This is a genomic window from Bifidobacterium leontopitheci (assembly GCF_009193355.1).
GTDB classification, from domain to species: Bacteria; Actinomycetota; Actinomycetes; order Actinomycetales; family Bifidobacteriaceae; genus Bifidobacterium; species Bifidobacterium leontopitheci.
The window spans coordinates 1-57,671 of the sequence record NZ_WBVT01000002.1 but is presented as its reverse complement, the minus strand read 5'-3'; the positions used below and the strand labels follow the sequence as shown (position 1 = coordinate 57,671).

Below are 57,671 nucleotides of genomic sequence, written 5' to 3'. Positions count from 1 at the left end.
TCGCGAGCACAGCTTGAGCATGTCGGCGAGCGTGGCGTCCTTGTCGAGGCAGATCATGTCGGTGCGCGGCACCATGATCTCGCGGGTGAGCGTCTCGGAGAGCATCAGCACGTTGCGCAGCATCTCGGAGACCTCCGGGTCGAAGTCGTTCGCCTCGACGAGACGGTCGATCGTGGCCTTGCCCTGCTCGAGCTGAATCTTCTCCAGCTCCTCGTCCTCGGACAGGTCGGAGGATTCCTTGGAACGGCTGCGCTTCTGCCCCTGCTGTCCGCCGATCTTGGCGAACGGGGTGAGCACCACCGCGATCTTGACGAGCGTCGCGCTGGAGAGCATGATGTCGATGGGCTTGATCGCTCCCGCCGACCGCGGCCTGACCAAAATCGATACGACGCCGACGATCAGCGCGAACACGAACCCGCACAGCAGCTCCAGCCATATCGGTGCTTCGAGCAGCGCCGCCAGACAGGCGACGAGCACGCCGTCAAGCACGTTGCAGGTGATGCGGAAGAACGCGCAGCTGCCTGAGGTGGCGTACCGGTCGGCGATGAGATGCTGGACCGTGTGGATGCGGCCGATCTTCTTCATGCGCGTGAACTGGCTGGTCTCCGTGTCGGTCTGCACTTCGAGGATCTTGTTGTTGAGCCCCGCCCGCGTGACGCGGCCGACGGCGCTCTCCGCAGCCGCCATGGTCAGGGAGAACCACACGAGCAACGCGGCGACGACCACGAGCGCGGCGATCAGCGCCAGGGTCGACGGTTCGGTGATCGGCATGTCAGTCCTTCCGTTCGGTGATCTGGCGTCCGGAGCCGTGCAACGCGTCGTATTGGGCGAGCGCGTCCGTCGCGCCGGCGGGCAGCGTGGCCTGTTCGATGGACTGATGGCGCACGGCGAGGAACGTGAGCAGCAGCTGGCGCTGCAGCCCGAACATCTGTCGTTCCTGCTCGGGGTTGACGTGATCGTACCCGAGCAGGTGCAGCGTGCCGTGGATGGTCAGGAGCATCATCTCCTCCATGGTGCTGTGGCCGGCGGCCGCCGCCTGCTGCGCCGCGACCCACGGGCAGATGACGATGTCGCCGAGCACGCCTTCCATCACGGTCTTGCCGTCTCCCGGGCGCAGCTCGTCCATGGGGAAGCTCATCACGTCGGTGGGGCCTTCGAGGTTCATCCACCGTTCGTGCAGCTCGGCGATCGGGTCCGGGTCGACGAACAGGATCGTCAGGTCGGACTGGGTGCTGACGCGCATCTGGTCCATCACCCACAGTCCAAGATCCGAGAACGCCTTCGCGTCGATGTTCCATACGGTCTCATTGGTCACTTCAACGCTCATCGCGTTCGCTGTCCTTCCCCTTCGGCTTGTTGGCGTTGCTGTCGGTGCCGTTGCCGGCGCTGCTGTGTGCGCGCATGTCGCGCAGCCGCTCGCGCATGGCGGCGTGCCTGTCGTACGCTTCGACGATGCGGCCCACCAGCTCGTGGCGTACGACGTCGACGGCGGTCAGGTGGGCGAAGGCGATGTCGTCGATGCCGCCGAGGATGCCTTCGATGGTCCGCAAACCGGACTTCGGCACGGTCAGGTCGATCTGCGTCACGTCGCCGGTGATGACCATCGTCGTGTTGAAGCCGAGTCGGGTGAGGAACATCTTCATCTGCTGCTCGGTCGTGTTCTGCGCCTCGTCGAGGATGACGAACGCGTCGTTGAGCGTGCGTCCGCGCATGTAGGCGAGCGGGGCGACCTCGATGGTGCCGTCGTCCATGAACCGGTGCAGCTGGTCTGGGCCGAGCATGTCGGAAAGCGCGTCGTACAGCGGCCGCAGATACGGGTCGACCTTGTCGTTGAGCGTGCCGGGCAGGAATCCGAGGTTCTCCCCCGCTTCGACCGCCGGACGGGTCAGGATGATGCGCCTGATGCGCTTCTCCTGGAAGGCACGCACCGCCTTCGCGACAGCCAGATACGTCTTGCCGGTGCCTGCCGGTCCGATGGCGAACGTGATGGTGTGCGTGTCGACCGCGTTCATGTAGGCGATCTGCCCGGCGGTCTTCGCACGGACCGGCTGGCCGGCCGCGAACGTGATGACGCCGGGGATGCGCGGCTTGCGGTAGTCGCCGCCGTCCGACGTCTGGGAGCGTACGGCATGGACGTCGCCGCGCGGGAACGCCGGCCCTGCGGCGTTGCGCGGCATGACGGTGACCGGCCGGCCGCCTTGCTGCGCGCGCACCTTGTTGCGCAGGACGTCCTGGTCAAGCAGCCTGCGGACGGTGTCGGCGTCCATCGGAGCCCCGTAAGCCGCCTTGACGATGCTGCGCACGGCTTCCTCGGCCTTCGCGGCCTGGGATTCGGTCGACTTGGAATGCGACAGGATGGCGACCCTGTTGCCCCTGACGATGATCGTCAGCTCGGGGAAGGCGCGCTCGACCTCGCGGATGACCTCATCCACCGGCCCGAACACGGCGACGGGGTCCAGTTCGGGGGGAACGGTGATGGTTCGTGTCGTAGTGGTCACAACACCCCTTCTACTCGTCGAGCTTTTCGCCGGTGAGCACGTGCGCGTGCACGTGGAACACGGTCTGCCCGGCGTCGAGGCCGGTGTTGAACACGAGACGGTAGGCTCCGTGGAACGCGTCGTCCGCGATGGACTGCGCGACGGCGACGATGTGCGCCAGCTGCTGCGGATCGTCCTTGGCGAGTTCGGCGACGTTCGCGTAGTGCCGCTTCGGCACGATCAGCACATGCACCTTGGCCTTCGGATTGATGTCCTTGAACGCATAGGTGGTCTCGTCCTCATAGACCTTGGTGCTGGGGGTCTGCCCTGCGATGATCTTGCAGAACAGGCAGTCGTCCGACTCGCTCATATGTTGCTCCTTCGGGAATGTCAGTTGCCGTTTTCATGGTATTGCCGCCGTCGGATATTCCCGCCGCCGCGGCGCAGCGCCGCAACGTCACGCGGCGGCGCGGCCTTCCGTCACCGGAACCTGCCGAGCGCCCTCGCAAGCAGAGACAACGCCACGGGGCCCGCGCAGGACGCGCGCAGGATGTTCTCGCCGAGCACGACGCTAGCCGCGCCCGCCTGAACGAACATGTCGACCTCCTCTTCGGCGATGCCGCCTTCAGGGCCGACCACGACGCTCACCGTCCGCGGCTTGCCGTCCGCAAGGCAGCGGTCGACCATCGTCGCGATGGACTCCTCGACGCTCGACCATGTCGCCGTCGCGTCCTGGTGCAGCACGATCACCAGGTCGCCGTGCACGCACGCACGCCGGCAGATCGCCGTCACCTGCTTCGAGGAGACGCACTCCCCCAGCTGCGGCGTCCACACACGCCGCGACTGCTCGGTGGCGGCCTCGAGCACCTGCATCCACTTGCGGTCCGTGCGTCCCGCCTTCCATTTGGCGATGGACCGGTTGGCCTGCCATGGGATCACCTCGTCCACGCCGATCTGCGTGGCCATGTCGATGGCCGTCTCGTCATGGCCGTTCTTCGCCAGCGCCTGAATGAGCGCCAGACGCGTGACGGGCTGCGGGGTGCGGCCGACGCTGTCGACGGAGACGAGCCCGGCCTGCACGTCGGACACGGTGGCGTGCACCGCCAGGCCGCATCCGTCGGACAGGGTCAGCCGGTCGCCTTCGGCCAGCCGCATGGATCCCAAGGCATGCCGTTTGACGGCCGCGGGCAGCGTGATGGTCCATCCCGCGTTGAGGCCGTCGCCGTTCACCGGCACGTTGTCGGTCTTCGGGTCGAACAGAAATACAGGTTCAGTCATGGATACAAGGCTACACAGAGCCGTTGTCACCGACCGATTCCTTGCAGCACAAGGCGACACGCCGTATACACGGCCCGATTTGGCAATCCCGCGGCCGCAGGCTATAGTTGCAACTCGTTGCCTGACAACGACACTTGTCCGAGTGGCGGAATGGTAGACGCGCAAGCTTGAGGTGCTTGTGCCTATTTTATACAGGCGTGTGGGTTCAAGTCCCATCTCGGACACGAACGAAAACCCCTTGGAAACAAGGGGTTTTCTTGTATCCGCATCCCCTGTCGCCCAACCTTCGGAAAGGTCCCCATGCGTTTCATCACCATCGACTCCATCAACGACGAACGGGTGTCGGCCTACGTCAACCTCACCGAAATCCAGCTGCGCAACCGTCTGGAACCGGCGAAGGGCCTGTTCATCGCGGAGTCGCCGAAGGTCATCGACCGCGCACTGGCCGCAGGCCGAGAGCCCATCTCGCTGCTCGTCGAGGAGCCGTGGATCGAGGGCATGCAGGCCGAGTTCGCAGCGATCGACGCCAAGTGGGGGCCGGACGTCCCCGTGTACGTCGCCTCCCCCGAGCAGCTGCGACAGCTGACCGGCTACCGGCTTCACCGCGGCGCCCTCGCGGCCATGCGCCGCTGGAAGCTGCCCACCGTCGAAGACGTGTGCCGCGACGCCCGCCGCGTCGCCGTCATGGAGAACATCGTCGACCACACCAACGTCGGTGCGCTGATGCGCTCGGCCGCCGCGCTCGACGTCGACGCCGTGCTCGTCACCCCCTCGTGCGGCGACCCGCTGTACCGGCGCGCCGCCCGTGTCTCGATGGGCACCGTGTTCCAGATTCCATGGACCCGCATCGGCGACGACGCCCATTCCTGGCCGCGCGAAGGCCTGGCGCGGCTCAACGGCCTCGGTTTCACGACGGTCGCCATGGCGCTCAGCGACGATTCGATCTCGCTCGGCGAGCTGACCCGACGTCTCAACAACGACCCCGGCTCCCCCGACCACATCGAACGCATCGCACTGATCTTCGGCACCGAAGGCGACGGCCTGTCCCGCCACACCATCGCCGGAGCCGACCTGACGGTGAAGATCCCCATGTCCCACGGCGTCGACAGCCTGAACGTCGCCGCCTCGAGCGCCGTCGCCTTCTATGCGACCTCGCCGCAGCGCGCGCTCGAGTGACGAAGGAATGACATGACGCGCCGGCGTGCCGCAAGACACGCCGAAATACGTCATTCAGGATGGTTTTTTCGAGACACGCGCCGCCTGTTCCTTGCACTCGGCCGGAAATGTGCAATCATAGTTGGTGTAGCCCCGGCAAGGAAGCAGGAGCACGCAAAGCCGTGCAACGCCGGCCCAGGCGTTGTGGACAACGAGAGGAGCACCCTGATGGCGAAGAACAAGCAGAAAATTCTTTCCATCGTTCTGGCAGGCGGCGAAGGCACCCGTCTCATGCCATTGACCCGCGACCGCGCGAAGCCGGCCGTCCCGTTCGGCGGAGTCTTCCGCCTGATCGATTTCCCGCTGAGTAATCTGGTGAACTCCGATTACCGGCACATCATCGTGCTGACCCAGTACAAGTCGCATTCGCTCGACCGCCATATCTCCCAGATGTGGCGTTTCTCCTCGCTGCTCGGCAACTACGTCTCCCCTGTGCCCGCACAGCAGCGTCTCGGCAAGCACTGGTACCTCGGCTCCGCCGACGCCATCTACCAGACCATCAACATCATCGAGGACGTGCAGCCGGATATCGTCGTCATCGTCGGCGCCGATCACGTCTACCGCATGGACTTCGGCCAGATGGTCGAACAGCACATCGAATCCGGCGCCGAATTCACGGTGGCCGGCATCCGCCAGCCGATCGCCCAGTCGAACCAGTTCGGCGTGATCAGCGTGGATCCGAACCATCCGAACCAGATCCGCGAGTTCCAGGAGAAGCCGGCCACGACCGAAGGACTGCCGGACGACCCGAACTCGTTCCTCGCCTCGATGGGCAACTACGTGGCGAACACGGACGCCCTGTTCGACGCGCTCGCCAAGGACGAGAAGGCCGAGGACACGAAGCACGACATGGGTGGCGACATCGCCCCGTACTTCGCCGCTCGCGGCGAGGCCGGCGTGTACGACTTCAACTCGAACGTGATTCCCGGCGCGACGCCGACCGACCACGCCTACTGGCGCGACGTGGGTACCATCAAGCAGTTCTACGATGCGCACATGGACCTCATCGCCTACGTGCCCGAGTTCAACCTGTACAACCAGGCGTGGCCGATCTACACGAACTCCGGCACGCTGCCGCCCGCCAAGTTCGTGCACGCCGGCCGTGACCGTCTCGGCCACGCGACCGACTCGATCGTCTCCCCCGGCGTCATCGTCTCCGGCGGCGAGGTGCACCACTCGGTGCTCTCCCCGAACGTGCGCATCCACTCGTGGGCGCAGGTCGTGGATTCGGTGCTGTTCGACGGCGTGATCGTGAACCGTCGCGCCCGCGTGTACAAGGCGATCCTCGACAAGAACGTGGTCCTGACCGAGAACTCCACCGTCGGCATCGACACGGAGAAGGATCTGGCTCGCGGCTTCACCGTCACGCCGGAAGGCATCACCGTGGTGCCGAAGGGCACTGTGGTCGACGACTGATATACGGTTTGACACCATCCCTATAGCAAATGGGGCTTCCCGAAAGGGAAGCCCCATTGTCGTTGGGCTTCAGTGCCGAAGCCCAGACCATCGATAAGTTCAGTACTTCGGCATGTTGTCGAAGTTGAAGCCGAGCGCGGCGAGCTGGTCGCGGCCTTCGGGAGTGATCTTGTCGACCGTCCAGCGCGGGTTCCACGTCCAGTCGATGCGGAACTCCTCGACAAGGCCGGCGAGCGTGCTGGCGCATTCGTCCTCGATGAGGTCGGTCAGCGGGCAGGCCGGCGTGGTGAGCGTCATCGTGATGATCGCGCGGCCCAGTTCGTCGATTTCGATGCCGTAGACGAGGCCAAGGTCGATGACGTCGATGCCAAGCTCGGGGTCGATGACCTGATGGAGCGCCTCCTTGACGTCTTCGGCGGTCGCACGGCCGATGTCGTCGACGGCCTTGAGCGGGATGTCATCCTCGCTGCTGTGCTCGCCGGCATGGTCGCCGTCCTGGCATTCGCTCTTCGGATGACGCCCGCACGCGCACATGTCCTCGCCGGACTGCGTGCCGGCCGCGGCGGTCGGAGCCGGATGGCCGTTGGGGAATCCCGCGGCCAGCTTCGGGTTCGCCATTACTCGACGAGCCGCTTCCTCGTCGCCGAGGACCTCGTTTACCGCGTCGAACACCGACGGCTGCGGCTCAGGTACCAGATTGTCGCTCATTGCTCTCCAAACATTGGTGGGTGGGATGACTGCAGGGGGCCTATCCCCCGCATGCATGTCGCTCCGGCTTCCAGCGTACTACGCGTCACGGCCGAAGCACAGTGTCATTTCGCTGCCAGCGCCTTGGCCACGGAATCGCGCATGCCCTCCCAGCCAAGGAGCGCGCATTTGATGCGCATCGGATACTTCGAGACGCCCTGGAACACGACGGCATCGCCGAGACGCTCCTCCTTGTCCTCGTCGCCGAGGCCGGCGCCGCGCGATTCCATGAGCTGATGGAAGTCACGGAACAGCTCCATTGCCTCGTCGACCGTCTTGCCGGCGCACAGGTCGACCATGACGGACAGGCTCGCCTGCGAAATCGAGCATCCGTGGCCGTCCCACACGAGTCGTTCGATGGTGTGCGGCTCCTTGTCGGAGACTTCGGCATGCACGGTCGCCTCGTCGCCGCACGTGGGGTTGAACTGGTGCGACTCGCCGGGTGTGCAGTATTCATGGCTGGCGCGGATCACGGTGTCGCCGCTGCCCTCCTTGGCCAAGTCTGGGGCGAAATGCTCGCGGCCATGCGGGTCGCGTGCGGCTTCCAGGATCACCTCCTGGTACATCTGCTCCAGATCGTCGCCACTCATGCCGAAATCGCTCATGCATGTCTCCTTTCCCACGGTCATGGGCCTGTGGTCACTCATCCTGCTCGTTCATCCTGCGTGATGAACGCGGGCCGAATACGTACTATAGAATCCCGTATGAACTTATACCGCTGTGTCAACAGCAAAGGAACCGCCGTCGGATCCGTGAAGGTCCAGGACGGCGGCTCCCGCTCCCCCACGTGCGGAGGATGCTCCACGCAGGGGGACATGGCCGTATCGTGCAGGTCCGCTCAGGCCGCGCCGAAGAACGGGCGCACGCCCTTGACCGCCTCGACCAGGGCCTGCGCCTCTTCGACCGTGTTGTACACGCCGGAGGATGCGCGGTTGGAGGCGTAGAGCCCGAAGTGGCGGTGCACCGGCTGGGCGCAGTGGTGGCCGACGCGGATGGCGATGCCCTGCGCGTCGATGTACTGGCCGACGTCATGCGGGTGGACGCCGGCGACGTCGAACGCGACGGTGCCGATGCGGTCCACGTTCTCGCGGGGGCCGAGGATGCGCACGCCGTCGATGTCGCCGAGTTTGAGCAGCTCGGCGGCAATGGTCTTCTCGTGCGCTTCGATGTTCTCGAGCCCGATGTTCATCATCCAGTCGGCGGCGACGCCTGCGGCGACGACCTGCGCGACCGGCTGGGTGCCGGCTTCGAATCGTGCCGGCGGCTCCATGTACTGTGCCGGCTGGTCCATCCATGCGAGTTCGACCATGGAACCGCCGAAGTTGGCCGGCGGCAGGGCCTCGAGCAGCTCGCGGCGGCCATAGAGGAAGCCTACGCCGGTGGGGCCGTACATCTTGTGCGCGCTCCAGGCGGCGAAGTCGACGCCCATCGCGTGGAAGTCGACCTTGATGTGAGGCACCGACTGGCAGGCGTCGAGGATGAACAGGGCGCCGACCTCATGGGCGCGGCGCACGATCGGCGCGATGTCGGTGATGGCGCCCGTGGTGTTGCCTACGTGCGTGACCGCGACGACCTTGGTGCGTTCGGTGATGACCTCGTCGAGGTTGTCGGTGCGCACGCGGCCGTCTTCGGTCAGGTCGATCCACTTGAAGGTGGCGCCGGTGCGGTAGGCGAGCTCCTGGAACGGCAGCAGCACGGAATGGTGTTCGGCCTTGGAGACGACGATCTCGTCGCCGGGCTTCAGGGCGAACCGTTTGGCGGCCTCGCCTCCGCGCCCCAGCGAGGCGTTGCCGAACGCGGTGGCCAGCAAATTGAGGCCCGCAGTGGCGCCAGCGGTGACGACGACCTCCTCCTCGCCTTCGGTAGCGTTCGCGCCGACGAGCCTGGCGACCTTGGCGCGGGCGTCTTCGAACGCCTCCGTGGCACGTGCCGCGAGCTCATGGGCGCCGCGGTGCACGCCGGCGTTGATCGTACGGTAGAAATCCGCCTCCGCGTCGATCACGCACTGCGGCTTCTGCGAGGTAGCCGCCGAATCGAGATACACGAGCGGATGCCCATGAATCTCCTGCTTCAGAATCGGAAACTCATCCCTGATCGCTGCAAAATCTGTCATATTTTTCCCCTTTCCAGTGACTTCGACGCACTGTCCGCACGCATGCACCCAATCGAGCGTGTGCGGGGAGGCGCCGGTTCACGACCGTATGCTTGGCCGAACGGCCTTGAGTGTGTCGTGGACCGGCGCCTCCCCGCACACGCGGTCACCGCAGTGACCGCGTACGATGCCGGAACGTCAGGCCAGTGCCGATTCGGAGTCCGCGCCTTCCGGCAGGTACTCGTCGTAGCCGTGCTCCTCAAGGTAGTCGGCAAGTTCGGGGCCGCCGGTCTTGACGAAGTGGCCGTCGGCGAACACGTGCACGATGTCCGGCTTGATGTACTTGAGGATGCGCGTGTAGTGCGTGACCATGAGGATGCCGAGGCCGGTGTTCTCCTTGGCGCGGTTGACGCCTTCGGAGACGATGCGCAGCGCGTCGACGTCAAGGCCGGAGTCGGTCTCGTCCATGATTGCGAACTTGGGCTTGAGCAGTTCGAGCTGCAGCACTTCGGCGCGCTTCTTCTCGCCGCCGGAGAAGCCGTCGTTGACGGAGCGGGAGGCGAACTTCGGGTCCATGCGCAGTCGCTTCATGGCTTCGCCGAGCTCCTTGGCCCACGTGCGGATGGCCGGGGCCTTGCCGTCGATCTCGGTCTTCGCGGTGCGCAGGAAGTTCGTCATGGAGACGCCGGGCACTTCGACCGGGTACTGCATGGCGAGGAACAGGCCTTCCTTGGCGCGCAGGTCGGGGGTCTGCTTGAGGATGTCGACGCCGTCGAGCAGCGCCTCGCCGGAGTCGACCTCGTACTTGGGGTGTCCGGCCAGCGTGTAGGCGAGCGTGGACTTACCGGAGCCGTTGGGCCCCATGATGGCGTGCGTCTCACCGGAGTGGACGGTGAGGTTCACGCCTTTGAGGATCTGCTTGCGACCCTCCTTGGTCTCCACGGATGCGTAGAGGTCCTTGATTTCCAGGGTATGCTGTTCGGCCATCGTTACTTGTCCTCCAATACGGCTTTCATGGCGTCGCTTTCGCCGCGGGCGAGGCGGCGGTCGATTGTTTCCATCAGATGCTGCGAGATGTACGGCACGCCGATCTCCTCGACGAGTTCGCCGAAGAAGCCGCGCACGACGAGCTTGCGCGCTTCGGTCTCGGGGATGCCGCGAGACTGCAGGTAGAACAGCTCCTCGTCGTCGAAACGGCCGACGGAGCTGGCGTGGCCTGCGCCGATGATGTTGCCGTTCTCGATCTCCAAGTTCGGCTCGGAGTCGGCGATGGCGCCTGGCGTGAGCACGAGGTTGCGGTTGAGCTCGTAGGAGTCAGTGCCGGGTGCGGTCGGCTGGATGAGCGCGTTGCCGACCCACGTGGAGTGCGCGTCCTTGCCGTCGAGCGCACCCTTGTAGACGACGCGCGACTTGCATTCGGGCTCGTTGTGGACGACCATCGTGCGGTGCTCGATGTGTTCGCCGGGGTCGACGAAGTAGATGCCGAGCATGTTGAGGTCGCCTTGCGGTCCGCCGAAGTCCTGGTCCATGCGGATGCGGACGACGTCGCCGCCGAGCGTGACGACGGAGTGGCGCAGCGACGCCCCTTCGCCCACGTGGATGCGCTGGTTGGCCACATGCTTGGAGCCTTTGGCCCATTCCTGCACGAACGTGGTGGAGACGTGCGAGTTGCGGCCCGTGGTGACCTCCACGCCTTCGGCGAGACGGGCGAGGCCGTGGTGTTCGACGATCACGTCGGCCTTTGCGTTGTCGGCGGCGGCGATGACCAGGTGCAGGGCGTCGAGGTCTTCGCCGCTGCCGGTGATGTCGATGAGGATCGGCTTGGCGATCTCGCCTTCCAGTTCGATGATCGTGGCGGTGCGCCCGGAGTTCCACTCGACTGCCGCCGCGCGGTCACTCGGCTTGGAGACGGTGCCGGAGACGCCTTCGCCGAGCTTGACCTGGCTGACGTGCACCTGCGCGGGGTCGACCGCCGTGCCGTCGGTGTTGCCGATGGCGATGGTCGTCTCGCCGCTGGGTTTGAACACGTCGAAGAACTCGCTGATGCGGTCAAGCGGCGTGTAGCGCCAATCGTCCTGCTTGCTGGTCGGCGTGGCGAAGTCGGCCACGTCGAACGAGCGGGGCTCCTTGTCGGCGCTGGACGGCATGGCCGCCGGCACCGCGTACGGGTCGTTCGGATCCGCGACGGGGATGTTGATCTCTTTCTGCGTTGTTTCTGCCATGGGAATCAGCCCACCGATCCTTCCATCTGCAGTTCCACAAGTCTGTTCAGTTCGAGCGCGTACTCCATCGGCAGCTCGCGGCTGATCGGCTCGACGAAGCCGCGCACGATCATGCCCATGGCCTCCTTCTCTTCGAGGCCGCGGCTCATCAGGTAGAAGAGCTGGTCTTCGGAGACCTTGGAGACGGTCGCCTCGTGCGCCATGGTGACGTCGTCCTCGCGCACGTCCACATGCGGGTACGTGTCGGAGCGGGAGAAGTCGTCGACGAGCAGCGCGTCGCACACGGTGGAGTTCGAGGAGCCTTCGGCGCCGTCGACGATCTTCACCAGTCCGCGGTATGCGGAACGGCCGCCGCCGCGCGAGATGGACTTGGCAACGATGGTGGAGCTCGTGTGCGGGGCGAGGTGGATCATCTTCGCGCCGGTGTCCTGGTACTGGCCCTTACCGGCGAAGCCGAGCGACATGGTCTCGGCCTTCGCGTACGGCTCGGCGAGGATGCAGGCCGGGTACTTCATGGTCGCCTTGGAGCCGATGTTGCCGTCGACCCATTCCATCGTGCCGCCTTCGCGCACATATGCGCGCTGGGTGACGAGGTTGTACACGTTGTTCGACCAGTTCTGCACGGTCGTGTAGCGCACGCGGGCGTGCTTTTCGACGATGATCTCGACGATGGCCGCGTGCAGCGAGTCCTCGGACCAGATCGGGGCGGTGCAGCCCTCGACGTAATGCACGTAGGAGCCTTCGTCGGCGATGATCAAGGTGCGTTCGAACTGGCCCATGGCCGGGGTGTTGATGCGGAAGTACGCCTGCAGCGGGATGTCCACGTGCACGCCCTTCGGCACGTACACGAACGAGCCGCCGGACCATGCGGCGGTGTTGAGCGCGCCGAACTTGTTGTCTTCGGGGCTGACGACGGTGCCGAAGTACTTCTTCACGAGGTCAGGGTATTCGCGCACCGCGGTGTCGGTGTCGACGAAGATCACGCCCTGCTTCTTGAGGTCCTCCTGAATGGAGTTGTAGATGACCTCGGACTCGTACTGCGCGGCCACGCCGGAGACGAGGCGCTTCTTCTCGGCCTCGGGGATGCCCAGGCGGTCGTACGTGCTGCGGATGTCGTCCGGCAGCTCGTCCCACGTCTTCGCCTGCTTGTCGATCGGCTTCACATAGTACTTGAAGTCGTCGGCGTTGAATCCGGACAGGTCCACGCCCCAGTCGGGCATGGGCTTCTCCAGGAACGCCTTGTAGCCGCGCAGACGCATGTCGAGCATCCACTGCGGCTCGCCCTTGTCGGCGGATATGGAACGGACGACGTTCTCGTCGATGCCGCGCTTGGCGGCCTCGCCTGCGGCGTCGGAATCATGCCAGCCGTAGGTGTAGTCACCGAACTGCTGGATGATCTCGTCGTCCTTCTTCAGTTTCTCTTCGTCCACGCGCGCGCGATCGGCCACATACTGGCTCATCTCCACGTCGGACGCGGCGTTGGGCGCCTGTTGGGTGTCACTGGTGTCACTCACCTTGACGCTGCCTCCCATCGTTTGCGAAAGTACCTAGGCTAACCTAGCAGAACCTCCATACCGGCACCGCATGTTGGCTCAGCGCTGAACGTGAGATTGCTTATATTCCGCGGCGTTTCGCACACACTAGAAGACCTCATGCGAATGCGATTGGCATGATTGCGCCACGATATCATCCTTTGGAATGACCTGTCGGCACGACCGGCGTTGCGATAATGGCACCCTATCGTCAGACCGAACAAGGAACTGCAGTGAATTCCTTTACCTTGAAAGCAATCGCCTGTCTGGTCATGGTCGTGGATCATATGGGCGAGTTCATTCCCGGAATGCCTGATTGGCTTCGCGTCATCGGACGTCTTGCGGCGCCGATCTTCCTGTTCCTCATCGGGTGGAGCTGCGAGTATACGCACGACCTGAAGCGTTTTCTCGGCCGCCTGTATGCCGCGAGCATCGGCATGGCGGTTTTACAAGTCATATTCGGACTTGAGATGAACATCTTCCGCACCTTGTTCCAAGTGGCGTTGGTCATCGCCTTGCTGAAGACCGCCGACACCACACGTCAAAGAATACGCAATCTGCTCCTGTACACCGGCTACCAGGTCGGCACGTGCGCGTTGATTTACTGGCTGTTCATATGGCTGCCTGCCACTCATTCCTCGTCGTGGTGGGCCGGCATCACCGGCTACGTGGGTTTCCCGTTCTGCGCGGTCATCGGCAGCGTGTTCTACATGGATTACGGCATCTTCTGGCTGGTGCTGGGCGTCGCCATGTGGGCGGTCCGTGACAGCCGTCTGCGGCTGTCGGCCGTCTATCTGGGGCTGACGGCGCTGTTCGGGCTGTGCGTGACCTCGTCGTTCGCTTCATGGGCGGTCAACGGTGTGATGGGACGCGCCTTCATGCACTTGCCTGACGGATCGGATCCCCGTTCCGTTGTAATCGAGCCGTTGCTCGGCACGTTAGGCACCGACGTCGGGTTCATCGGCTCGTCGCTGTGGTGGACCATGCAGGGGCCGATGGTGTTCGCCCTGCCGTTCATGCTGCCGTACAACCACAGACGCGGCCCGAAGTGCACGTGGTTCTTCTACGTGTTCTATCCGGCGCACATTCTCGCCCTGCACGGCATCGGCATGGCGATGGGCGGCGTGTACTGAAACAATCGTCACTGCCTAGATATGGTTGTGGGGACGTTCCTTATTCGGGAACGTCCCCACAACCAGATCCGGATGACCTATGCAGGTCGTCCGGATCTGAACCGGGATCCGTCAGGCGTGCAGTCGCGCCGCCTGATGGTCAAGCGCGGCCTTCGCCAGACCGGCGAACAGCGGGTGCGGCTTGGTCGGCCGGCTCTTGAACTCGGGGTGCGCCTGCGTGGCCACGTAGAACGGGTGCACGTCGGTCGGCAGCTCGACGAACTCGGTGAGCTCGCCGTCCGGACTCTGGCCGGAGATGCGCAGACCGGCCTCGCGCAGACGGTCCTTGTAGGCCACGTTCACCTCGTAACGGTGACGGTGACGCTCGGTGACGTGCGTCGTGCCGTACAGTTTGGCGACGAGGGAGTCCTCCTCCAGCTCGGCCGGATAGGAGCCCAGACGCATGGTGTGGCCCATGTCGCCCTTGCCGGCGACGATGTCCTTCTGCTCCTCCATGGTGGCGATGACCGGGTTGGCGCAGTCCGGCTCGAACTCGGTGGAGTTCGCGTCCTCGATGTCGAGCACGTGGCGCGCGTATTCGATGACCATGCACTGCAGGCCGAGGCAGATGCCCAGCACGGGCAGCTTGTGCTCGCGGGCGTACTTGAGCGCGCCGATCTTGCCGTCGACGCCTCGGATGCCGAAGCCGCCTGGCACCACGATGCCGTCGATCTGGTCGAGTGCCGCGGCCGCGCCGGCCTCGGTCTCGCAGGTGTCGGCCTTGACCCACTTGACGTTCACCTTCGCCCAGTTGGCGAAGCCGCCGGCCTTGATGGCCTCGGTGACCGACAGGTAGGCGTCGGGCAGGTCGATGTACTTGCCGACGATGGCGATGTTGACCTCGTGCTTGGGGTGGTGCACGCGCTCCAGCAGGTCCGCCCACTCGTCCCAGTCGACGTCGTGGAACGGCAGGCCGAGCTCGCGCACCACGTACGCGTCGAGGCCCTCGTCGAAGAGGATGCGCGGCACGTCGTAGATGCTCGGCGCGTCCACGCAGTTGACCACGCCCTCCTCGTCCACGTCGCACATGAGCGAGATCTTGTCCTTGATGGACTTGTTGAGCGGACGGTCGGAACGCAGCACGAGCGCGTCCGGCGTGATGCCGAGCTGACGCAGCATCATGACGGAATGCTGGGTCGGCTTGGTCTTGAGCTCGTGGGCGGCGGAGATGTACGGCACGAGGGAGACGTGCACGAACATGCAGTTCTCCGGGCCGAGGTCGCGGCGAACCTCGCGGGCCGCCTCGAGGAACGGCTGGGATTCGATGTCGCCGACCGTGCCGCCGATCTCGGTGATGATCACGTCGACGTCGTCGCTCGCCTGGGCGCGCATGCGGGACTTGATCTCGTTGGTGATGTGCGGGATGACCTGCACGCACTGGCCGAGGTATTCGCCGGCGCGTTCCTTGCGCAGCACCTCCTGATAAATCTGGCCGGTGGTTACGTTCGCCTTCTGGCTGAGGAAGACGTCGAGGAAGCGCTCGTAGTGGCCGATGTCGAGATCGGTCTCGGCGCCATCCTCGGTCACATAGACCTCGCCGTGCTGGAACGGGTTCATCGTGCCCGGATCCACGTTGATGTAGGGGTCGAGCTTCTGCTGAAGGACATGAATGCCGCGGCTGCGCAGGAGACGGCCGAGCGAGGAGGCGGTCAGGCCTTTGCCGAGGGAGGAGACCACGCCGCCGGTGACGAAAATATGCTTGGTGACGTGTTCCTGAGAATTGCCATGTTGTCTTCTAACCATGGAATTTCATACTATCATCGCCATGTGACGCGGCGTGTTGGATTGCCGCCGGCATCCTGTCGCGTCCGGCTGCGGACCCAGCCGGACGCGACAGCCGGTCAGTAGTCGGACGACGAATCGTATGAGCCGTAGTCCGAACCGTAGTCGTCCGGCAGTCCGCTGTAGTCGTACGAGTCGGACGAGCTTGAGCCGGAGCCGTATTTCTTCTTGTACTCGTCCAGCTGGTCCTGCAGCTCGTCGTAGCGTTTGTCGAGTTGCTTCTTCCGCTCTTGGTATTTCTTGTCCAGCTCGTCGCCGTACTGGTCGGACCAGCTGTCGGAGCCGGAGCCGCTTGAAGAGTCATCCGACGAGTCGCCGTCAACCTTCGGCAGCTGCGGCACCTCGACGTACCCGTCCTTCGAGCCGCCGCCATTGCCGTTCTGCGAGGTCTCCTGCTGTTTGCCGGACTCGTCCTTGCCGTCGGACCGGTTGCCGACGACGAGCACGATGACGAGGGCGATGACGGCCACCGCGGCGACGATGCCGACGATGATGGCGATGAGCTTGCCGTTGCCGCCTTTCTTCGGCGGCTGCGCGTACGGGTTCTGCTGCGGATATCCGCCCTGCTGCGGCGCGTACGGATTGCGGTAGCCTTGCGGCTGGCCGGCGTTGTTCCATTGCGGGGCGTTGCCGCGCGCGTTGATCTGTTGTTGCGGCTGCGGCTGGCCGTATCCGGTGTTCGCCGGCTGCTGGTATCCGCCGCCGTAACCGGGCTGTTGCGGCGTAGCCTGCCCGTAGCCGCCGTAGCCGGAGGCCGTAGGCTGCCTGTTTGGATCCTGTTGTCCGCCATTGGGGTATCCGTTCATGGCCTCAGCCTATGCCAGTGAGACCCGTCGCGCAAGCGTTCGCTCGTTTTTTCCCGGATACCGGCTCATCGGTGGCGGCTCATCGGTTATCCACATTGCGTTCGTCACCCACGCCGGTTATCCACATTCCATCCACGACACGCCAAACATGAAGCTCCGACCACATACCCCGGAACGGCTTTCCCCGAACACGGCGGCTCCCGTACAGTGCAGTGCACGGGGACGCTCTGAAACGCATGGACGGCCGTCGGGTCTTCGCCACGGCCGTCCGGGCATGTAAGGCAACAGTCTCAGCCGACCATCACGACGAGGGAGCCATCATGGCAAACACACGACATCCGCAACGGGGCAGACACGCTCGCAACACCGCCCGGCAGACGAGGCCGCGTCACGCCGGCCCCGGCAACCGCCGCGGCCGGATCATCGGATCCGACGCCCGGCCGACGACGCGAACCACCTTGCTGACGCAACAGGTACGACGCACGGCACTGATGGCCGTCCTATGCGCGATCATGCTGGCCGTGGTCACGGCATGGCGCATCATGCCGGCGACCGCGCTCGCCACGCCGGCCGCAGCCGCAACGACCCGAGCGCAGACGACGTCGGGGCTCACGCTCAGGGCAGGCGAGAATCTGACCTTGGCCGGGCACTCTTTCACCGCCACGCTGCTGGGATCATACGGCAACACGCAGATCTCCGGCGACACCGTCGCCTCCATCGAGGTACGCGGCAGCACCGCGTCGAACGCATGGATATCCCGGGCGATCGCCGAAGTGAACGGTTCGCTTGCCCAGGACCGTCGCATCACGGTCCCCGCCGGGCAGGATGAGGCGGGGACTCTGGCGCGTATCACGGACGCCGCGCTGCTGCGCAAACTCGCCGGCGCCCTGGCGGCGGCTTCCGGCAAGCCCGCGGCCGCCGCGAACCGGTCCACCATCGAACCGTCGCTGCATCTGCCGCTCGCCGACGGCCTGTACCTGATCGAGGATTCGCAGGGGCTGCCGATGATCCTCGGCACGACGATCGGGGGCAGGCATCTGGCCGGGCAGAGACTCGGGGAGGCGACCATCAAGGCGAAGGGTGTGGAGGTCGGCAAGCACCTCATCGTCGACGGCGAGGCAAAGGACTCCGGCAGTCTTGCAGTCGGCGCGACGGCGCACTGGCGGATCGGGTTCACGCTGCCGCATGACGGCGACGGCACGACCACGGCCGGCCGTCTGATCGACAGTCCAAAAGGGCAACGGTATATGAGCGGCTCGTTCGCGGCGACGCTGAACGACGGCACCGACGTGACGCGGCTCATCGACGTCTACGAGGAGGGGCAGACCGTGCCGGCCAGCACCGTCGTACCGGGCGATACGCCGGTCATCGTCCCCGCCGGCGGTTTCGGCGCCCGGCTGGACCGGCTGATAGCCGCACACCCAAGTCGGGCGGTGACGATCAGCGTGCAGACGATCGTCACACGAACCGACGACGGCCGGCATCCGCAGCAGATCAACGGGGACTTCCGCTATTGGGACGGCACATCCACGGTGACGCCGCCGACGACCGAGCGGATCGTCGATGTGGACACCTTCGGATTCACGCTGCGTAAGAGCGCGCAATCCGAATCCACGAGACTGCTTGACGGAGCCGGCTTCACCCTGCAGGAGGCCACGACCGGCATCTGGCTGAACCGCGACCCTGCATCCGGGGCATGGACCCGTATCTCCAGCGAAGCGGATGCACAGACGAGACTGACCGGGGACACCAACGACGACGGTCTTGTGGACGGACAGGACGACGCCGGAGACCGGGGCGTCATCCGGTATGCGGGGCTTGCAGCGGGGAGCTACATCGTCCGCGAGACGAAGGCTCCCGCCGGGTTCTCAGCGAATGCGCTTGCGCTGCCACGGCTGATCGTGACCATTTCGGAGGACGGAACGGTGACGTTCCGCGGCGACGGCATGGCCTCGGGTCTCGTGTCGACGCAGGGTGAGCAGGCCGGGACCGTGCGCGTCGCCAATGTCGAAAACCTGCTGCAGCTGCCTGCGACAGGCGGCTCGATGTCCTGGGGCGCGTGGTTGGCGGTCAGCGGTCTGCTGATCAGCTGCGCGGCATGGGCGGGAGTCGTCGGCATCGGCCGCCGCTGTCGCGCAGACGTCGCGGAACACGGCGGATACGACGACGACGAACAGGACGACGACGAACAGGACGACGACGAACAGGACGACGACGAATATGACGACGGCCGCGCGGAGCGCATCGCGTGCACGTTCGCAGCCGTCACCGGATGCTCGTCAAGCCCGTTCCATGGCAGAGCGGCATCCGGAGCCTGGCATGCGCGAATCATGCGGTCGCGCAGACGGGCGAGGCATGCGCCGCAGGCTCGCACTGTCGTCCGGCAGCATACCTGACCGTCATGTCGCGACCTTCATGCGTCATTCGGAACTCTCGGAGAAAGGCTTGCATCATGGGCATGATCACCATGGCGACCGCCGTCATCGCGTCGGCGGCCGTCATTCTCACCACACTCGCCACGCCTCATGCGGCGGCGAACGAACCGCGAGGCGACTCCGCCGGCGAACGAAGCCAGGCGACCGCCGCGGCCGCACGGACCACACTGCCGTGCGTGCCGTCGGGGGCAGGGGCAACGGGACCGGCGGCGAAGAACTTCTGCTGGATCGACTTCGCGCCCATCGCGCTGCGGGACGGCGTGCAGCAGGTGCGCATCGCCGTGGAAGGCGGGCATGTGGATGCGGATATGGAGATTTCGCACACATCGAACAGCGTGCTGTTCGCCCGCGACTACAACAAGGAGATGAAACCATATAGCAAACTCATCCCCGCATACCGGCTCACCGGTAAGACCGCGTTCGGGTTCAAGGCGGACGTGTCGGGCAAGCTGGCGACTCGCATCGCTACCATCCAGTTCAAGAACATCATGCCGAAGGCGGATTCCGGCGCGGCGAACGTGAACATGTTCCGCGACTGGAGCATGGCGTTCGGGGACGCGGAGGTGATGAGCGGCTATCTGAACCGGTCGGGCTACGAGCAGACGGTCATCAAGTCGACCAGCGTCATCACGCGGCTCGGGCTGATCGGCGACGCGACGCCGGGCAGATCCTACGCGTTGGCGAACAGCGGCTGGGGCACGAAGCAGGTGACGCTCGCCGGCGGCCAGAACACTGCCGGCAACACGGGGTCGCTGGCGGTGGCCGTGGCGACCGCGCAGAAACCATCCAGTTTCAAAGTCGAGTTCAGCCAGATCAACTATGCGGGTGACAGCGCCATCGCCGTCGGCCTGTACATGCCGTACAGCACCGCGTGGAGGCTCACCTATGACGCGAACGGCGGCAAGGGTTCGGTCCCGTCGAACACCGAGCCGGAACAGCTTGCGCCGGCATCGGCGTCCGCCGATGAAGCAGGCTCGGACATTGCCGCCGAGTCCGCCGCGGCCGCGGCCGAACCGGGATGCAGGGCGCTGTATCAGGAGGGCGCCCGCATCCGGCTGGCCACGGCATCCACCGGGGACGACTGCTGGGATGACGGCAAGCTGACGAAGCATGGGGCGGACGGGCCGTTGACGTTCCTGGGATGGAGCGAGCGGAAGGTGCCCGACGTCACCACGAGGGACGAGGTCGCGAGCGCCGGGGTGACGGCGACGACGACCATGCCGAAGGGCGGGCGGACGGTGTATGCGGTGTGGGCGAGCATGGCGGCGCCGTTGATCGCCTTGCCGTCGACGGGCGGCAAGACGGCGGAGACTCGATGGCCCGGGTGGCCGGCATGGCTGTGTGCCGTCGGCTCGATTGTCATGGCCGGTACGGGCGTAACACGGAGGATGGGCCGCTCCCCCGCCCGTCGGATGTTGCGGGGACGGGGGATGGCAGCGTCATGAATCGCAGGATCTTAAGGAACGGCATGCCCGATCGTGGGAATCACGCCGCTGCCGATCATGACATGGCCGACGCGGTCAGCGTCCGCACGCCGGGTGCCGACCGCGCCCGCGTGACGGACGGCCTGATCCCGTTCCGTGCGATCATCCATCGTGAGGGGCGGGACTGTCCGCGCGGCTTCTGCTGCAGGCGGATGCGGCTCGAACGGCAGCGGATGATGGCGCAGTCCCGGCTGTTCCTTTTGGCCGCCGTCGCGTTGCTGGGTTGCGCGCTGGCCTGCCTGGCGACGCCATGGCTCGTCAGGTGGCGTGCCGACGTCCGGCTTGACGGCATGGCGCGTTCGGCGGCTGCGCGAACCTTGGATGTACCTGATGCCGAACGTTCTCTGATGGTGGCCCGGGCGCGTGCGTACAACCGTGCCCTGTTGGATTCAGGCCAGCCCATGATCGGCGATGAAGCCGCCGCGGTCGGTTTCGGTTCGCCACGGCAGGCTGGTTTTGACGCCGCGCGGCAATCTGATGCGGATACGGAGTACCGTGCGCTGCTCAACGGCGCGTCATTCACGTCCTCGGAGGCGGTCATGGGCAGGGTGCTGGTTCCCCGCATCTCCGTGGATCTCCCGTTGCGTCACGGTTCGGACGAGCGGACGTTGCAGATGGGTGCCGGTCATCTCTACGGGACGAGCCTTCCCGTCGGCGGCGAGGGGTCGCATACGGTCATCACCGCCCACAGCGGCATGCCTTACGCTACGTTGTTCACTCGTTTGGACGAGCTGAGTGAGGGTGATCCGTTCTATGTGGAGGTTGCCGGCATGACGCTCGCCTACCGGGTCATGACGATTACCGTGCTGGACCCGGACGGTGACGCGCAGGAGCTTGCCATGCTCAAGGCAAGCCCCGGTGCCGACCGTGCCACGCTGCTCACCTGCACCGGTCAGGGGAACACGAAGCGTCTGGCGGTCACCGGGGAGCGTAACAGCATGCCTGATCAGGCTCCGTATCCTGACGACGCCCAACGTGACCCTCGGTTGTCGCGAATCGTGACGGTGTTCGTCATGCTGGTGACGGGCGTTGCCGTGGCGTTGCTATGCCGTACCGGCCGACGCGCCCGCCCGCCTGTTGCGCATCATGGTTCGGGCAGGTTTCGGCATAGTTTTGCGAAGTCAACTACGTTGCTCGCGTAGTTGACGCGCTAACATCCGCTTGACTACCATGAGAACGACCAACAGCACGCATATGAGGGAGTATGGGCGGTGAAGAATGTGCAATGAAGCCATGTGTGGAGCCAGAAGGCAGACCGGCACGAATCGTGGAGGAGGCGATGGGCCTCCGGTTCTTGACGATGGCCTCGATGATGACGGCCATCATGGGAATGCTCACAATACCGGCGGTGTCGTCTCGCACGTCACCGGGACCATCGGCATCGTGGATGACGACGGGCATTCGGTGGTTTCCATGAGACAGCTGATTCATGACAGGCTGCCCCACGTGGAGATCATGTGGACCACCATCGACCCGGACAAAGGAGTCCGTCTTGCGTTGGACAAGATCATGCAGCCTGATCTGGTTCTTGTGGACATGACGATGGAGACGTTTTCCGGCGAGGAGATCTGCCGGAGAATCAGGCATCGCAATGCCGTCGTCCAGCTGCTCGGCATGGTGGCGTCCGCCAAAGGACTGCATGGCGCGGAACTGGCGCGTAGCGGCGCACAGGGCATCATATCGAAGAACAGTACAGCGGATTTCATCGACGGCATCGTCGAAGTGCTGCGCGGCGGGGTGTATGGCGATTACGGTTTTCTCGACGCCCACGACTCGTACGAACAGCTCAAGGGCGCCAAACCCGTCCACAGCGATGAGGTGTCGACCCGTCAGGCTCAGGTCATGAACCTCATGTCCACGGGGATGACTGATCCGCATATCGCCGATGAGATCGGCATCGCAGAGGGAACCGTGCGCAAGCATGCGCAGCTCGCCATGGCGAAGCTGCACGCAGAGACCCGGGTCCAGGCGGTTCTGGCATGGACCGAGCTGCAAGCCGGCAGGACATTGCAGCCACGGTACATCACCTTGGACGGCAACGCGTCGGAACGGCCGCGTGACAGGCCATCTCACGAATGCTCGGACGCGCCGCACGAGGACGACGGCGACGACGGCATCCTGCACCGGAGGGAAGCCTGAGCATCCGGCGACGACCATGCTTCTGGTGCACCGATCTTTCCGCCACGCGGTTTATGGCAGAGGGAACAGCGCACCAGAGGGGCACCGCCTACTCGCCGTCGACCAGATGGGCGATGGCCTCCAGTGCCAGCCTATAGCCGAAGAACCCAAGACCGGTGATGGTGCCGGTGGCTACCGGGCTGATGACGGAACGCTTACGGAACTCGTCGCGGGCCGACGGATTGGAGATGTGCACCTCCATCAGGGGCAATCCCGCGTCGCCGACCATGTGCGCAGCATCGGCCAGCGCGTACGAATAGTGGGTGAAGGCGGCGGGGTTCATGACGACGGGCGTCTTCTCGTCGGCCGCCTGATGCATCCACCGCACCATCTCGGCCTCGTCATCGGTCTGACGTACCTCGACCTCAAGGCCGAGCTCGCTCCCCCACCGGGTGCACAGGCTGCGCAGCTGGTCAAGATCCTGCCTGCCGTACACGTCCGGCTGGCGGACTCCGAGCCGTCCCAGATTCGGGCCGTTGACGACGATCACCTTGGTCATTGGTCTTCCTTTCTGTCCACTGCTATCATTCCGCGGTCATACGGCATGCTCCGCGCGCCGCCGCGAACGCAACGACGTCGGCCTGCTGCCGCGCGGACCGAGCCGTTACTTGCGGATCCGCTCGAACGCCTCGCGGACCGCGTCGGCCGGCGGATCGTCCAGATGCACCGGGTGCCCGATGCGGTCAAGCACCACAAACCGCAGCTTGTTGCCGCGCGCCTTCTTGTCGCGGTGCATGAGGGCGAGCACCTCGTCGAACGAGGCGCCGTCCCACGAGGTCGGCAGCCCGAGCGAATCGAGCAGCGAACGGTGATAATCGACCAGATCCTGGTCGATGTAGCCGAGCAGGTGGGCGAGTTCGGCGGCGTACACGCATCCGACGGCGACCGCGTTGCCGTGCCGCCAGCGGAAGTGCTCAAGCTTTTCGATGGCGTGGGCGAGCGTGTGTCCGTAGTTGAGGAACTCACGCAGTCCGGCCTCCTTGAGGTCGGCCGAGACATGGTAGGCCTTGACGCGCACCGTGCGTTCGATGAGCTCGGCCACCACGTCCTCGAGTCCGGATCCGAGGAACGTCTCCGGGTCGAACGCGCGCAGGTCGGCGGCATGCGATTCGAGGATGCGCAGAATCTCCGGGTCGCGAATGAAACCGGATTTCGCGACCTCGCCCAATCCTTCGATGAAGATGTCGTTGGGCAGCGAGGCGAGCGTGCGCAGGTCGGCGAACACGCCGGCCGGCGTGTAGAACGAGCCGACCAAGTTCTTGCCCTGAGGCGTGTTGATGCCGGTCTTGCCGCCGGTCGAAGCGTCCACCATGGCCAGCAGCGAGGTCGGGCAGTTCACGTAACGTATGCCGCGCATCCATGTGGCGGCCACGAACCCGGCCAGATCGGTGGCCGCTCCCCCGCCGACGCCGACGATCGCGTCCGAACGGGTGAACCCTTCGTCGCCGAGGCGCTGCCAGATGCCGTTCGCCACGTCGATGGCCTTGCCGGCCTCCGCGTCGGGGATGAGGATGTCATGGACCTCGTAGCCGCCCTTGCGCAGCAGCGTGCGGGCCCGGTCGGAGTGCCGCTGCACCGGCTGCGTGTGTATCAGCGCCACGCGCACCGGCTTGTCGCCGAGCGTTTCGGCGAGATGGTTCATCGCCCCCTCGCCGATGCGCACGTCATAGTCTTCGATGGTGGTTCCGGTCACATGGACCGTGCGTTCCTCGATCATGTCCTTCATCTTTCTCGCCGCGGCGAGCGGCGTCTGCCCGTAGGTCTCCACGTGCACGTTGGCGACGCGGTAGTAGACGGGGTCGCGCTGCCGGTACAGTTTCTTCCATCGCGCGTTGGCGTCGCCGTCGAGCATGGGGCGTCCGCCGCCGCGGTTCGCCCGTTCCATCGCTTCGCGCGGATCGGCCATGAGGTAGACGACCTTGCCGCCGTCCTTGATGTAGTCGGCGAGTCCGTCGCGCACGGATCTGGTCATAGGAGCGCCGCCGCCGAGCGCGAAGATGCCGTCGAAATCGTGCAGCATGTCGTTGATGACGTCGCTTTCGACTTGTCTGAACGACGGCTCCCCGTAACGTTGGAAGTAGTCGGGGATGCGCATGCCGACCTCATGTTCGATTTCGACGTCGGCGTCGGCGAACGGCAGCCCCATGAGCTGCGCCACCTCCTTGCCGACGCGTGTCTTGCCTGCGCCCATCATGCCGATGATGACGGCGACCGGTTGTCTGCCCATTGGATGAGTGTCCTTTATCGATGTCCTGATGGTGTCCCGCTGTTCCGCAGCCTGAAGCTCAGCGCATGTGCTCCGGCCATGAGGCGAGATACGCCTCGAGGTTGCGCCGGGTCTCGGCGACGCTGTCGCCGCCGAACTTGTCGAGCGCGTATTGTGCGAGCGTGAGCCTGACCATGGCTTCAGCCACCACGGATGCCGCCGGCACGGCGGTCGAATCGGACCGCTGGTTGATCGCGGCGGCCGCCTCGCCGTTGGCCACGTCGACCGTGCGCAGCGCCCTCGGAATGGAGGGGATCGGCTTCATCGCGGCGCGGATGCGGATCGGCTGCCCGTTGGACATGCCGCCTTCGATGCCGCCCGCACGGTTGGTGAGTCTGGTGATGCGGCCGTCCTCGCCGGGGACCATCTCATCATGCGCCTGGGAGCCGGGGCGCACGGCCTCGAGGAAGCCGTCGCCGATCTCAACGCCCTTGATGGCCTGAATGCCCATGACCGCGCCAGCCAGCGCGGCGTCGAGGCGACGGTCGGACTCCACGTAGGTGCCGATGCCCGCCGGCACACCGTATGCGATGACCTCGATCACGCCACCGACCGTGTCGGCGTTCGCCTTGATCTCGTCGATGCGCGCAATCATGCGCGCTTCGGCGGCCTTGTCGAGCGTGCGCACCGGCGACGCGTCCAACGCGGCCACGTCGTCGGGGGTCGGCAGCACGGCCGCATCCTCATCCTCGACGCCGGCCCCGCCGATGGAAATCACGTGCGCGACCGTGCGGATGCCGAACGCCTGTTCGAGGAACCGCGCCGCGACGGCGCCCAACGCCACGCGTGACGCGGTCTCACGCGCGCTGGAACGTTCCAGCACCGGGCGAGCGTCGTCGAAACCGTACTTGCGCATGCCCGTCAGGTCGGCGTGCCCCGGGCGGGGACGGCTGAGCGGCGCGTTGCGGCCTTCGCGCGGCAGGTCATGGTCGAGCGCGTCGGCGCTCATCACCTCGGTCCACTTCGGCCATTCCGTGTTCGCGATCTCGATGGCGACCGGCGAACCCAGCGTCTCGCCGAACCGGACACCGGTAAGCAGGCGCACCTTGTCCTGTTCGAACTTCATGCGCGCGCCGCGGCCGTACCCCAGCCGCCTGCGCGCCAACGCGTCCACCACATCCTGTGTGGAGACGCGCACCCCGGCGGGCAGCCCTTCGATCATCGCGACCAGCGCCTCGCCGTGTGATTCCCCTGCCGTCTGCCAGCGCAACATGCCATGCTCCTTTGATTGTGTCGATAACTTCGCTATATCTTATGTCATGACCTACCTTGCGTTGTTGCCCGGCTTGATATGTGGTATCGCCGTCGGTGCGGAGGACTTGCGCCGACGGCGTGTGCCGCGGCTGTGGATCGCCGCGGGGTCCGCCGCGCAGATGATCGCCGTCGTCATCCTCGCCCTGGCGACGAACACGATGTTCCTTGCCGTTCAGGCCCCGGCGTTCGCGCTGCTGTGCGCGATACTGCAGACCGGATTGGCGCTGGCGCGTCCGCGCGCACTGGGGTTCGGCGACGTGACCTGCACGTTCATGGTCGGCCTGTCGGTGGGACTGCTGGGTTTGGAGGCCGTCGTCGCGTGGTGGCTGGCCATGGGGGTGCTGGGTTTGGCGTGGATGTGGCTTTGGCTTCGCTTCGACCCGCAACGTGATACCGAATTCGCGGGGAAGGTGCCGTTCGCGCCGGCCATTGTTGTTTCGGCGGTGGTCGTGGTGGCCGGGTGCGTTCTTTGGTGATGGATGGGTGATGCTACCTTGCGGCGGCGACCACCCCCAGCCAGCTACGCTGACAGCCCCCGCCAGCGGGGCGTTTACTCTTCCGCGATTGCGGGGACGTCTTCTCTCTCTCGCTCCCGCTGGCGGGAGCTATCGAGCGCAGCGAGACTGGGGGTGGTTTCGACAGCGCATCGGCCGTCCACCCGAGTGATCGAGTGAACGGCCGATGCGTCTTGATGGATGCGGGTCGCATCCTGCCGTCAGTTCGCGTTCTTGTTGTTCTGCTTGTACTCCTTGACGTACTGTTCGAATTGCGCGTTCTGCTGGTCGATGGTGCCGGTGGTGAACTTCGTTTCGCCGGTGGAGAGGTTCACGGTGACGAAGTACAGCCAGTCGCCCTGCTCGGGGTTGAGCGCGGCGGCGATGGCGTCGTCGCCGGGATTGCTGATCGGCGTGGGGGTCAGGCCCTTGTTGACGCGCGTGTTGTAAGGATTGGAGGAGTCCTTGAGCTGCGCGTTGGTGAGCTGCGTGCCGTTGATGCCGAGGCCGTACGCCGTGGTGGAGTCCATGCCGAGCGTCATGCCGCGGTCGAGGCGGTTGAGGATGACCCTCGTGACCTTGCCGTAGTAGTCCTTCGAGTTGACTTCGGCTTCGGCGATGGACGCGATGATGAGGATCCGTTCGCGTTCGCTGCCGGACGGGACCTTGAGCTCGTCGAGCTTGGCGATCCTCTTGTCGACGATCGTCTTGAGGATCTCGCTCGCCGACCCCATGCTCTTCACGTTGTAGGAGCCGGGTTCGAGCCATCCCTCGAAGCTGCCGCCGGCCTCCGACGGGAGGATGCCGGCGCCCTTCGCGTCGATGATCTTCTGGAACTCGGACTTGTCGATCTTGCTGAGTGCGGCGGCCTTGGCGATCACGTCGGAGACACGTTCGCCGGCGTTGACGTTGAGGAAGCCTTCGGCCTTGCTCTGGTCGGACAGGATGGCGGCGACGTCCGCGCCGGACATGTGCTTCTTGAGCTGATACGTGCCCGGGTAGAGGGTCATGCCGGCCGAGACGCCGGTGAAGGCGTCGACGGACCTGACGACATCCTGTTCGACGAGCCGCTTGGCGATGCTCGCCGAATCCTCGCCTTGCGAGACGGTGAATTCGACGGAGCCGTACGCTTCGCTGGAGGCATAGTCGAGCACGGCGCTGGATTCGCCACTGTTGCCGGCGCGCCATGAGCGGACGGCCTTCAGGCCGAAATATCCGCCGCAGGCGAGCACGACGACGATGACGATCGTCATGATCGTTGCCAGCAGCGTCCTGCGTCGCTTGGCGGTGCGCCGTCTGCGCATTTCACGGCGCGACTTCGGCGGCTTCGGCGGCTGGCTGGTGGTCACGGTGCCATTGCCGTCCACCCAATGCGTGTTGTCGTCGAAGAACTCGGTAAGGTCATCATCAGACACCGGACTACTCCTCCTACTTCGCAGCGTCCTCGCGTTACTTCCGGTTTTCGAGGGCGCTGTCAAGTGCCGACTGCAGAATCATCACGGCGGATTGCTGATCCACCACGGGCCGGTGTCTACGAGATCCGACGTTCGCGTCCAGCAGCTGACGGTGCGCGGTGACGGTGGTGAGACGCTCGTCCTGCAAGGAGACCGTCGGCACCCGGGCAAGGGCGAAATCGCCTTCCTCGGCCAACGTCTGCATGCGCCTGACGAGATTGGCGCACCATCGTCGAGCCTTTTTCGCGCTTTTTCCTTCAGTTCCGTCCAGAAGCAGCGGCAGACCCACCACGATGTGTTCCACACCTTCATCTTCCACGACGGTGATGACATCATCAAGCGCACGGAACGAATCGCCGTACGCCTGAACGTTGCCATACGGGTGAGCAAAGGTGAGCTCCGGGTCGGACAATGCCAGTCCGACCCGGGCGTCACCCAAATCTACGCCAAGCCACGTCACCGGATGGCTCAGCCCTTCAGCGCCTCGGCCTTGAGAGCTTCGAGCGCGGCGTCGATCTTCGTCGCGTCCGCGCCGCCGCCCTGGGCGAAGTCCGGCTTGCCGCCGCCACCGCCGCCGAGCATCTTGGATGCGCCGCGAACGAGGTCGCCGGCCTTGATGCCGAGCTTGCGCGCGGCATCGTTGGTCGCCACGGCGACCATGGGCTTGTCGTCCTCGGAGACGCCTGCGAGCGCGACGACCACCGGGTATTCGTCGCCGAGCTGGGCGCGCACGTCCATCACGGTCTTGCGCAGCGCGTCAAAGGAGCCGAAGTGGCCGACGTTCTTCGCGGCGACCTTGACGGGGGCCGCGGAGTCCTTGGCGGACAGCACCAGCTGCGGGATGGATGCGGCGAGCTGGCTCTCGTACATGGCGGCGAGGCGGCGGTCGGATTCCTTGAGCTTGGCGAGCAGCGTGTTGACACGCTCGGCCAGCTCGTCGGGACGGGCGTTGAGCTTGTCGCTCAGCTGCGAGACGAGCGCATGCTCACGGGCGTTGAACTCGTAGGCTCCCTGGCCGACCACGGCGTCGACGCGGCGCACGCCGGAGCCGATGGAGGCCTCGGACATGATGCTCACGGCGCCGATCTTGCCGACGTGGTCGACGTGCGTGCCGCCGCACAGCTCACGGCTCCAGCCGTCCTCGCCGATGGAGACCACGCGCACGATGTCGCCGTACTTCTCGCCGAACAGGTGCATGGCGCCGAGGGCGATGGCGTCGTCGAACTTCATCTCCTTGGTGGTGACGATGAGGTTGTCGCGCAGACGGTCGTTCACACGGGCCTCGACCGCGTCCATGACGGTCTTGCTCGGGGCCTTGGACCACTGGAAGTCGAAGCGCAGACGGTTCGGGGCGTCCTCGGAGCCGCGCTGGGTGGCCTGCGGGCCGAGCTCCTCGCGCAGCGCCTTGTGCACCATGTGCGTGGCGGTGTGCGAGCGGGCGATGGCGCCACGGCGGGCCAGGTCGATGTTGGCGCTGACCTCGCCGCCGACGACCAGCGTGCCTTCGGTCAGGCGGCACTGGTGGACGATGAGGTCCTTGATGGGCTTCTGCACGTCGTCGACCTCGAGCACGGCGCCGTCGTCGGACAGGATCTCGCCCTGGTCGGCGAGCTGGCCGCCGGCCTGCGCGTAGAACGGAGTGCGGTCGAGGATCACCTCGACGGTCGCCGGCGCGGTCACCGCGGGGACGGAGCCCTTGCCGGGCTGCATGATGCCGAGCACCTTGCCGCGGGCGGAGAACTCGGTGTAGCCGAGGAAGTCGATGGGCTTGAGCAGCGTCTTCTTGAAGTCGTCGTACACGGAGAGGTCCACGTTGTGGCGCTTCTTGAGGGCGTCGGCGCGGGCGCGGGACTTCTGCTCGGCCATGAGCTCGCGGAACTTGGCCTCGTCGACCTTCACGCCCTGGTCGGCGGCCATCTCGAGCGTAAGCTCGATCGGGAAGCCATAGGTGTCGTGCAGCGTGAACGCATCCTGGCCGGAGACAACGGGATCGGCGGTCTTCTTGGCCTTGTTCACGGCCACGTCGAGGATCTCGATGCCGTTGTCGAGCGTGCGGCGGAAGGCATCCTCCTCGCCGTAGGCGGATTCAGAGACGTCGTGGAACGTCTTCTCCAGCTCGGGGTAGCTGGGCACCATGGCGTCCTTGGAGACGGGCAGCAGCTCGGGGATGACCGGATCGGTGACGCCGAGCACGCGCATGGCCTGGATGGTGCGGCGCAGCAGGCGGCGCAGCACGTAGCCGCGGCCGACGTTGGACGGGCGCACGCCGTCGGACATGATCATCAGCGCGGAACGCACGTGGTCGGCCACGACGCGGAACTTCACGTCCGCCGCCGCGTCCTCGCCGTACTTGCGGCCCGAGAGCCGCTCCGCGGCCTCGATGACCGGGTACACCTCGTCGGTCTCGTAGATGTTCTGCTTGCCCTGCATGAGGTAGGCGAGTCGCTCGAGGCCTGCGCCGGTATCGATGTTCTTGTTCTCCAGCTCGCCGACGATGTGCATGTCGGTCTTGGACTTGACGTTGTCAACCTCGTAGTTCTCGAACACGAGGTCCCAGATCTCGATGAACCGGGTCTCATCGGCCGCCGGACCGCCGTCCTTGCCGTATTCGGGGCCACGGTCGACGTAGATCTCGGAGCAGGGGCCGCCGGGGCCGGGGCCGCCGGTGGTCCAGAAGTTGTCCTCCATGCCGAAGATCTGCATGTGCTCGGGGTCGAAGCCCTCGTTCTTCCAGATGGAACGCGCCTCTTCGTCATCCGTGTAGGTGGTGACCCACAGCTTCTCGGGGTCGAAGCCGTAGCCGCCCTCGCTCTGCGGGGTGGTCAGCAGCTCCCACGCGTAGTGGATGGCCTCCTCCTTGAAGTAGTCTCCGAAGGAGAAGTTGCCGAGCATCTGGAAGAAGGTGCCGTGACGGGTCGTCTTGCCGACCTCGTCGATGTCGAGCGTACGCACGCACTTCTGGTTGGAGGTCATGCGCTTGTGGGGCGGGGTCTGCTCGCCGAGCAGGTACGGGATGAAGGGGACCATGCCGGCGATGGTGAACAGCGTGGTCGGGTTCGGGGAGATGAGCGAAGCCGACGGCATGACGAGATGGTCGTGCTTGGCGAAATAGTCGAGGTAGCGCTTCGCGATTTCAGAAGTGCGCATGAGTCGATGAACTCCTTGACGGTGCAGACGTGTGCCTGCATGACTGTTATTGATAAAGCATGAAAAAGCCGATGTCACCGTTGCGGTGACTGGCCTGCCGGCGTATCCGGACTACCGTGCGGAACGGTCGATGTATTTGCGGTTGAGCTCAGCCTCGCGGGCTCGGCGGGTCGCGTTGAACTCGTTGACCAGACCCTCGAGCGTCCGCATGCCGACATGATCCTGGTCGGGGCCGAACACGAACTGGCGCGCGGCGTCGGGAGTGTTCGCCTTGACGTAGGCCTGGGCCTTGATGACCGCGAGGGCTCCCACCGTGACGCCGACGGCGATCCACAGCATCCGTTTGAACATCACTCGGCCCCGCCTTCCGCAGCGGAGCCGCCCTTCGCGTCGGAGGAGCCGGTGTTGCCGGCACCCTTCTTCGCCATGAACGAGCGGGCAGTGGACTTCAGCGCGTAGAAGGCCGAGGCGATCTTGATGATGGGCTTGCCGAGGAACGAGCCGTACAGGTCCGTGAGCGCTCCCACGTTGGTCGCCGTGGAGGATGCGGCCGCCGAGATGCGGTTGACGTCCTCGAGCGACTTGTTCACCTGCCTGACGGTGGTCACCCCCTCGTCAAGCGCCGGGATGGCGTGTTCTCCGGATTCCCTGACCGTGTCCGCGATCTGGTCGAACAGCTTGCCGAGGCGAATCAGCGGGTAGATCATGAAGCCCGCAAGCACGGCGAACGCAATCGCCGCTATCAGGCCTGCGATCTGGCCAACACCCATGTGAACCTCTTTTCCGTTTCGCAGGCCGCGACCTGCGCACACAATACCCGCAACAGCTTAGCACAGACCGAGACCGAGATGCCGTAGAGGCGGCGGACGGTCGCGGTCCGGACCGGCTCACTGGTTGTATGACACGACGGTGATGGCGTTGTCGAACGGCTTGTCGGTGTCGAAATCCAGACAGGTGACCGAACCGTTCGCGGGGCGTTCGCTGAGGTCGTAGCCTTCCGGGGCGAACCGGTGCATGAGGCTGAGCAGCGTGTTGCCATGGGAGATCTGCAGCACGTCGTCGCCGTCCTTGAGGTCGGGGTTCGAGGCGATCAGCGCGAACGCGCCGCGCACACGGGTCCAGTACTCGGCATCGGATTCGGCGTCGTGGAACGGGTCGGCCTCCTTGAGGAAGTCGCGTGTGGCGGCGAGTCCGAACTTGGCGACGATGTCGTTGTAGTTCTTCGCCCCATGCGGGCCGCCGGCCGCGGTCCACGCCAGCGACATGTCCTGGCCTTCGAAGTATCCGTAGCACTGTTCGCGGAAGTGCATGTCGGAGACAAGCGCCGGACGCTCGTTGCCGGCATCCTCGTTCACGTCGAGGATCCGCTGCGCGGTGGTCTGCGCGCGAGTGGTGTCCGAGCAGTAGGCCGCGGCGAAGCGGATGTAGCGCAGCTTGTCGGCGGCCTTGTCGGCGTCGGCCAGCCCCTGTTCGGTCAGCGGGGAGTTGCACCATCCCTGCAGGCGGTTGTATCGGTTGAACGTGGTCTGCCCGTGGCGGACCAGATGGAGATGAAGCATCATAGGGCTCATTATCCCACGCGCGGGGGTTGAGACGGCCGCGACACGTCGTGCATCCCTCGAACCGGCACCGCGGATCCGTATCGTGGCCGGCGGACCGTCTGCAGATACGCGAGGACCCCGCGCCTTGCGGCAACGGGGTCCGTGCGTGTATGTCCTTACGCTGTAAATGTTTACAGGTGGTGAATCCAGATCAGCGAGCGTAGAACTCGACGACGTACTGGATGTTGACCTGAACCGGGATCTCCTCGACTTCAGGCTTGCGGGTCAGGGTCGCCTTCAGGGAGGCGAGATTCACGTCGAGGTAGCCCGGAACCGGCGGCAGCACGTCACGGTGCACGCCTTCGGCGGCGATCTGGAACGGAACCATGGTCTGGCTTTTGGCCTTCACCTGGATGGTCTGGCCGGGCTTGACGCGGTAGGACGGACGATCCACGATGTTGCCGTCGACGAGGATGTGACGGTGCACGACGAACTGACGGGCCTGGGCGGTGGTGCGGGCGATGCCGGCACGCAGGACCAGGTTGTCGAGACGGGTCTCGAGGTCGGTCAGCATGGCGTTACCGGTCTGGCCGGCGGTGCGGGTGGCCTGCTCGTAGGAGCGACGAAGCTGCTTCTCGGACACGCCGTACTGGGCGCGCAGACGCTGCTTCTCGCGCAGACGCACCGCGTAATCGGACTCGGTGCGGCGGCGGGTGCGGCCGTGCTCGCCGGGAGCGTACGGGCGCTTTTCGAAGATGCGCTGAGCCTTGGGGGTCAGTGCGATGCCGAGGGCGCGGGAAAGACGCACCTGACGGCGAGAACGCTGAACGTTGGTCATTCTTGTTCCTTTATGGTTCTGTCGTTATCTGAACGGAACGCAGGGGATGCCCCTTGCGCTGAGCCGGCCTCTCCAGTGCTTCGTCATGCCAGGCATGAACGGCGTGTCACCGCCGCCGACCCACTGATGGGCTAAGGCTCCAGATAAGTGCTGCCGGTTGGCAGACACCAAAAATCCATGATACACACATGCCCCGGACAGGCGACGCGCTCCCCCACAGTACGGTGGAATATGAATCGTGTCTGGCGCCTGTCTGCCCCTCAGTCCCGCTCCGCGGCCGGCTCCCCTCACAAGGGGAACCGAGGAGAAGACGCGCCGCGAGAAAGCTCGTCAGAGCTTTTCAATCGGCGCAACGCGCAGCATGAGCCGCTTGACGCCGTTGGAGCCGAAGTTCACCGTGATGACCGAGTTGCGGCCCTTGTCCTGCGTTTCGAGCACGGTGCCCAGCCCGTACTGGTCATGCGTGATCAGGTCGCCCGCATGGAAGTCGGCGATATCGAGCTTGTTGTCCTTGGCAAGCGACGACGCCGGCACCGCGGAGCCTTTCGAGCCCGTGGACTTCGGGCTGGTGTGACGCGTGGTCACCCGGCCGTTGCGCGAGCCCGACGACGAACCCGAGGAACCGTACGACGAGGAGCCATAGCGCGAGCCCGAGCCGAACGAGGAGCGACCGGATCCGCTGCCCGAGCCGAAACGCCGCGACGATGAGGAACCGGACCCATACGAGGATCCCGACGAACCGCCGGAGCGCGAGCCGAACGTCGCACCGGAACCGAAACGCCGCGAACCGCTGGACGACGAACCGTAGCCGCCTCGCGACGACGAACCATAGGACGACCCGTATGACGACCCGCCGAACGTGGTGCCGCCGAAGTCGTTGTCGTCCCATCCGCCGAACGCATCGTCGGCGAACCCGTCCGTATACCCGCCTTGCGACCATCCGCCGCGCATCCGTTCCACGCCGGCTTCGCGACGCTTCCACGAGATCAGCTGGTCCGGTATCTCGTCAAGGAACTGGCTGGGCATCATCTCGTTGGCCTGACCCCATTGCGCCCTGACCGCGGCGCGGGTGACGTACAGGCGGCGCTTCGCCCTGGTGATGCCCACGTAAGCGAGACGGCGCTCTTCGGACAGCTCGTCCGTATCCTCTAACGCCCTGGAATGCGGGAACGTGCCCTGCTCCATGCCGGTGAGGAACACGACCGGGTATTCGAGGCCCTTGGCGGTGTGCAGCGTCATCAGCGTGACCTTGCCGGAATCCTCGTCTTCGCCGGGCAGCTGGTCGGAGTCTGCGACCAGTGCGGTGGTCTCCAGGAATCCGGCGAGCGTCGCGTCCGGCGTGTTCTGCTCGAATTCGGCGGCGACGGACTGCAACTGCGAAAGGTTCTCCACGCGCGAGGCGTCCTGCGGGTCTTCGGAGCGTTGCAGCTCCTCGAGCATGCCCGACCGGCTGAGCACTTCGGCCACGATCTCGGAGGGCTTGCCGTCATGTTCGGCGGCGAAGTCGACGAGTCCCCGCATGAGGTCGCGGAACGAGCCGAGCTGTTTCGCAGTGCGCGTGGGCACGCCCTCGATCTCGCCGACATGGTCGATGCCGCTCCAGAACGTGGTGCCGTGCGCGTCGGCGTATGACGAGACCACGGCTTCGGCGCGCGGGCCGAGGCCGCGCTTGGGCACGTTGAGGATGCGGCGCATGTTCACGTTGTCGGCCGGGTTGACGATGGCCTGCAGGTAGGCGATGGCGTCCTTGACCTCGCGGCGTTCGTAGAACCTGGTGCCGCCGACGAGCTGGTACGGCAGTCCGGCTTTGACGATGGCCTCCTCGAGTGCGCGCGACTGCGCGTTGGCGCGGTACATGATAGCCATGTCCGAGTATGCGATGCCCTCCTCGGCGTGCAGCCGGGCAATCTCCTGCGCGATCCACTGGGCCTCCTGCTGCGCGTTGTCCGCCGCGTAGCCGACGATCGGCTCACCCTTGCCGAGCGCGGTCCACAGTTTCTTCGGCTTGCGTCCCTGATTGTTGGCGATGACCGCGTTGGCGGCGTCGAGGATGGTCTGGGTGGAGCGGTAGTTCTGTTCGAGCATGATGGTCTTCGCGTTAGGGAAGTCCTGCTCGAAATCCTGGATGTTGCGGATGTCCGCGCCGCGGAACGCGTAGATCGACTGGTCCGAATCGCCGACGACGGTGATCCACGCCGGTCCGGCTCCGCCCGCAGCGGCGCCGGACGCAGACGCTGCCTGCTCCCCCGCGTCCACACCGGCGAGTTCGCGCACGAGCACGTACTGCGCGTAGTTGGTGTCCTGGTACTCGTCGACCAGGATGTAACGGAACTTGTGCCGGTAGTAGGCGGCGACGTCCGGCTGGGTGCGCAGCAGTTCGACGGTGCGTCCGATGAGGTCGTCGAAGTCGACGGCGTTGGCGAGCGCGAGACGGTGCTGGTATTCGGCGTACACGACCGAGTAGAGCACTTCGACATCGCCGAAGTTGCCGAGCTGGTAGCCGCGCTGGCCGGGACGGAAGTCGGGTGCGTTGCGTCGCAGCTGCTCCTGCCAGCCGACCAGGTTGTTCTTGTAGTCGGAGATGCGGCTCAGGATCGCCCGGGGCGTATACCGTTTGATGTCGAAGTTGAGGTCGGCGGCGATCAGTTTGACCAGTCGTTCGCAGTCGGCGGTGTCGTAGATGGAGAATCCCGAGCCCAGACCGATGGCCTTGCCGTCGCGCCGCAGGATGCGCACGCAGGCGGAGTGGAACGTCGACACCCACATGCGCTGCGCGACCGGGCCTATCAACGTGCCAAGGCGCTCGCGCATTTCGGCGGCGGCCTTGTTGGTGAACGTGATGGCGAGGATCTGGCTCGGCCATGCGCGGAACTGGGTGAGGATCCACGCGATGCGGCGCGTGAGCACCCGGGTCTTGCCGGATCCCGCGCCGGCGCCGATCAGCAGCGCCGGGCCGCGGTACTGCACAGCTTCGGCCTGCTGCGGGTTGAGGTCCCCGACGAGTTCCTGCGCGCTCCTGGCGATGAGTTCCGGATCCTGCTGCACGATGGTTCCCTTCCGTTGCCTGTCATCCTGTACGGCGGCACGTCCCCTGACGCTTCCGCCTCCGGTCTACCTTGTTTACCATAGGGTTCGGTCAGTGGGAACATATGGTTCCCCTCCCCCGCCTCCGGCGTGTCGCGTCGTCGCCTCGCCCCATCAGCGAAGGACGCTGTCGCGGCCGTAGGCCGACTGGCCCGCCCCTTAGGCCCCCTCGGTGGAGGGGGCTGGCACGGCCGAAGGCCGTGACTGGGGGAGCGTCAATCCGACAGGACAATCACGCCGAAGAAGACCATCCCCGCCAAGCGTCATCCCCCATCACCATCACTGGATGTGGTCGATCTCCCAGTTGACCAGCGCCTGCCGCACGAGCGAGGCGTACAGATCGTCGCCGGGACCACCCATGACCGGGTGGATCTTGTCGGCGGACAGCCACTCGACATGCTGGGCGATGGCGCTGTTCCAATCCACGAGCGTGGAGTCCGCGGGATGGGAGCGCACGTAGTCGGCAGCCGCCTGGTTCGAGCGCGGGATCCATGCACGGTCGCCGTACGCGTTGACCAGCACGAGCACATGCCCTGTACCGGCGGCTTCGGCGATCCGCTCGTAGTCGGCCACGGATGCCTCGGAGTTGGTGTTGAGCGAGATGACTACGTACTTGCGCAACGTACCCTGCGCCTTCATCTGTTCGATGATGCCGGTGGCGACGACCACGGACCGGGAGACCTGCGCGTCCACGACCACGCCGGGCAGCGCCTTCTGCAATGCCGGGGATGCGCCGACGGTGACGGAGTCGCCGATGACCGTGACGTTCTCGCCGGTCATCTTCTCGGCCTTGGCACGCGCCTCCTCACGCCGCTTCTTCTCCTCTTCGGCGCGCTTCTTCGCCTCGGCGGCCGCCTTGGCGTCCAGCTTGCGCTTCGTGGCCTGCTGGGTCAGCTCGCCCTGGTTCTTCTCGAGCATGATCTGCACCTGGGTCTTCGCCGGCGCTTGGGCGACGCCCATGACGAAGCCGACGACCACCAGTATGACGACCGGCACGGTGACCGCCAGACGGATACGGTTCATGGTCTTCACCGCGGCCGGGGACAGGTGCGGCTCATTCAGCCGCGGCGCAGGCGGCGGCGTCGGCAGGCCGACGACCGCAGGAACCGATGGCGGTATGGAGTCGGCCGCCGCATACGGCTGCCCCTGCCGTGCAAGGACGGCTGCGGCACCGGCGCTGCCTGCGACGCGAGGACCGCGGCGCGGCGCGCTATGCGCTCCCCCTCGGCGGCTCGGCCTACGGGAGGGCGCCGCGGTCGCCGCACCCTTGCGTCGAGCGCCGATCCACGCGGCGACCGGGCGTTCCACCATCCACCAGGACAGTGCGGTCAGCAGCGCGCTGAACACCAGCGTGAGCAGCTGGATCAGCCAGATGCCGGAGCCGCGCCACGCCGGCAGCATCAGCTGAATGATCAGGAACAACGGCCAATGCCACAGGTACATGCCGTACGAATACTTGCCGAGCAGCGACAGCGGATGCCACCCGAACAGCGAATCCATCCATGAGCCCTCGACGATGCTGCCGTAGATCAGCACCACGGTCAGGACGCATGCCAGTTGCAGTCCGCCACGGAACGCGGTCGCATCCTGCCCGACGTGCGGCATGAGCATGATGATGCCGACGAGGGCAGCCGTCGCGGCCCATGATGCAGCCGACGACTCGAGATGCGAGACGGGCCGCCCCGACGTTTCGCGATGGTACACGACGAACGCCAGCGCGACACCCGCAAGCAGGCCGAAGCAGTGCGTGTCGGTGCCGAAATAGACGCGCGTGGGGTCGGCGGCGGGATTGTACAGCAGCCACATGGCCGCGCCGGAGACCACGGCGAGCGCGGCCGAGGAGGCGACCTGCACGACGATGTTGCGGAGCTTGACCAGCAGCGCGACGATGAACGGCAGGATCACGGTGGCCTGGGCCAGCAGCGCGACGAACCACAGGTGGCGCAGTAGCTGCGGCGACGCGGCCTCGAAGTAGCTGCCTCCCGAGAAGATCTCCATCCAGTTCGACGTGAAGGTCAACGCGGCGACGCTCTTGCCCGGCACCCCGACGAGGATGTCATGGTCGACGAACACCGACAGCGAGACCGAACCGGCGACCATGAACGCCATGGCCGGCCACAGCCTGGCGAGACGGCGCACATAGAACGAGCCGAGACGGAACCTGCCGGACCGGCCATATTCGCGGATCACGCTCAGCGCGAGCAGGAAGCCGGACACGGTGAAGAACACGTCGACGCCGACGAACCCTCCCGGCAGTGAATCGGATGCCAGGTGGTACCAGATGATGGCGATCAGGGCGAACCCCTTGATGCCGTCAAGACCTTTGTAACGAGGAGCTTTCTGCACTACGTACTCCTATTGCCCTTGCGTTCTCTTCTCAAGCTCGCCTTCGAATCGCAAACGTTCTCATGCGAGCACAGCCATCATATGCGAACCTCTCCCCCGCATGGCGGCCGCCGTCCGCCGCCGACGTAGCCGATGCCGTCCGACGTCTGGCCGTCCAACCGTACCGGGCGCCCGCCGACGGTCATCAACGTGGCGTAAGGTGGTGACCCAAGGATTCGCGCACGACGTGGCGCTCTACGGGCGACATCCCGCAACATCCGCGAATCGCAGTTTGCATAACCGGTTTCCCATCAACGGCAAGGGGGTCCATATGAAGGAGCTTGAGGAGCGTATCCGCAAGGAGGGCACAGTCAAGCAGGGCAACGTGCTCAAGGTCGACGCATTCCTCAACCATCAATGCGATGTGGCGCTGTACGACGCCATGGGTGCGGCGTGGGCTGAGCATTTCCAAGGCAAGACGATCACGAAGATCCTCACCATCGAGGCGTCCGGCATCGGCATGGCCTGCGTGGCCGCACGTCATTTCGGCAATGTGCCGGTCGTCTTCGCGAAAAAGGCGCAGTCGATCAACCTTGACGGCGACCAGTATGTGACGACCGTGTACTCGTTCACCAAGCAACGCGAGTTCCCGGTCATCGTCTCGCGCAAGTACCTCGGCCCCGACGACCATGTGCTGCTCATCGACGACTTCCTTGCCAACGGCAAGGCGCTGCATGGCCTGATCGACATCTGCAAGCATGCGGGCGCCACCGTGGAGGGCATCGGCATCGCTGTGGAGAAGGGATTCCAGGGCGGCGGCGACAAGCTGCGCGAGGAGGGCTACGACCTGGATTCGCTGGCGATTGTGGAGTCCATGGACCCCGAGACGGGTGACATCGAGTTCCGCGGCTGAACTGTCCGGGATTCATCGACCATACGCAAACAGAGTCATAGAGAGGAACCATGTCTACAGAGGAGAAAGAAGAGAAGAAGGCCGCGGCCGGCATTTCGATGGAGGCGCTGACCTCCCTGGATGCGCCGGTCTCGTTCTGGAAGGGCATTCCGTTCGGCTTGCAGCATGTGATGGCGATGTTCGTGGCGAACCTCGCCCCGATCTTCATCGTCGCATCCGCGGCGAAGATGGACGCAGCGCAGTCGGCGGCGGTGATTCAGGCCGGCCTTCTGGTGGCCGGTCTCGGCACCTGCCTGCAGCTGTACGGCGCGTGGCGCATCGGCTCGAGACTGCCGATGGTCACCGGCATCTCGTTCACGTATGTGGCGGCGGCCGTGGCGATCTGCGCGGACAAGGGGTACGGCGCCGTGGTCGGCGCGGTGCTGGTCGGCGGCGTGCTTGAGCTGGTACTGGGCCTGACTGCGAAGTACTGGCGTCGTTTCGTGCCGCCGATCGTCTCCGCGATCGTGGTCACGTCGATCGGCTTCTCGTTGCTCAACGTGGGTGCGACCTCGTTCGGCGGCGGTTCCGGCGCGAAGGACTTCGGTTCGTGGCAGAACCTGACGTTGGGACTGATTTCGCTGGTCGCCTGCCTTGCGTTCCAGCTGCTCATGAAGGGCACCGCCAAGCAGCTGTCCGTACTGTTCGGCCTGGTAGTCGGCTACGTGGTCGCCATCTGCATGGGCAAGGTGGATTTCTCCGGTTTCAGCGGTCTCGCAATCGTGTCCGTGCCGAAGTTCATGCCGTTCACTCCGGTGTTCGACTGGGGGGCGATCATCTCGCTGGGCTTGCTGTACGTCGTCTCCTCGGTCGAGGTGCTTGGTGATACGGCCGCGCTGACGAAGGTGGGGCTGAACCGTCTGCCCACCGAGAAGGAGACCGCGGGCGCGATCGCCGGCGATGGCCTGATCTCGTCCGTCTCCGGCCTGTTCGGCTGCCTGCCGCTGACCTCGTTCGCGCAGAACATCGGTCTGGTGGCGATGACCAAGGTCGTCAACCGCAAGGTGATCCTCTCCGGCGGCCTGATCCTGGTGCTGGCGAGCTTCGTACCCGCCATCGCCGAGGTGTTCAACTCGCTGCCGCAGGCGGTGCTGGGCGGCTGCACAATCATGATGTTCGGCAACATCATCCTCTCCGGCTTCCAGATGATCGCCGAAGCGGGCTTCACCCAGCGCAACATCACCATCGCGGCGCTGAGCCTCACCATCGGCATCGGCTTCACGCAGGTGAGCGACATCTTCGACCAGTTCCCGGCGCTCTTCCAGCAGATCTTCGCCTCGAACTGCATCGCCGTCGCGTTCGTCGTCGCCGTGATCCTCAACGCCGTGCTACCCGGCGAAGAGCACTTCCTCTCCGCTCCCAAGGAGCAGGAGGCATAAACTCGGGGGCATCCCCGCTCGTCCGATTGAACAAACCGTACCCGTAGCACATCGTTCGGGTACGGTTTGTCATCATTCTCTGACGGATCGTACTCGTAACGCATCTACGAGTACGGTCCGTTGAACTTGGTCGACAAACCGTACCCGATGGCCCCTACCAGTGTGCTCCGTTGATACGGCGGCTACATGAATATGAACCATGATTCGACGGTCCATCACCGGCCCACCGGCATGTTCATGTGCATCATGTTCCCTTTTGCCGGATTGAAAAAACGTTGCGAAAACAGCGCGTTTGAACGCACACGCCAAGCGTGGAAGACAAAACGTCAGTCAGAGATGTCGTGAGACAAGGCCATGTCCGTCCAAGACGGCTTCGGGAATGTCATCGCAGTCGTCCAGATCATGCGACTCCATGTAAGTGGCCGCGTCGTCCGCCCACGAATCGACATCCCAGTCGGACGCGGGAAACGGCGAAGCGCCGATATAATCAAGGTGAATGCCTTGATATCCTGAATATCCATGGTGATACCTCACTTAGTCGTGAGGCGTGCATAGATAATACTCGCCTAACAATGGATAGGAGATTTTGAAGCAACCGCATGAACAGGGATTAGGCCCTCTGTTCACGCTTTTTCATTTCAGGAATTCACGCGGATCGCAATCGAGCGCGTCCGCCAGTTTCGCCGCGGTCCCCAGCCAAAGTTGCTCGGCTGGACGCTGCCCGGTCTCGATATCCGAGATGTTCGGCTGCGGCACTCCTGATTTGTCGCTCAGCCGCTGTTGAGTCAGGCCGCGGCGCTGCCTGATCTGTTTGAGTCCCATACCGCCAATTATAGCGGTATGGCTATCTGTCTCGGTTATGTTCACTTGGCTTTCTTGACTCTCAAGAAAGCCGGTTGGCTATATAGTGTCAACAAAATCGGCGTGTCGCAACCATGGCCACGAACACGCCGATAGAAGACAGTCAGAAGGCAATAGCCTCCTCACGCGCCACCTCAGGCGCAACGTCAATATTGCCGTCACACCATCCGATGGTACCGTCAACAGCACGCGCCGTCGCAAAAACCCGAGGGTCAACCAACGACGCATACGCCGGATAGCCCAAATACTTGGACATATCAACAACACCGGAAAAACCATCACGAAACCTCACGGCAACACGATGGCCAGACATCGGCACCGCGTCAGTCACAACAGCGACACCCATGACAACCTCCTCACTTATGATCGAGCGGCGCTATGCCACTCGGCTGCGTATGAGCCTCAACATGACGCCAATTGGCCTCAAGCTCGGACTGCCGCAACGAAGCCCACTTCTTAATGAACCTCGCCTGTTTACGCGGAAAATCCTCACCGTCAACCAACGTGCCATCAAGATGAAACTTGGCGTAAAAACCATTATAGGACGCATGAAAATGCTTATCAGGCCCGTGATCATTGGCATACATGTAAACCACAATGCCATAAAAACGGCTGATACCGCCCATATCGCCACCTTTCAACCGATATCGGCACTAGCTTATCCCGTCCACCTTGGAACACGCCGAACGACACGAAACCGTGCCATCGTGCCTACCGCGCGCCATAAAGACACGCACCAGGCTAGCCGCGCGTTTAACGTCCCGCGGCCGAGACAAAGACCAAGCGCCGCACTAGGCAGCATCACCGTCCGAAGACGGCGGATCAAGCAATTTCCGAGGATTAGACACACGTAAAGCGTCACAAATCTTGCACGCCATCGCCAATGACATGTTCGCCACTGGACGCGCCCCACGCTCCGCATCGGCAATCCGCCCATAGGGGATACCAGCTTTCGCGGCAAGTTCGCGCTGCGTCAATCCTCGCTTCTGCCTGAGTTCTCTCAGTCCCATAACCTCACCTCGCTAACACCGGTGGGGCCAATACTACCCAAAGGGGACGCCGGGACGACGGCGCGCGCCATCCCGGCTAGCATACGATCGGCGTATGTCAGGCGGCGCACTGCGACGGCACTGCCACCACATGCCCGTCATCGTACAGGACGACGACAGTCTCATGGGCCACGCCACAGTGAGCGCACCACGACACACGGCCGATTGCATTGACAATACATGCCATGCTAAACTCCCTTTGTTAGTTCAGACATCCCCGCGCCTTATGACGCGGGGATTTTTTCAGCCCACCTAAATCCGGTGGGCTCTATCATCCATCACGCGACGTGGGGTTTATCCCAGTCCCCCGTTATCTCCGGGGCTATCCAGTCAGGCACATCACAGCGGGACAAGTCAACCGCTCCGCACCCTCAGGTCACGTCACTAGCGGGGACAATTCCATGCCGGCATGGAAATTTTGACAAGGAACACAAGTGCCTTCCCGTCACCATTGCACAGGAAGGCAAACCAAGATGACAGAACAAGAATGACAACCACTCACATTCAGACGAGCGGCGATCCCCGTCCGCCATCCAAACGACAGACCGTACTCGTAGGGCATCCTACGAGTACGATCCGTCAGCAAGAATCGACGGACCGTACCTGAACGCCCTTAACCAGAACGATCCGTTGTCATTGCTCGACAAAACGTACCCGTAGACCACCACTCAAGTACGGTCGGTCGGAAATACTGACAAACCGTACCCAGGCGGGCCTGTCCGGGTACGTTTCGTCGACACGGTGGCTACATGAATATGAACCATGATTCGACGGTCCACCATCTGCCCACTGGCATATTCATGTGCATGAGATATTGCTTGAAGAACACGAACAGCACCGCGTAGACGAGCGCAGCGACGAGGAAGCCGAAGACCAGCCGCTGCACGATGCCGCGGTACCGAACGTCACCGTCATCCGAATCACTGCCAACCCCGTTCACACACCCGTCTATCGCGAACAGCAGCACGAGCACGGCGATCATGATCATCCACACGAAGTCGATCTGGTAGCGGAAGTCGACGCCGGTGATCCGTCCGTCGACGATGAACGACAGCACGGCAGCCACGAGCGCACCGGCGATCAGCCGTCCTGCGGCGAGCCGACGCAGTGCGAACCGCCAGACGAACACGGTGAACAGCAGCATCGCGAACGGCGCGGTCGTCACGAAGTAACCGCCGAACTGCACGTGTTCGGACCGCCATGTGGTCAGCGGCGTCTCGACCGGATTGACGAACGGGAACCGTGCCGTCGTGTACGGCATGCGCAGGAAGTAGTAGTACACGTATGAGAAATACTGGGTGAGCGGCGCATTGAAATGCGTCATGTCGTACCCGGTGAGATTATAGTTCGCGCCGAAGTCGGTGAGTTTGCCGAACCGTGCGAGATTGTACAGGCACTGCGGCACGGCGACCGCCACGAACGGCACCAACGCGAAAGCCCAGACCATAAGCTCGTCGCGCAATCCGGCAAGCGACCGCAATCCCCGCCGCCACAGTCCTGCGATGTCGTCCCAGAACAGCGGGAGCGCGAACACGGCGATCGCCATCACCTGCGGGCGTGAGGCTATCGTCAACGCCACGCACAGCGATCCCGCGGCGAGCAGCGTACGGTTGAGTCCCTGCAGTTTCGCCTCGATCCACAAGGCGACGCCGCACATGGCGAAGAACACGGCCAGCTGCTGCGGCACCTGATACCACAGGCCAAGCTGGATCAGAATCGGCATACCGGTGCCGAGCCCTGCCATGATCACGCCGAGCAGCACGGCACCCAAGCTGACCGTCCGGCCCCGGCGAGCCGCGATGAGCCGCGCGATCTGCACGACGAGCCACGTGGAGGCGATCATGACGAGCGTCACGCAGATCATGATCGCCATGTTCGTGTCGAGCCGGTTGCCGGTGATGAGCTTCCACGGCGCGTACAGCAGCAGCGCCGGCAGCACGCCGAAATACGAGTAGTAGTGGCCGTGATAGAACGCCACGTCGAAGTAGATCGGCGGATCCGGATACGTCAGTCCGATGGCCGCGCGCGCTCGCGTATCGTAGGGGTTGGCCATGGCGGCGAGATGGCTGTTGACCGGATAGTCGAGCCACAGCTGACCGTTCAGCAGGGAGTCGGCGAGCCGCTGGTATTGGTCGGTGGCGTGGAGCGACGCGAATTCCGGCCAGTACAGGGGCGTCGCCTCCTCGAGCGGAGCCGCCTGCATGAAGAAGAACAACGGTATCGCGCAGGCGAGCGCCCCGGCGAGCAGCAGCGGCATCCAGCAGTCGCGAGCCCGCCAGCCGAACCGGCTGAGGTCGAACGGCATGCGATACAGCCGCGAGCGTGGCCGGAACAGGATGATCAGGCCGGCGACCAGCAGTTCGAGCGCGAACCGCAGCATGCTGAAGCGCATGGGTATGCGCGGGTTGGCGATGATTTGGCCGATCGGTATGGTCGCGCCTTCCTCCATCTGGTAGCGCAGGCGCACGTGCGTGGCCTTGCCGCCGACGCGCTGGTATCGCGAGTCTTCGGCGGACGGCGAGTAGCCGACGGTCGCGTTCGCGTCGTACCAGCCGCCGTCGGTGTCCTTGCGTGTGGACAGCTGCCAGCTGACACTATCGTCCTGGCTGGGGTGTTCGGCCGCTGCGTGCGCGATGTACAGGTATTCGATCGGCTGGTTCGTGGAGACGTCGCGCCATGCGTTGTCGGGATTGGTGACGGTGGCCGTGCCGTCGCGGTTGATGAGCAGTCCTTTGCCGGTGCCGTCCTCGTGCATGGTTGTGGGGTGTGCGTTGAGGCTTTGCCAGAACGGCAGGTTGAAGACGAACAGTTCGAGGATGATGATGACGGCGGCGGCGATCAGCGTCGGGCGGATTCGCTTGAGCTTTGGCTTGGTTTCAGTCTGTGCCATGGTCATGCCCTTTTCACCTGCACGGCTGCGGCCGGCACCCGCGTTCCGTGTTGCGTGAACGACGCGACGACGCCCTTGATGTCGATGACATGCGTAACGAACAGTATGCCGGCGTACAGCACGTACATGACGAGGTACACAAGCGCGAGCAGGATGAACCAGCGCGTGTGGAGCAGCGATTCTACCCCGTACATCGCCGCCCACAGCACCACGTTCACGCCGATGGCCGCCCACGTGTGCACGGTCATGACGTCACCGAAGCGGCGCCGCACCTGCACGTACGAAACGCTCATGGTCAGAAACGTCGAGACCATGCTGGATGCGGCCACCGCGACAATGCCGCCGAGCCGTGCGGCGACGATGAACGCGGCGACGACCACCACGAGCGACGCAAGCGACAGGATGTCGGAGAACCGCGTGTCCTTTTCGGCGTTGAGCAGCATGTTGAGCATCACGGTCACGCCCATGAAGAAACTGGACAATGCCAGGCATGACAGCGCGGGCGCGGCGACCGTGTAGTGTTCCGAGTAGAACGAGGCGAGCAGGTCGTTGGCCGATGCGGAGATGATCACGGCGATTGGCAATACGAACGCGAAGGCGAGGGTCGTGAGCATGCGGACCTTGGCGAGCGCTTCGGCTCGGCGTCCCTGCCCGATGAGCCGTGAGGAGACGGGCAGCAGGATGACTGCGAACGCCTGCAGCAGATAGTAGGTGGTCTTGCCGAAGTTCATCGCGCCCGTGTAGTAGCCGGCCATCGCATCGGGCAGCACGGATTTGACGACGAACGTGTCAGCGCTGAGCACGAGCGACGCCATGATGAAGAACAGCGAGAACGACAGTGTCCCGTGCGCTGCGTCATGCCAGCTGATGCGCGGCTTGCCTCGTCCGTCCGCGACGATGCGCGGCCATACGGGCGCGAGCAGGAAGCATCCGAGCACGATGATGACAATCATGGCCGAGCAGTAGCCGATTTCCAGTCCGAGCACAGGGTCGGCTGGGAACAGGAGGATGATGAGCGGTATCGTGCCGAGTTTGACGATCGGGTACAGCGTGGACATGAGCGCGCTTCGGCCGAAGCGTTGCAGACCGTCGTTGATGCCGAGCATCACCACGTACAGGCCGTTCGCGGGCACTAGGAACGCGGCGTACTGGAAGTAACGCTCGATGGTGCGGTCGTGCAGCATCATGCCGAACAGGGGCGCGCCGGCGAAGTCGATGAGGAAGAACACGGCGACGATGCCCGCCTGCACGACCATCGTCCGCAGGATGAGGCTGCGTCCGTCGTACCGGCGTGACGACAGGTTGCGGGCGATGGACTGGCGTGCCCCGTTGCTGACGAACAGGTACTCGAAGTCGAGCAGGGTGATGATCGTGCCGACCACACCGTAGTTTGCGGGCGAGGCGAATCCGCCGAGGAAGAAGTGGATCGCATACCCGCAGACGAAGAACGAGATGTTGCTGATGATATTGGCGATTAGACCACGGTTCATCGGATGCCTCCTTGGGCGGGCACGATTGTGGTGGACATTGCGGTTGGCGTTGGCGACGGTCGCGACGCTGCGGCTGACGCCGGGTCGCCGGGCCACAGCAGGCGCGGCCGTACGCGGTCGGCGCGCAGCAGCGCGATGAGGAACGGGATCATGACCACCGTCCAGATCATGTATCTGGTGGAGGTGGGTTTGAGCGGTATGGAGATGGCGTTGGCGAGCAGCGAGAGCAGCGACCAGACGAGCGGCACGGCGAACATGGCGTACGGTCCGTTCGATTGGCGGCGGTCCGACGCCGTGACGTCCGCGCGGCCGTGCGCCGGCGCGGTGTCACGTCGGCGACGTGGCCGCACCCGCCGGAACGGCGACAGCGACCGCACCGTGCGCATCCGGCAGAACACGAGGAACATGGGCAGCAGGAACGTCCACACCGCCGTGAGTGTGGCGATGCCGAGCACCGGCGTGGAGCACCATGCACGCCACAGGGCGTCGGCGCCTGCGCGATACAGGCCGTCTTCGCGGTAGCCGGGCAGCAGGCGGAACACGGGACTGTACGAGTCGTCGATCTGGAATTTCATGCGGTTCGCCGTCGCCTGGTCGGCGGTGGCGGCGAGGTCACCTAGGTGTATGGGGTGGCCGGTGCCGTCGATGGGCGTGCGCGTGAGGCTGAACCATCCTGATTCGAGCGCTGCATAGCCGTTGAAGTAGGCGTCCGGGTGCCGCAGTCCCATGGACAGCCATGCGGCCAGGTATGGGCCGACGCCGTGGGGATCGCGCAGCGAATACTGGATGATCGGGTCGGCGAGATACGGGTTGTACGCTTCGGCCATGTCCTCCACCGGCACATGGTTGACCGCGTCGATGGCCTGTCGTTCGCTCGTGGTGATGTCGTCGGGACGGTCGGTGACGTACCGTGCCGTCATCTGCATCGGCACGACCATGATCTGGTTCGCGTCGTCCTTACGCACCTGCAGCAATGTGGACACGGCCGCAGGGAACACGGCGAACGCGACTGCCGCCGTCAGGACCGTCACGACGAGCGCGCGCACGCACAGGCTGCGGCGCCCGGCTGTGTCACGACGGCGTGCGAGCGGCAGCAACGCGAGCGACAGGATGGTGATGTACAGTCCCGTCATCGTGGTCAGCGCGCACAGCGCCGACATGACGACGAACGCGGCGCAGAACCGCGGCGAGCGCAACGCCGACAGCCGCGTCCGCACAACTTCTGTGTAGAGGAGCATCCACGGCACGAGCACGACCATGTGCAGGGTCTCTTTGACGAGCGACATCATCAGAATCGGCAGTGCGGGGTACAGCGCGAACAAGAGGAACATGGCCGCCGCCGTGACGCGTCCGGCCCCCACGTGCCGCGCATAGACGACGACCGCGGCAAGGCCGAGCGCGCTGGCCGTCACCTGCAGCAGCGTGAGCACGGCGAGGCCGGCTCGCATGTCGCCCATCCACGTGCCGAACCGTGCGAACATGCCGAACACGAGCGTGTCCAATACGGGATGATGCGCCGACAAGGTGCCCGGCAGGCTCCCGCGCACGGACAGGCCATAGTATTGCGCGATCTGCTCCCCCGTGTCATACCAGACCGTGCCGGGGAACATCATGATGATGATCGGGCTCCAGCACAGCAGCAGGACCGCCGCGACCAGCAGCCATCGCACGGTCGTCGGCAGAGCCGACCATCGTGCGTCCGCACGATTCAGCCGCTCCCCCAGGTGCCGCAACGGCGTACGCAAGCGTCGCAGGGCGCACAACAGACGCTGATGCCGAGCCGCCGCGCCGCGGATGCGATCGTTGAAGAAGTCGCCGGCAACCGGATGAGGTTCCGTTTCGTGACGTTCTGTTTCGTGACGTTCTGATTCACGACGTGTCATGCCGACCAGTGACTCGCCGATGGTGTACAGGATCGTCAATGTCACGGCGAGCAGCACCGTCCGGACGGCAAGCCATACGTCGAACGGCGCCAACGTAGCGCGTGTGGCCGCGTTGCCGGCCATGGTGACGACGAGGGACACGACGGCGCAAAGCACGCACTGCGCCGCTCGAGGCGGTCGGAACCTCGTCTGTATCATGGTTACGACGATAGGCGATTGCGCCATCGGCCGCCGCGCATGTCACCTACTGTTCATCGAGATGCGGGTGAGCGGTAACGCGCAACCCGTGAACGTGATGTCGTGTTCAGTCCGGGTTCACCGCCGCACGCCCCGCACGCGGCGCCGGTTTCTACGTAACGCAAGGCGCGCGGGGCGGAAGGGAGCACGCTCAGCTGTTCTCCATGACGATGCCGTCGATCACGTCGGCGACATGCTCGCAGTCGTCGGCGCACCGTTCGAGCTGCTCGTACACCTCATGCCAGCCGATCACCTGCATCGGGTCGTCGCATGTGGTGTGCAGCGTGCGCATCGCCTCGACGAACAGCTGGTCGGCGTCCTGCTCGCTCTTGTTGACCGAGAACACGCGTTCGCGCAACGTCTTCGAGCGTTTGAACCGGGGCAGCTCATCCGTCAGGTCGCGGATCTGCTCGCAGGCGTGGACGACGACATCGGTGAGCTCGATTGCGTCGGGACGCGCCTGCAGCACGTTGTCGTAGTACATGCGGTGCAACGCGCCTTCGATATGGTCGGTGATGTCGTCGAGCGCGCTGCTGAGCCGGGCGATGTCGTCACGGTCGAACGGGGTGATGAACGCGGTCACCAGCTCGTCCATGATGCCGTGCCTGACCTCGTCGGCGGACTGTTCTATGCGGTGCATGGCCTCCATGTGGTCGCGCAGCCGGGCGGGATCGTACTGGTGCATGACGTCGGAGAGCAGATGCGCCGCCTGGCAGGCGTAGTCCGCGCTGCGACGGAATCCGTCGAAATAGAACGAGTCGTTTTTGCGGGCCATTGCGCGTGGTTCCTTTCTTCGCGTCGGAGCGAGGGTTCGGTGGGTGTGGGTTGCTTGGGATGGATGATTACTGGATGGTTGTTGGACGACTGACGTCGCTGTGCGGCGGTCCGTCAGAACAGGAACATGAACAGTTTCGCCATGACGAAGCTGATGATGCCGCATCCGGGGAATGTGAACACCCAGGTGAGCATCATGTCGCGCACGACGGCGAAGTTGATGGCCGACAGACGTCGCACCGCGCCGACTCCCATGATGGCGCTGGTCTTCGTGTGCGTGGTGGATACGGGGATGCCGAGCACGGTCATGACCAGCAGGCACACCGCGCTGGACAGGTCTGCTGAGAATCCTTGGTATTTTTCGAGCCGGACCATATCCATACCGACCGACTTGATGATCTTCTCGCCGCCGACGCTAGTGCCGACGCCCATGATAGTGCTGCACAGGATCATCAGCCAGACGGGGATCAGCACGCCGGCGACGCTGGATTGCCCGTTGCAGAACGCCATGCCGAGGAACAGCACGCCGATGAATTTCTGACCGTCCTGTGCGCCGTGCATGAAGCTGTTCGCCGCGGCGCCCGCGATTTGCGCGTAGGTGAAGAACCCGTTCGCCCGCCGTCGGTCGAGACCTGCGCATATCAGGGTGACGGCCTTGCAGACCAGCCATCCGATGCCGAATCCGAGGAGCAGGCTGGCGACCAGCCCGTAGAGGACCTTCACCCACTCCCCCATGTTGATGCCCGCGATGCCGCCCTGGATGGCGATCGCCGCGCCGGACAGGCCTGCGATGAGGCTGTGGCTTTCGGATGTGGGGATGCCGAGCATCGACGCGCCGACGCTATAGACGACGATGGAGAACAGTGCGGCGCACAGTGCGATGAGCGCCGCATGCGTGTCCGTGCCGAAGTCGACCATGTTGCTGATGGTGGAGGCGACTGACGCGTTGAAATGCGTCATGAGGAACACGCCGAAGAAGTTGAACACGGCCGCCATGATGACCGCCGGCCTCACCCGCAGGCATCGGGTGGTGACGCAGGTGGCGATGGCGTTCGGCGCGTCGGTCCAGCCGTTGACGAAGATGACGCCGAGCGTCAGCAACGTTGTGACGGCGAGTGCAGGGTTGGAGACTACCTGTTGGATGAAATGGGACAGCGTAACGTCCACGGGCGATCATCACCTTCTTCGTCGAGGGCCGACACGAAACAAGAATGATTATAGCGAAGAACGGCTACGTAGTTCGCCAAGTATGTCGCGTGTCGTGACGAAAAGGACGTCAGATGCTGAATGTGATATGCGAGTGCGGTATGTGTTGCGCACAGCTCCGCATATACGAGTGGGCCCCTCGAAGCCGAAGCTTCGAGGGGCCCACTACGCGTTCAGGCCGATCCGGTCAGAACGTCATCACTCGTTGTCGCCAGCGGTGGCGGCGGTGGCGGTGACGGCGCCCTTCTCGGAGGTGTTCAGGCCGGAGTACACCCAGTCGGTGTAATCCGGGTGATCGTAGCCCTTGTCGACCGCGAACTGGAAGGCTTCCTGGCGGAACTTCTCGAGCTCGTCGATCTTGGCGGCGTACTTCTCGGCGTCGATCATGCGCAGAGCCTCAGCGGTCAGCTCGTAGCGATCGATCTCGTTCACGCGAACCATGTCGTACGGGGTGGTGGTGGAGCCCTCCTCCTCGTAGCCGTGGACGTTGAAGTTGTCGTGGTTCGGGCGATCGTAGATCAGGCCGCGCACGTCGTGAGCGTAGGAGTGGTACGCGAACAGCACCGGCTTGTCGGCGGTGAAGATGTCGGCGAACTCCTCGTCGGACAGGGCCTCGTCGTTCTCCTTGGCGGACTGCAGGGAGAGCAGGTCAACCACGTTGACGACCTTGAACTTGATGCCGAGCTCCTTGAGCTTGTCGGAGGCGGCCATGATCTCCTGGGTCGGGACATCGCCGGCGGCGGCAAGCACGATCTCAGCCTCGTCGTTGGACTTCGCGGTGGAGGCCCAATCCCAAGCGGCGGCACCCTTCTCGAGCTCGGCGCGAGCCTCGTCGAGGGACAGCCACGTGGCGGCCGGCTGCTTGCCGGCGATGATGGCGTTGATCTTGTTGGTGGACTTGTAGCACTTCTCGGCGATGGCCAGCAGCATGTTCGCATCGGTGGCGAAGTAGATGCCGATGACGTGATCGTTGTGGAAGCACTTGTTCAGCAGCAGGGAGGTGACACCCGGATCCTGGTGCGAGAAGCCGTTGTGGTCCTGACGCCACACGTGAGAGGACACGAGCAGGTTCATGGACGCGATCGGCTTACGCCACGGGATCTCGCGGACGGTCGCCTCGAGCCACTTGGCGTGCTGGTTGAGCATGGAGTCGATCACGTGCACGAAGGACTCGTAGGAGCTCCAGATGCCGTGACGGCCGGTGAGGAGGTAGCCCTCGAGGAAGCCTTCCATCTGGTGCTCGGACAGCTGCTCGACGACCTGGCCGGAGACGTGCATGTGCTCGTCGACCTCATCGGAGATGTAGCCGGCATCCCACTGCTTGTTGGTGACCTCGTAGGAAGCCTGCAGACGGTTGGAAGCGGTCTCATCCGGTCCGAAGATGCGGAAGTCGTGCGGGTTGTTCTTGATGACGTCGCGGGTGTAGACGCCGAGACGACGGGTGGCCTCGAGCTGGCCCCAGCCGTGGCCGTACTTCTCGACTTCCTTGACGGCGTAGTCCTCGATGTTCGGGAGCTTCAGGTCGTCGCGGATCACACCACCGTTGGCGTTCGGGTTGGCGCCGATGCGCAGCTCGCCCTTAGGCATGAACGCGGTGACGTCGGCCTTCACAGCGCCGGTCTCGTCGAACAGCTCTTCCGGCTTGTAGGACTCGAGCCAGTTCTTGAGGACCTCGAAGTGTGCCTCGGTGTCGCGGGCGGAAGCCAGCGGGACCTGGTGAGAACGCCAGGAGCCCTCGGTCTTCTTGCCGTCGATGTACTTCGGGCAGGTCCAACCCTTCGGGGTGCGGAAGATCAGCATCGGGTAGAACGGACGGTGCACGTTGTCCGTCTGCGCGGTGGCCTTGATGTCGCAGATCTCGTCCCAGATGGTCTCCCACAGCTCGGCGAAGCGGCGGTGGATGGACATGTGGTCCTCATCGTCGAAGCCGGCGACGAACTCGTACGGCTCGTAGCCCATGCCGTGGAAGAACTCGTGGAGCTCCTCGTCGGAGATGCGGGACAGGATGGTCGGGTTGGCGATCTTGTAGCCGTTGAGGTGCAGGATCGGCAGCACGATACCATCGGTGCGCGGGTTCACGAGCTTGTTGGACTGCCAACCGGTGGCCAGCGGGCCGGTCTCGGCCTCGCCATCACCGACGATGGCCGGCACGAACAGGCTCGGGTTGTCCATGATGGCGCCGTAGGCGTGGGACAGGGCGTAACCCAGCTCGCCACCCTCGTGGATGGAGCCCGGGGTCTCCGGAGCGAAGTGGGACGGGATGCCGCCCGGGTAGGAGAACTGACGGAAGAACTTCTGCAGACCAGCCTCGTCCTTGGTGATCTTCGGGAAGGTCTCGGTGTAGGTGCCGTCCAGGTAGGACTGCGAGGTACCGGCCGGGCCACCGTGGCCCGGGCCCATGATGATCACGGTGTTCTGGCCGTGGTCGGCGATGAAGCGGTTGATGTGACCGATCAGGAAGTTCAGGCCGGGGGTGGTGCCCCAGTGGCCGACCAGACGGTGCTTCACGTCCTCGCGGGTGAAGGGCTCCTTCATCAGCGGGTTGCTACGCAGGTAGATCTGGCCGATGGAGAGGTAGTTGGCAGCACGCCAGTACTTATCCACGCCTTCCAGAGCTTCCTCGGAAACCGGAGCGTTCAGCTTCTTCCAAGGGGTGCCAATAACAGGACTCGTCATGTGTACTCCTGTACTCCTGCACAATGATGTGCAATTGATTATTATCGTTCGGTCATGAATGCCATGGAACCTTGCGATTCCGGGCTCTTCAATCCCAATCGTTGACCATGGTACGTTGAGAGCACGACTTATGGCAGCTTTTTTGCGCCTATGTTCGGAAATGTTTGATTAATTTGATGAATTATGAGTGAATCATTGATTCATTTTCATGCAAAAACCGGTATCCAACCGCTGAATAACGCTGTTTTTTCAGCCCATTTCGGCTAGTTCGCCGGAATTTTTCGCGCTGCGGGGCATCATACGCCATGCGGCGTGTTGTGTGTGTTAACGGCGTTAATTGTTCGTTTTTGTTCGTTTTTGACGGTGCCGGCGCGAGTCCGCGAAACCCCCGCCCCGCACGGCGGTCGCGACGCCCCGCCGCCCGCCCCGCCTTTGTCTGCTCGCACGGTCACAATGGAGACACCTCATTGTCCGATAGTTCTATAGTCAGTGGCGGCCGTCGGCAACCATGACGCCCGCCGCAAGGAGGAAACCCATGCCACAAGGCCCGGTGCTCGTCGTCGATTTCGGCGCCCAGTACGCCCAGCTCATCGCCAGGCGAGTTCGCGAAGCGCACGTCTACTCCGAACTCGTCCCCCACTCCATGCCCGTCGAGGAGATGCTCGCCAAGGATCCCAAGGCCATCATCCTGTCCGGCGGCCCGGCGTCCGTGTTCGAGCCCGGCGCCCCCAAGGTCGACGAGAAGCTGTTCGAGGCGGGCGTCCCCGTGCTCGGCATCTGCTACGGATTCCAGGCCATGGCGTACGCGCTCGGCGCCGACGTCGACAAGGCCGCCCTCGGCGAATACGGCAAGACCGACACCGTCATCGACCACGCCGACGGCATCCTCGCCGGCTCCCCCGCCGACCAGAGCACCTGGATGAGCCACGGCGTCGCCGTCAAGACCGCCCCCGCAGGCTTCGAAGTGCTCGCCCACACGGAAGGCGCGCCCGTCGCCGCCATGGAGGACGAGTCCCGCAAGCTCTACGGCGTGCAGTGGCACCCGGAGGTCAAGCACACCCCGCTCGGCCAGAACCTCATCGAGAACTTCCTGCACAAGTGCGCCGGCCTCGAGGACGACTGGAACGCCTCCAGCATCATCGACGACCAGGTCAAGAAAATCCGCGAGAAGGTCGGCGACGCCGAAGTCATCTGCGGCCTGTCCGGTGGCGTGGACTCCGCCGTCGCCGCCGCCCTCGTCCACAAGGCCATCGGCGACCAGCTCACCTGCGTGTTCGTCGACCACGGTCTGCTGCGCAAGGGCGAAGTCGAGCAGGTCAAGCACGACTTCGTCGCCGCCACCGGCATCCGCCTGATCACCGTCGACGCCGCCGACGACTTCCTCGACGCCCTCAAGGGTGTCTCCGAGCCCGAACGCAAGCGCAAGATCATCGGCGAAAAGTTCATCCGCACCTTTGAAAAGGCCCAGCAGCAGGTCCTCGAAGAGGCCGGCGCCCGCGGCAAGGAAGTCAAGTTCCTCGTGCAGGGCACGCTGTACCCGGACGTCGTCGAATCCGGCGGCGGCGACGGCGCGGCCAACATCAAGAGCCACCACAACGTCGGCGGCCTGCCCAAGGACATCAAGTTCCAGCTCATCGAGCCGCTGCGCACCCTGTTCAAGGACGAGGTCCGCGCCATCGGCACCGAGCTCGGCCTGCCCGACGCCATCGTCTGGCGCCAGCCGTTCCCCGGCCCCGGCCTCGGCATCCGCATCGTCGGCGAGATCACGCGCGAACGCCTCGACGTGCTGCGCGAAGCCGACGCCATCGCCCGCGAGGAGCTCACCAAGGCCGGCCTCGACCGCGACATCTGGCAGTGCCCCGTGGTGCTGCTGGCTGACGTCCACTCCGTCGGTGTCCAGGGCGACGAGCGCACCTACGGCTCCCCCATCGTCCTGCGCCCCGTCAGCTCCGAGGACGCCATGACCGCCGACTGGTCTCGCGTCCCCTACGACGTGCTCGCCACGATCTCCACGCGCATCACCAACGAATGCCGCCAGATCAACCGAGTCGTCCTGGACTGCACCTCCAAGCCCCCGGCAACCATCGAATGGGAGTGATTGGATAACGGAGCGTCCTCGGCGTTGCTCCTCGGTCGACGTACTGAGTACGCCTTCCCTCGGTGCGCCTTGAGGACGCACACGTTATCCAAACACTCCGGTGAATGCGGTAACGCTTAATATCCCCCGAGCAGTGGGCCGAACCGGTAACGGTTCCGGCCCACTGCTCATATAGGGCGGCAATCCCATCGAAGGACACCGGGTATGGATCAACATGCGGGTCATATCCACGAGCGCTGTCGCCGTGGCGTCCGTTTCCAGCTGGAATCCGACTGCTACTAGTGGAAAACGGACGCAAAACAGCACTCCAGCGTCCGTTTTCCACTTGAAGAAGCGGACTTCTATTCGGAAACGGACGCCAACAGGCCGATTTGCGTCCGTTTCCGAATAGAACCCCGCCGGTCATGGTCGCAAACGGACGGGTTAGCGCCCGAACCGTTAAGCCCTTCCTCACCACACAAGACAGAAGACATCCCGTGTCAGACGCAAGAGACCCAAATGTGGACCTTCACCCAAGACCGGTTGCCACAACTTGCGGATTCGGGCCATTTTCGCAAGTTGTGGCAATGAATGGAATGACCTGCTGAATTGTACGGCAAGTTACCAGGACGTATAACGCGTCATGCGTGAAAATCACTGAGCATACAGCTCAAACAAGAGATCAGAGGCTTCCACTCCATCAATCCTGTCGATGATTCTGTTCAATGCATCAATCTTCGTAGACGTTGCCGAGCCCGGGGATAACGCCCGAAGTTTTGCGCACTTTGGTTCTGGCTTGGGTTGAGAACATGGCCCGTGTCCTGTGTACGATTTTCAGTCGCCAAACATAGAAAACCGCGATTGGAAGCGAGGACACAAGCCATGTCACAGCAGATTCTACAGGTCGACCAGGCCATGCTCGAGACCACCTTGGACCGGATGGTCAGGAAGACGGTCG

46 protein-coding genes and 1 tRNA gene (1 of these 47 running past the window's edge) are annotated in these 57,671 nt (G+C 64.3%); 12 read left to right on the top strand and 35 right to left on the bottom strand.

The features are described from left to right. The 5 genes from F7D09_RS01055 to F7D09_RS01035 all read right to left on the bottom strand — a co-directional run. Positions 1–771 carry the 5' portion of a hemolysin family protein gene (locus F7D09_RS01055; RefSeq protein WP_152233596.1) on the bottom strand. 681 nt of this gene lie to the left of the window's left edge, so the window shows 771 of its 1,452 coding nt (coding positions 1–771); the start codon lies at positions 769–771; the stop codon falls past the left edge of the window. 1 nt (position 772) lies between these two features. Further along, on the bottom strand, positions 773–1,327 hold the full coding sequence (gene ybeY / locus F7D09_RS01050) for an rRNA maturation RNase YbeY (protein WP_152233595.1): 555 nt from the start codon (positions 1,325–1,327) through the stop codon (positions 773–775). Then, complete coding sequence (locus tag F7D09_RS01045) at positions 1,317–2,498, bottom strand: PhoH family protein (protein WP_152233594.1); 1,182 nt, start codon at positions 2,496–2,498, stop codon at positions 1,317–1,319. The genes ybeY and F7D09_RS01045 overlap by 11 nt, the downstream gene beginning before the upstream one ends. A gap of 10 nt (positions 2,499–2,508) precedes the next feature. Further along, positions 2,509–2,847: a histidine triad nucleotide-binding protein gene (locus F7D09_RS01040; protein ID WP_152233593.1), complete on the bottom strand. Its 339-nt coding sequence runs from the start codon at positions 2,845–2,847 to the stop codon at positions 2,509–2,511. A gap of 110 nt (positions 2,848–2,957) precedes the next feature. Then, complete coding sequence (locus tag F7D09_RS01035; RefSeq protein WP_152233592.1) at positions 2,958–3,755, bottom strand: 16S rRNA (uracil(1498)-N(3))-methyltransferase; 798 nt, start codon at positions 3,753–3,755, stop codon at positions 2,958–2,960. Positions 3,756–3,891: 136 nt separating this feature from the next. Here F7D09_RS01035 and F7D09_RS01030 point away from each other — a divergent pair. From F7D09_RS01030 to glgC, 3 genes are all read left to right on the top strand, one after another. Further along, positions 3,892–3,979: transfer RNA gene (locus F7D09_RS01030), tRNA-Leu, on the top strand. Positions 3,980–4,055: 76 nt separating this feature from the next. Beyond that, on the top strand, positions 4,056–4,931 hold the full coding sequence (locus F7D09_RS01025; protein WP_152233591.1) for a TrmH family RNA methyltransferase: 876 nt from the start codon (positions 4,056–4,058) through the stop codon (positions 4,929–4,931). Positions 4,932–5,138: 207 nt separating this feature from the next. Then, positions 5,139–6,386: a glucose-1-phosphate adenylyltransferase gene (gene glgC / locus F7D09_RS01020; RefSeq protein ID WP_152233590.1), complete on the top strand. Its 1,248-nt coding sequence runs from the start codon at positions 5,139–5,141 to the stop codon at positions 6,384–6,386. A gap of 99 nt (positions 6,387–6,485) precedes the next feature. Here glgC and F7D09_RS01015 read toward each other — a convergent pair whose 3' ends face one another. The 6 genes from F7D09_RS01015 to sufB form a co-directional block, all read right to left on the bottom strand. Next, positions 6,486–7,094, bottom strand: a complete 609-nt coding sequence (locus F7D09_RS01015; RefSeq protein WP_152233589.1) for a metal-sulfur cluster assembly factor — start codon at positions 7,092–7,094, stop codon at positions 6,486–6,488. Between the two features lie 104 nt (positions 7,095–7,198). Next, positions 7,199–7,738, bottom strand: a complete 540-nt coding sequence (gene sufU, locus F7D09_RS01010) for a Fe-S cluster assembly sulfur transfer protein SufU (RefSeq protein WP_152233588.1) — start codon at positions 7,736–7,738, stop codon at positions 7,199–7,201. Between the two features lie 233 nt (positions 7,739–7,971). Continuing rightward, a complete protein-coding gene (locus F7D09_RS01005) occupies positions 7,972–9,246 on the bottom strand; it encodes a cysteine desulfurase (protein ID WP_152233587.1) in 1,275 nt (424 codons plus the stop codon). Between the two features lie 177 nt (positions 9,247–9,423). After that, positions 9,424–10,212, bottom strand: coding sequence for a Fe-S cluster assembly ATPase SufC (gene sufC, locus F7D09_RS01000; RefSeq protein ID WP_152233586.1), 789 nt, complete (start codon positions 10,210–10,212; stop codon positions 9,424–9,426). Between the two features lie 2 nt (positions 10,213–10,214). Further along, a complete protein-coding gene (gene sufD, locus F7D09_RS00995) occupies positions 10,215–11,447 on the bottom strand; it encodes a Fe-S cluster assembly protein SufD (RefSeq protein ID WP_152233585.1) in 1,233 nt (410 codons plus the stop codon). 5 nt (positions 11,448–11,452) lie between these two features. After that, positions 11,453–12,979 (bottom strand): Fe-S cluster assembly protein SufB, encoded by a 1,527-nt coding sequence (gene sufB, locus F7D09_RS00990; RefSeq protein ID WP_152233584.1) that lies wholly within the window; start codon positions 12,977–12,979, stop codon positions 11,453–11,455. Between the two features lie 233 nt (positions 12,980–13,212). Here sufB and F7D09_RS00985 point away from each other — a divergent pair, with 233 nt between their 5' ends. Beyond that, the gene (locus tag F7D09_RS00985; protein WP_193312255.1) at positions 13,213–14,112 is read left to right on the top strand and encodes a TraX family protein; all 900 of its coding nucleotides are present in this window, start codon (positions 13,213–13,215) and stop codon (positions 14,110–14,112) included. Positions 14,113–14,223: 111 nt separating this feature from the next. Here the strand turns inward: F7D09_RS00985 and F7D09_RS00980 are convergent, their stop codons facing one another. Beyond that, the gene (locus F7D09_RS00980) at positions 14,224–15,894 is read right to left on the bottom strand and encodes a CTP synthase (RefSeq protein WP_152233582.1); all 1,671 of its coding nucleotides are present in this window, start codon (positions 15,892–15,894) and stop codon (positions 14,224–14,226) included. A 98-nt stretch (positions 15,895–15,992) separates the two neighbouring features. Next, positions 15,993–16,739 carry a hypothetical protein gene (locus F7D09_RS00975; protein WP_152233581.1) on the bottom strand — a complete coding sequence of 249 codons (747 nt, stop codon included), beginning with the start codon at positions 16,737–16,739 and terminating at the stop codon, positions 15,993–15,995. 320 nt (positions 16,740–17,059) lie between these two features. Between F7D09_RS00975 and F7D09_RS00970 the strand changes: the two genes are divergently transcribed. The 4 genes from F7D09_RS00970 (at position 17,060) to F7D09_RS00960 (ending at position 22,797) form a co-directional block, all read left to right on the top strand. Further along, positions 17,060–19,135: a SpaA isopeptide-forming pilin-related protein gene (locus F7D09_RS00970; RefSeq protein ID WP_152233580.1), complete on the top strand. Its 2,076-nt coding sequence runs from the start codon at positions 17,060–17,062 to the stop codon at positions 19,133–19,135. Positions 19,136–19,191: 56 nt separating this feature from the next. After that, positions 19,192–20,619 carry a hypothetical protein gene (locus F7D09_RS11030; RefSeq protein WP_193312254.1) on the top strand — a complete coding sequence of 476 codons (1,428 nt, stop codon included), beginning with the start codon at positions 19,192–19,194 and terminating at the stop codon, positions 20,617–20,619. Between the two features lie 62 nt (positions 20,620–20,681). Then, positions 20,682–21,800: a class C sortase gene (locus F7D09_RS00965; protein ID WP_193312253.1), complete on the top strand. Its 1,119-nt coding sequence runs from the start codon at positions 20,682–20,684 to the stop codon at positions 21,798–21,800. A gap of 76 nt (positions 21,801–21,876) precedes the next feature. Next, positions 21,877–22,797 carry a response regulator transcription factor gene (locus tag F7D09_RS00960; RefSeq protein ID WP_319792549.1) on the top strand — a complete coding sequence of 307 codons (921 nt, stop codon included), beginning with the start codon at positions 21,877–21,879 and terminating at the stop codon, positions 22,795–22,797. A gap of 88 nt (positions 22,798–22,885) precedes the next feature. Here F7D09_RS00960 and aroQ read toward each other — a convergent pair whose 3' ends face one another. The 3 genes from aroQ to aroC form a co-directional block, all read right to left on the bottom strand. Further along, positions 22,886–23,335 (bottom strand): type II 3-dehydroquinate dehydratase, encoded by a 450-nt coding sequence (gene aroQ, locus F7D09_RS00955; RefSeq protein ID WP_152233577.1) that lies wholly within the window; start codon positions 23,333–23,335, stop codon positions 22,886–22,888. A 105-nt stretch (positions 23,336–23,440) separates the two neighbouring features. Then, positions 23,441–25,063, bottom strand: coding sequence for a bifunctional shikimate kinase/3-dehydroquinate synthase (locus F7D09_RS00950; RefSeq protein ID WP_152233576.1), 1,623 nt, complete (start codon positions 25,061–25,063; stop codon positions 23,441–23,443). A gap of 58 nt (positions 25,064–25,121) precedes the next feature. Continuing rightward, on the bottom strand, positions 25,122–26,315 hold the full coding sequence (aroC, locus tag F7D09_RS00945; RefSeq protein WP_152233575.1) for a chorismate synthase: 1,194 nt from the start codon (positions 26,313–26,315) through the stop codon (positions 25,122–25,124). Positions 26,316–26,361: 46 nt separating this feature from the next. On the opposite strand from aroC, the gene F7D09_RS00940 reads away from it, so the two are divergent. Further along, positions 26,362–26,832: a peptidase A24 gene (locus tag F7D09_RS00940; RefSeq protein ID WP_152233574.1), complete on the top strand. Its 471-nt coding sequence runs from the start codon at positions 26,362–26,364 to the stop codon at positions 26,830–26,832. 239 nt (positions 26,833–27,071) lie between these two features. Here the strand turns inward: F7D09_RS00940 and mltG are convergent, their stop codons facing one another. The 9 genes from mltG to F7D09_RS00895 form a co-directional block, all read right to left on the bottom strand. Next, positions 27,072–28,265 (bottom strand): endolytic transglycosylase MltG, encoded by a 1,194-nt coding sequence (mltG, locus tag F7D09_RS00935; protein ID WP_152233573.1) that lies wholly within the window; start codon positions 28,263–28,265, stop codon positions 27,072–27,074. A gap of 34 nt (positions 28,266–28,299) precedes the next feature. After that, complete coding sequence (gene ruvX, locus F7D09_RS00930) at positions 28,300–28,764, bottom strand: Holliday junction resolvase RuvX (RefSeq protein ID WP_152233572.1); 465 nt, start codon at positions 28,762–28,764, stop codon at positions 28,300–28,302. 8 nt (positions 28,765–28,772) lie between these two features. Next, on the bottom strand, positions 28,773–31,451 hold the full coding sequence (gene alaS, locus F7D09_RS00925; RefSeq protein ID WP_152233571.1) for an alanine--tRNA ligase: 2,679 nt from the start codon (positions 31,449–31,451) through the stop codon (positions 28,773–28,775). Between the two features lie 111 nt (positions 31,452–31,562). Next, positions 31,563–31,802, bottom strand: a complete 240-nt coding sequence (locus tag F7D09_RS00920) for a hypothetical protein (protein ID WP_152233570.1) — start codon at positions 31,800–31,802, stop codon at positions 31,563–31,565. After that, the gene (locus F7D09_RS00915) at positions 31,802–32,221 is read right to left on the bottom strand and encodes a DUF948 domain-containing protein (protein WP_226835807.1); all 420 of its coding nucleotides are present in this window, start codon (positions 32,219–32,221) and stop codon (positions 31,802–31,804) included. The genes F7D09_RS00920 and F7D09_RS00915 overlap by 1 nt, the downstream gene beginning before the upstream one ends. 117 nt (positions 32,222–32,338) lie before the next feature. Continuing rightward, positions 32,339–33,013 (bottom strand): histidine phosphatase family protein, encoded by a 675-nt coding sequence (locus tag F7D09_RS00910; RefSeq protein WP_152233569.1) that lies wholly within the window; start codon positions 33,011–33,013, stop codon positions 32,339–32,341. A gap of 190 nt (positions 33,014–33,203) precedes the next feature. Then, positions 33,204–33,830, bottom strand: a complete 627-nt coding sequence (gene rpsD, locus F7D09_RS00905) for a 30S ribosomal protein S4 (RefSeq protein WP_152233568.1) — start codon at positions 33,828–33,830, stop codon at positions 33,204–33,206. 330 nt (positions 33,831–34,160) lie between these two features. Next, on the bottom strand, positions 34,161–36,875 hold the full coding sequence (locus F7D09_RS00900) for an ATP-dependent helicase (RefSeq protein WP_152233567.1): 2,715 nt from the start codon (positions 36,873–36,875) through the stop codon (positions 34,161–34,163). A 318-nt stretch (positions 36,876–37,193) separates the two neighbouring features. Beyond that, positions 37,194–39,260: an acyltransferase family protein gene (locus F7D09_RS00895; protein WP_152233566.1), complete on the bottom strand. Its 2,067-nt coding sequence runs from the start codon at positions 39,258–39,260 to the stop codon at positions 37,194–37,196. A gap of 310 nt (positions 39,261–39,570) precedes the next feature. On the opposite strand from F7D09_RS00895, the gene F7D09_RS00890 reads away from it, so the two are divergent. Together F7D09_RS00890 and F7D09_RS00885 are read left to right on the top strand one after the other, a co-directional pair. Next, positions 39,571–40,152: a xanthine phosphoribosyltransferase gene (locus F7D09_RS00890; protein WP_152233565.1), complete on the top strand. Its 582-nt coding sequence runs from the start codon at positions 39,571–39,573 to the stop codon at positions 40,150–40,152. 50 nt (positions 40,153–40,202) lie between these two features. Further along, positions 40,203–41,570, top strand: coding sequence for a nucleobase:cation symporter-2 family protein (locus tag F7D09_RS00885; RefSeq protein ID WP_152233564.1), 1,368 nt, complete (start codon positions 40,203–40,205; stop codon positions 41,568–41,570). A 633-nt stretch (positions 41,571–42,203) separates the two neighbouring features. Here the strand turns inward: F7D09_RS00885 and F7D09_RS00880 are convergent. The 10 genes from F7D09_RS00880 to F7D09_RS00835 form a co-directional block, all read right to left on the bottom strand. Then, a complete protein-coding gene (locus F7D09_RS00880) occupies positions 42,204–42,392 on the bottom strand; it encodes a helix-turn-helix domain-containing protein (protein WP_152233563.1) in 189 nt (62 codons plus the stop codon). Positions 42,393–42,534: 142 nt separating this feature from the next. Next, a complete protein-coding gene (locus F7D09_RS00875) occupies positions 42,535–42,777 on the bottom strand; it encodes a DUF2442 domain-containing protein (protein ID WP_152233562.1) in 243 nt (80 codons plus the stop codon). A 10-nt stretch (positions 42,778–42,787) separates the two neighbouring features. Further along, positions 42,788–43,057, bottom strand: coding sequence for a DUF4160 domain-containing protein (locus F7D09_RS00870; RefSeq protein ID WP_152233561.1), 270 nt, complete (start codon positions 43,055–43,057; stop codon positions 42,788–42,790). Between the two features lie 165 nt (positions 43,058–43,222). Beyond that, positions 43,223–43,441, bottom strand: a complete 219-nt coding sequence (locus F7D09_RS00865; protein ID WP_152233560.1) for a helix-turn-helix domain-containing protein — start codon at positions 43,439–43,441, stop codon at positions 43,223–43,225. Between the two features lie 784 nt (positions 43,442–44,225). Continuing rightward, on the bottom strand, positions 44,226–46,370 hold the full coding sequence (locus F7D09_RS00860; RefSeq protein WP_152233559.1) for a hypothetical protein: 2,145 nt from the start codon (positions 46,368–46,370) through the stop codon (positions 44,226–44,228). 2 nt (positions 46,371–46,372) lie between these two features. Beyond that, a complete protein-coding gene (locus F7D09_RS00855; protein ID WP_152233558.1) occupies positions 46,373–47,860 on the bottom strand; it encodes a lipopolysaccharide biosynthesis protein in 1,488 nt (495 codons plus the stop codon). Beyond that, positions 47,857–49,941, bottom strand: coding sequence for a DUF6020 family protein (locus F7D09_RS00850; protein ID WP_152233557.1), 2,085 nt, complete (start codon positions 49,939–49,941; stop codon positions 47,857–47,859). Before F7D09_RS00850 ends, F7D09_RS00855 begins: the two co-directional genes overlap by 4 nt. 190 nt (positions 49,942–50,131) lie before the next feature. Further along, on the bottom strand, positions 50,132–50,755 hold the full coding sequence (locus F7D09_RS00845; RefSeq protein WP_152233556.1) for a DUF47 domain-containing protein: 624 nt from the start codon (positions 50,753–50,755) through the stop codon (positions 50,132–50,134). 113 nt (positions 50,756–50,868) lie between these two features. Further along, positions 50,869–51,921 carry an inorganic phosphate transporter gene (locus F7D09_RS00840; RefSeq protein ID WP_152233555.1) on the bottom strand — a complete coding sequence of 351 codons (1,053 nt, stop codon included), beginning with the start codon at positions 51,919–51,921 and terminating at the stop codon, positions 50,869–50,871. Between the two features lie 237 nt (positions 51,922–52,158). Continuing rightward, positions 52,159–54,636, bottom strand: coding sequence for a phosphoketolase (locus F7D09_RS00835; RefSeq protein ID WP_152233554.1), 2,478 nt, complete (start codon positions 54,634–54,636; stop codon positions 52,159–52,161). A gap of 535 nt (positions 54,637–55,171) precedes the next feature. Between F7D09_RS00835 and guaA the strand changes: the two genes are divergently transcribed. Further along, positions 55,172–56,734, top strand: a complete 1,563-nt coding sequence (guaA, locus tag F7D09_RS00830) for a glutamine-hydrolyzing GMP synthase (RefSeq protein ID WP_152233553.1) — start codon at positions 55,172–55,174, stop codon at positions 56,732–56,734. The last annotated feature ends 937 nt before the right edge of the window (positions 56,735–57,671 follow it).

Coding starts and splice junctions, on each gene's coding strand:
- aroC (WP_152233575.1), bottom strand. CDS start 26,315: ATGTTGCGCTGGCAGACGGCAGGGGAATCACACGGCGAGGCGCTGGTC.
- sufB (WP_152233584.1), bottom strand. CDS start 12,979: ATGGGAGGCAGCGTCAAGGTGAGTGACACCAGTGACACCCAACAGGCG.
- F7D09_RS00910 (WP_152233569.1), bottom strand. CDS start 33,013: ATGATGCTTCATCTCCATCTGGTCCGCCACGGGCAGACCACGTTCAAC.
- F7D09_RS01035 (WP_152233592.1), bottom strand. CDS start 3,755: ATGACTGAACCTGTATTTCTGTTCGACCCGAAGACCGACAACGTGCCG.
- F7D09_RS00890 (WP_152233565.1), top strand. CDS start 39,571: ATGAAGGAGCTTGAGGAGCGTATCCGCAAGGAGGGCACAGTCAAGCAG.
- F7D09_RS00865 (WP_152233560.1), bottom strand. CDS start 43,441: ATGGGACTGAGAGAACTCAGGCAGAAGCGAGGATTGACGCAGCGCGAA.
- F7D09_RS00950 (WP_152233576.1), bottom strand. CDS start 25,063: ATGGGCAGACAACCGGTCGCCGTCATCATCGGCATGATGGGCGCAGGC.
- rpsD (WP_152233568.1), bottom strand. CDS start 33,830: ATGACCAACGTTCAGCGTTCTCGCCGTCAGGTGCGTCTTTCCCGCGCC.
- F7D09_RS00845 (WP_152233556.1), bottom strand. CDS start 50,755: ATGGCCCGCAAAAACGACTCGTTCTATTTCGACGGATTCCGTCGCAGC.
- F7D09_RS00835 (WP_152233554.1), bottom strand. CDS start 54,636: ATGACGAGTCCTGTTATTGGCACCCCTTGGAAGAAGCTGAACGCTCCG.
- F7D09_RS00940 (WP_152233574.1), top strand. CDS start 26,362: ATGACCTACCTTGCGTTGTTGCCCGGCTTGATATGTGGTATCGCCGTC.
- sufC (WP_152233586.1), bottom strand. CDS start 10,212: ATGGCCGAACAGCATACCCTGGAAATCAAGGACCTCTACGCATCCGTG.
- F7D09_RS00870 (WP_152233561.1), bottom strand. CDS start 43,057: ATGGGCGGTATCAGCCGTTTTTATGGCATTGTGGTTTACATGTATGCC.
- ybeY (WP_152233595.1), bottom strand. CDS start 1,327: ATGAGCGTTGAAGTGACCAATGAGACCGTATGGAACATCGACGCGAAG.
- F7D09_RS00980 (WP_152233582.1), bottom strand. CDS start 15,894: ATGGTTAGAAGACAACATGGCAATTCTCAGGAACACGTCACCAAGCAT.
- sufU (WP_152233588.1), bottom strand. CDS start 7,738: ATGAGCGATTTCGGCATGAGTGGCGACGATCTGGAGCAGATGTACCAG.
- aroQ (WP_152233577.1), bottom strand. CDS start 23,335: ATGACCAAGGTGATCGTCGTCAACGGCCCGAATCTGGGACGGCTCGGA.
- F7D09_RS01025 (WP_152233591.1), top strand. CDS start 4,056: ATGCGTTTCATCACCATCGACTCCATCAACGACGAACGGGTGTCGGCC.
- F7D09_RS00855 (WP_152233558.1), bottom strand. CDS start 47,860: ATGAACCGTGGTCTAATCGCCAATATCATCAGCAACATCTCGTTCTTC.
- glgC (WP_152233590.1), top strand. CDS start 5,139: ATGGCGAAGAACAAGCAGAAAATTCTTTCCATCGTTCTGGCAGGCGGC.
- F7D09_RS11030 (WP_193312254.1), top strand. CDS start 19,192: ATGGGCATGATCACCATGGCGACCGCCGTCATCGCGTCGGCGGCCGTC.
- F7D09_RS00970 (WP_152233580.1), top strand. CDS start 17,060: ATGGCAAACACACGACATCCGCAACGGGGCAGACACGCTCGCAACACC.
- F7D09_RS00965 (WP_193312253.1), top strand. CDS start 20,682: ATGGCCGACGCGGTCAGCGTCCGCACGCCGGGTGCCGACCGCGCCCGC.
- F7D09_RS00920 (WP_152233570.1), bottom strand. CDS start 31,802: ATGTTCAAACGGATGCTGTGGATCGCCGTCGGCGTCACGGTGGGAGCC.
- F7D09_RS00975 (WP_152233581.1), bottom strand. CDS start 16,739: ATGAACGGATACCCCAATGGCGGACAACAGGATCCAAACAGGCAGCCT.
- guaA (WP_152233553.1), top strand. CDS start 55,172: ATGCCACAAGGCCCGGTGCTCGTCGTCGATTTCGGCGCCCAGTACGCC.
- F7D09_RS01040 (WP_152233593.1), bottom strand. CDS start 2,847: ATGAGCGAGTCGGACGACTGCCTGTTCTGCAAGATCATCGCAGGGCAG.
- F7D09_RS01005 (WP_152233587.1), bottom strand. CDS start 9,246: ATGACAGATTTTGCAGCGATCAGGGATGAGTTTCCGATTCTGAAGCAG.
- sufD (WP_152233585.1), bottom strand. CDS start 11,447: ATGGCAGAAACAACGCAGAAAGAGATCAACATCCCCGTCGCGGATCCG.
- F7D09_RS00875 (WP_152233562.1), bottom strand. CDS start 42,777: ATGGGTGTCGCTGTTGTGACTGACGCGGTGCCGATGTCTGGCCATCGT.
- F7D09_RS00880 (WP_152233563.1), bottom strand. CDS start 42,392: ATGGGACTCAAACAGATCAGGCAGCGCCGCGGCCTGACTCAACAGCGG.
- F7D09_RS00860 (WP_152233559.1), bottom strand. CDS start 46,370: ATGGCACAGACTGAAACCAAGCCAAAGCTCAAGCGAATCCGCCCGACG.
- F7D09_RS00885 (WP_152233564.1), top strand. CDS start 40,203: ATGTCTACAGAGGAGAAAGAAGAGAAGAAGGCCGCGGCCGGCATTTCG.
- F7D09_RS00960 (WP_319792549.1), top strand. CDS start 21,877: ATGTGCAATGAAGCCATGTGTGGAGCCAGAAGGCAGACCGGCACGAAT.
- F7D09_RS01015 (WP_152233589.1), bottom strand. CDS start 7,094: ATGAGCGACAATCTGGTACCTGAGCCGCAGCCGTCGGTGTTCGACGCG.
- alaS (WP_152233571.1), bottom strand. CDS start 31,451: ATGCGCACTTCTGAAATCGCGAAGCGCTACCTCGACTATTTCGCCAAG.
- F7D09_RS00915 (WP_226835807.1), bottom strand. CDS start 32,221: ATGGGTGTTGGCCAGATCGCAGGCCTGATAGCGGCGATTGCGTTCGCC.
- F7D09_RS00850 (WP_152233557.1), bottom strand. CDS start 49,941: ATGATACAGACGAGGTTCCGACCGCCTCGAGCGGCGCAGTGCGTGCTT.